The sequence below is a fragment of the Alteromonas sp. MmMcT2-2 genome, assembly GCF_022348305.1.
Lineage (GTDB): Bacteria > Pseudomonadota > Gammaproteobacteria > Enterobacterales > Alteromonadaceae > Alteromonas > Alteromonas macleodii.
This window is the reverse complement of the sequence record NZ_JAKRFA010000007.1, coordinates 1-57671: the sequence shown is the minus strand read 5'-3', so window position 1 is coordinate 57671 and position 57671 is coordinate 1. Positions and strand designations below refer to the sequence as shown.

The 57671-nt window shown below is 44.2% G+C and carries 51 protein-coding genes, 1 tRNA gene, 1 other RNA gene and 1 riboswitch (1 of these 54 running past the window's edge); of the genes, 38 read left to right on the top strand and 15 right to left on the bottom strand.

What is annotated here, in order from left to right; genetic code table 11:
• From tyrR to maiA, 3 genes are all read left to right on the top strand, one after another.
• On the top strand, nt 1–1442 hold the 3' portion of the coding sequence (gene tyrR, locus MHM99_RS06215) for a transcriptional regulator TyrR (protein WP_014948686.1). Its footprint begins 115 nt before the window's first position; 1442 of the gene's 1557 nt are visible here — the last part of the coding sequence; its start codon lies off the left edge, out of view; the stop codon is at nt 1440–1442.
• A gap of 416 nt (nt 1443–1858) precedes the next feature.
• Nucleotides 1859–2869: a fumarylacetoacetate hydrolase family protein gene (locus MHM99_RS06210; RefSeq protein ID WP_014948687.1), complete on the top strand. Its 1011-nt coding sequence runs from the start codon at nt 1859–1861 to the stop codon at nt 2867–2869.
• Nucleotides 2870–3024: 155 nt separating this feature from the next.
• Nucleotides 3025–3678, top strand: coding sequence for a maleylacetoacetate isomerase (gene maiA, locus MHM99_RS06205; RefSeq protein WP_014975930.1), 654 nt, complete (start codon nt 3025–3027; stop codon nt 3676–3678).
• Between the two features lie 45 nt (nt 3679–3723).
• On the opposite strand, the gene MHM99_RS06200 is transcribed toward maiA, so the two are convergent.
• Complete coding sequence (locus tag MHM99_RS06200) at nt 3724–4191, bottom strand: Lrp/AsnC family transcriptional regulator (protein WP_014948689.1); 468 nt, start codon at nt 4189–4191, stop codon at nt 3724–3726.
• 308 nt (nt 4192–4499) lie between these two features.
• Here MHM99_RS06200 and MHM99_RS06195 point away from each other — a divergent pair, with 308 nt between their 5' ends.
• Together MHM99_RS06195 and ffs are read left to right on the top strand one after the other, a co-directional pair.
• Nucleotides 4500–5558, top strand: a complete 1059-nt coding sequence (locus MHM99_RS06195; RefSeq protein WP_049587678.1) for a Glu/Leu/Phe/Val dehydrogenase dimerization domain-containing protein — start codon at nt 4500–4502, stop codon at nt 5556–5558.
• Nucleotides 5559–5644: 86 nt separating this feature from the next.
• An RNA gene (gene ffs, locus MHM99_RS06190) (signal recognition particle sRNA small type) lies at nt 5645–5741 on the top strand.
• A gap of 15 nt (nt 5742–5756) precedes the next feature.
• Here the strand turns inward: ffs and MHM99_RS06185 are convergent.
• Complete coding sequence (locus tag MHM99_RS06185) at nt 5757–6038, bottom strand: late competence development ComFB family protein (protein ID WP_014948691.1); 282 nt, start codon at nt 6036–6038, stop codon at nt 5757–5759.
• 236 nt (nt 6039–6274) lie between these two features.
• Between MHM99_RS06185 and MHM99_RS06180 the strand changes: the two genes are divergently transcribed.
• The 8 genes from MHM99_RS06180 to MHM99_RS06145 all read left to right on the top strand — a co-directional run bounded on the left by MHM99_RS06180 (nt 6275) and on the right by MHM99_RS06145 (nt 19710).
• Nucleotides 6275–7363 carry a tryptophan 2,3-dioxygenase family protein gene (locus MHM99_RS06180; protein WP_069943926.1) on the top strand — a complete coding sequence of 363 codons (1089 nt, stop codon included), beginning with the start codon at nt 6275–6277 and terminating at the stop codon, nt 7361–7363.
• A gap of 291 nt (nt 7364–7654) precedes the next feature.
• Complete coding sequence (locus MHM99_RS06175; protein ID WP_239218564.1) at nt 7655–10603, top strand: TonB-dependent receptor; 2949 nt, start codon at nt 7655–7657, stop codon at nt 10601–10603.
• Between the two features lie 55 nt (nt 10604–10658).
• Nucleotides 10659–12128, top strand: coding sequence for a sulfotransferase (locus tag MHM99_RS06170; protein ID WP_239218562.1), 1470 nt, complete (start codon nt 10659–10661; stop codon nt 12126–12128).
• A 337-nt stretch (nt 12129–12465) separates the two neighbouring features.
• Complete coding sequence (locus tag MHM99_RS06165) at nt 12466–15360, top strand: TonB-dependent receptor (protein WP_239218560.1); 2895 nt, start codon at nt 12466–12468, stop codon at nt 15358–15360.
• A gap of 92 nt (nt 15361–15452) precedes the next feature.
• Nucleotides 15453–16583: a 2OG-Fe(II) oxygenase gene (locus MHM99_RS06160; protein ID WP_239218558.1), complete on the top strand. Its 1131-nt coding sequence runs from the start codon at nt 15453–15455 to the stop codon at nt 16581–16583.
• 5 nt (nt 16584–16588) lie between these two features.
• Entirely contained in the window at nt 16589–16861 is a 273-nt protein-coding gene (locus MHM99_RS06155; protein ID WP_150141108.1) for a hypothetical protein, read from the top strand.
• 51 nt (nt 16862–16912) lie between these two features.
• A complete protein-coding gene (locus MHM99_RS06150) occupies nt 16913–17902 on the top strand; it encodes an aspartyl/asparaginyl beta-hydroxylase domain-containing protein (RefSeq protein ID WP_150141110.1) in 990 nt (329 codons plus the stop codon).
• The gene (locus MHM99_RS06145) at nt 17902–19710 is read left to right on the top strand and encodes a tetratricopeptide repeat protein (protein ID WP_150141112.1); all 1809 of its coding nucleotides are present in this window, start codon (nt 17902–17904) and stop codon (nt 19708–19710) included. Before MHM99_RS06150 ends, MHM99_RS06145 begins: the two co-directional genes overlap by 1 nt.
• A 9-nt stretch (nt 19711–19719) precedes the next feature.
• On the opposite strand, the gene MHM99_RS06140 is transcribed toward MHM99_RS06145, so the two are convergent.
• Nucleotides 19720–20274, bottom strand: a complete 555-nt coding sequence (locus tag MHM99_RS06140; RefSeq protein ID WP_150141114.1) for a 2OG-Fe(II) oxygenase — start codon at nt 20272–20274, stop codon at nt 19720–19722.
• Between the two features lie 556 nt (nt 20275–20830).
• Here MHM99_RS06140 and MHM99_RS06135 point away from each other — a divergent pair.
• Genes MHM99_RS06135 through MHM99_RS06110 form a run of 6 tightly spaced genes read left to right on the top strand, consistent with a single transcriptional unit; the run spans nt 20831 to nt 25774 of the window.
• On the top strand, nt 20831–21592 hold the full coding sequence (locus tag MHM99_RS06135; RefSeq protein WP_014948702.1) for a DUF3450 domain-containing protein: 762 nt from the start codon (nt 20831–20833) through the stop codon (nt 21590–21592).
• Between the two features lie 6 nt (nt 21593–21598).
• A complete protein-coding gene (locus MHM99_RS06130) occupies nt 21599–22957 on the top strand; it encodes a MotA/TolQ/ExbB proton channel family protein (protein ID WP_239218556.1) in 1359 nt (452 codons plus the stop codon).
• Between the two features lies 1 nt (nt 22958).
• On the top strand, nt 22959–23483 hold the full coding sequence (locus MHM99_RS06125; RefSeq protein WP_012517736.1) for a MotA/TolQ/ExbB proton channel family protein: 525 nt from the start codon (nt 22959–22961) through the stop codon (nt 23481–23483).
• 11 nt (nt 23484–23494) lie between these two features.
• Nucleotides 23495–23893, top strand: a complete 399-nt coding sequence (locus MHM99_RS06120) for a biopolymer transporter ExbD (protein WP_012517737.1) — start codon at nt 23495–23497, stop codon at nt 23891–23893.
• Nucleotide 23894: 1 nt separating this feature from the next.
• Entirely contained in the window at nt 23895–24506 is a 612-nt protein-coding gene (locus MHM99_RS06115; protein WP_014948704.1) for an energy transducer TonB, read from the top strand.
• A gap of 2 nt (nt 24507–24508) precedes the next feature.
• A complete protein-coding gene (locus MHM99_RS06110; protein ID WP_014978640.1) occupies nt 24509–25774 on the top strand; it encodes a tetratricopeptide repeat protein in 1266 nt (421 codons plus the stop codon).
• A 188-nt stretch (nt 25775–25962) separates the two neighbouring features.
• Here the strand turns inward: MHM99_RS06110 and MHM99_RS06105 are convergent, their stop codons facing one another.
• Nucleotides 25963–28224: a GNAT family N-acetyltransferase gene (locus MHM99_RS06105; protein WP_239218554.1), complete on the bottom strand. Its 2262-nt coding sequence runs from the start codon at nt 28222–28224 to the stop codon at nt 25963–25965.
• Nucleotides 28225–28283: 59 nt separating this feature from the next.
• Between MHM99_RS06105 and MHM99_RS06100 the strand changes: the two genes are divergently transcribed.
• From MHM99_RS06100 to MHM99_RS06060, 9 genes are all read left to right on the top strand, one after another.
• On the top strand, nt 28284–28709 hold the full coding sequence (locus MHM99_RS06100) for a hotdog domain-containing protein (RefSeq protein ID WP_061094510.1): 426 nt from the start codon (nt 28284–28286) through the stop codon (nt 28707–28709).
• A 131-nt stretch (nt 28710–28840) separates the two neighbouring features.
• Nucleotides 28841–28944, top strand: a riboswitch (TPP riboswitch).
• A 55-nt stretch (nt 28945–28999) separates the two neighbouring features.
• Nucleotides 29000–31090: a TonB-dependent receptor gene (locus MHM99_RS06095; protein WP_239218552.1), complete on the top strand. Its 2091-nt coding sequence runs from the start codon at nt 29000–29002 to the stop codon at nt 31088–31090.
• A 17-nt stretch (nt 31091–31107) separates the two neighbouring features.
• Nucleotides 31108–31371 (top strand): hypothetical protein, encoded by a 264-nt coding sequence (locus tag MHM99_RS06090; protein ID WP_239218550.1) that lies wholly within the window; start codon nt 31108–31110, stop codon nt 31369–31371.
• A complete protein-coding gene (gene pnuC / locus MHM99_RS06085; protein ID WP_239218548.1) occupies nt 31371–32015 on the top strand; it encodes a nicotinamide riboside transporter PnuC in 645 nt (214 codons plus the stop codon). The genes MHM99_RS06090 and pnuC overlap by 1 nt, the downstream gene beginning before the upstream one ends.
• Complete coding sequence (locus MHM99_RS06080) at nt 31981–32823, top strand: phosphotransferase (RefSeq protein ID WP_239218546.1); 843 nt, start codon at nt 31981–31983, stop codon at nt 32821–32823. Before pnuC ends, MHM99_RS06080 begins: the two co-directional genes overlap by 35 nt.
• Nucleotides 32824–33034: 211 nt before the next feature.
• Nucleotides 33035–33111: transfer RNA gene (locus MHM99_RS06075), tRNA-Trp, on the top strand.
• 307 nt (nt 33112–33418) lie between these two features.
• Nucleotides 33419–34147, top strand: a complete 729-nt coding sequence (locus tag MHM99_RS06070; protein WP_239218544.1) for an alanine acetyltransferase — start codon at nt 33419–33421, stop codon at nt 34145–34147.
• Between the two features lie 8 nt (nt 34148–34155).
• Nucleotides 34156–34653, top strand: a complete 498-nt coding sequence (gene rimI / locus MHM99_RS06065) for a ribosomal protein S18-alanine N-acetyltransferase (protein ID WP_239218542.1) — start codon at nt 34156–34158, stop codon at nt 34651–34653.
• Between the two features lie 205 nt (nt 34654–34858).
• On the top strand, nt 34859–35788 hold the full coding sequence (locus tag MHM99_RS06060; RefSeq protein WP_014948714.1) for a DMT family transporter: 930 nt from the start codon (nt 34859–34861) through the stop codon (nt 35786–35788).
• 7 nt (nt 35789–35795) lie between these two features.
• On the opposite strand, the gene MHM99_RS06055 is transcribed toward MHM99_RS06060, so the two are convergent.
• On the bottom strand, nt 35796–36692 hold the full coding sequence (locus tag MHM99_RS06055) for a LysR family transcriptional regulator (protein WP_239218540.1): 897 nt from the start codon (nt 36690–36692) through the stop codon (nt 35796–35798).
• 191 nt (nt 36693–36883) lie between these two features.
• On the opposite strand from MHM99_RS06055, the gene MHM99_RS06050 reads away from it, so the two are divergent.
• From MHM99_RS06050 to dkgB, 3 genes are read left to right on the top strand one after another with little or no spacing between them, the layout of a single operon-like run.
• Entirely contained in the window at nt 36884–38083 is a 1200-nt protein-coding gene (locus MHM99_RS06050; RefSeq protein WP_061094514.1) for an MFS transporter, read from the top strand.
• Nucleotides 38084–38093: 10 nt separating this feature from the next.
• Entirely contained in the window at nt 38094–39002 is a 909-nt protein-coding gene (locus tag MHM99_RS06045; protein ID WP_061094515.1) for a TIGR03571 family LLM class oxidoreductase, read from the top strand.
• Nucleotides 39003–39023: 21 nt separating this feature from the next.
• Nucleotides 39024–39860: a 2,5-didehydrogluconate reductase DkgB gene (gene dkgB, locus MHM99_RS06040; protein ID WP_061094516.1), complete on the top strand. Its 837-nt coding sequence runs from the start codon at nt 39024–39026 to the stop codon at nt 39858–39860.
• A 49-nt stretch (nt 39861–39909) separates the two neighbouring features.
• Here the strand turns inward: dkgB and MHM99_RS06035 are convergent, their stop codons facing one another.
• From MHM99_RS06035 to MHM99_RS06010, 6 genes are all read right to left on the bottom strand, one after another.
• Nucleotides 39910–40941 (bottom strand): DUF2955 domain-containing protein, encoded by a 1032-nt coding sequence (locus tag MHM99_RS06035; RefSeq protein ID WP_187447336.1) that lies wholly within the window; start codon nt 40939–40941, stop codon nt 39910–39912.
• 9 nt (nt 40942–40950) lie between these two features.
• Nucleotides 40951–42024 (bottom strand): HlyD family secretion protein, encoded by a 1074-nt coding sequence (locus tag MHM99_RS06030; protein ID WP_168463720.1) that lies wholly within the window; start codon nt 42022–42024, stop codon nt 40951–40953.
• Nucleotides 42021–42476, bottom strand: coding sequence for a MarR family transcriptional regulator (locus MHM99_RS06025; RefSeq protein ID WP_187447337.1), 456 nt, complete (start codon nt 42474–42476; stop codon nt 42021–42023). The genes MHM99_RS06030 and MHM99_RS06025 overlap by 4 nt, the downstream gene beginning before the upstream one ends.
• A 221-nt stretch (nt 42477–42697) precedes the next feature.
• Nucleotides 42698–43426, bottom strand: a complete 729-nt coding sequence (gene btsR / locus MHM99_RS06020; RefSeq protein ID WP_239218538.1) for a two-component system response regulator BtsR — start codon at nt 43424–43426, stop codon at nt 42698–42700.
• A gap of 2 nt (nt 43427–43428) precedes the next feature.
• Entirely contained in the window at nt 43429–45120 is a 1692-nt protein-coding gene (locus MHM99_RS06015; RefSeq protein WP_014975957.1) for a sensor histidine kinase, read from the bottom strand.
• Between the two features lie 122 nt (nt 45121–45242).
• Entirely contained in the window at nt 45243–46736 is a 1494-nt protein-coding gene (locus tag MHM99_RS06010) for a carbon starvation protein A (protein WP_014948725.1), read from the bottom strand.
• Between the two features lie 1204 nt (nt 46737–47940).
• Between MHM99_RS06010 and MHM99_RS06005 the strand changes: the two genes are divergently transcribed.
• The 3 genes from MHM99_RS06005 (at nt 47941) to MHM99_RS05995 (ending at nt 49894) form a co-directional block, all read left to right on the top strand.
• Complete coding sequence (locus tag MHM99_RS06005; protein ID WP_000122829.1) at nt 47941–48261, top strand: helix-turn-helix transcriptional regulator; 321 nt, start codon at nt 47941–47943, stop codon at nt 48259–48261.
• The gene (locus tag MHM99_RS06000) at nt 48254–49483 is read left to right on the top strand and encodes a HipA domain-containing protein (protein ID WP_015066533.1); all 1230 of its coding nucleotides are present in this window, start codon (nt 48254–48256) and stop codon (nt 49481–49483) included. The genes MHM99_RS06005 and MHM99_RS06000 overlap by 8 nt, the downstream gene beginning before the upstream one ends.
• Before the next feature lie 216 nt (nt 49484–49699).
• Entirely contained in the window at nt 49700–49894 is a 195-nt protein-coding gene (locus MHM99_RS05995; protein ID WP_000127614.1) for a DNA-binding protein, read from the top strand.
• A gap of 11 nt (nt 49895–49905) precedes the next feature.
• Here MHM99_RS05995 and MHM99_RS05990 read toward each other — a convergent pair whose 3' ends face one another.
• From MHM99_RS05990 to MHM99_RS05980, 3 genes are read right to left on the bottom strand one after another with little or no spacing between them, the layout of a single operon-like run.
• Complete coding sequence (locus tag MHM99_RS05990) at nt 49906–51147, bottom strand: integrase family protein (protein ID WP_015066534.1); 1242 nt, start codon at nt 51145–51147, stop codon at nt 49906–49908.
• A 1-nt stretch (nt 51148) separates the two neighbouring features.
• Entirely contained in the window at nt 51149–51418 is a 270-nt protein-coding gene (locus tag MHM99_RS05985) for a hypothetical protein (protein WP_015066535.1), read from the bottom strand.
• Between the two features lie 2 nt (nt 51419–51420).
• Nucleotides 51421–52395: a ParM/StbA family protein gene (locus tag MHM99_RS05980; RefSeq protein ID WP_015066536.1), complete on the bottom strand. Its 975-nt coding sequence runs from the start codon at nt 52393–52395 to the stop codon at nt 51421–51423.
• Nucleotides 52396–52859: 464 nt separating this feature from the next.
• Here MHM99_RS05980 and mobI point away from each other — a divergent pair, with 464 nt between their 5' ends.
• The 3 genes from mobI to MHM99_RS05965 all read left to right on the top strand — a co-directional run bounded on the left by mobI (nt 52860) and on the right by MHM99_RS05965 (nt 55541).
• Nucleotides 52860–53306: a conjugative transfer protein MobI(A/C) gene (gene mobI, locus MHM99_RS05975; protein ID WP_041702628.1), complete on the top strand. Its 447-nt coding sequence runs from the start codon at nt 52860–52862 to the stop codon at nt 53304–53306.
• Nucleotides 53307–53670: 364 nt separating this feature from the next.
• The gene (locus MHM99_RS05970) at nt 53671–54639 is read left to right on the top strand and encodes a calcium/sodium antiporter (protein WP_015066537.1); all 969 of its coding nucleotides are present in this window, start codon (nt 53671–53673) and stop codon (nt 54637–54639) included.
• 68 nt (nt 54640–54707) lie between these two features.
• Complete coding sequence (locus tag MHM99_RS05965) at nt 54708–55541, top strand: mechanosensitive ion channel family protein (protein ID WP_015066538.1); 834 nt, start codon at nt 54708–54710, stop codon at nt 55539–55541.
• Between the two features lie 8 nt (nt 55542–55549).
• On the opposite strand, the gene umuC is transcribed toward MHM99_RS05965, so the two are convergent.
• Complete coding sequence (gene umuC / locus MHM99_RS05960; protein WP_239218536.1) at nt 55550–56722, bottom strand: translesion error-prone DNA polymerase V subunit UmuC; 1173 nt, start codon at nt 56720–56722, stop codon at nt 55550–55552.
• A 283-nt stretch (nt 56723–57005) separates the two neighbouring features.
• Here umuC and MHM99_RS05955 point away from each other — a divergent pair, with 283 nt between their 5' ends.
• Nucleotides 57006–57599 (top strand): Tn3 family transposase, encoded by a 594-nt coding sequence (locus tag MHM99_RS05955; RefSeq protein WP_000107352.1) that lies wholly within the window; start codon nt 57006–57008, stop codon nt 57597–57599.
• Nucleotides 57600–57671: the final 72 nt, after the last annotated feature.

Genomic DNA, 57671 nt, shown 5'->3' with positions numbered 1-57671 from the left:
TTTTCCTTAATTTTCCCAATATCGAATTTGCAGATTTTCAACACCTCATGCCTCAAATTCGCCGCATCGATGGTATCGACGATGTGAAGACGACGCTTTTCATGCCAGGAGAGCGTGAAAAAAATCAGCTTTCCGCTATTTTAAGAACGTTGCCCGACCCTGTGTTTTCTATCGATGCGAAAGGAAATATCTTGCTATGCAATGAAGCGGTGTGCGCGGGGCTAGAAATTCCGAGTAGCGAAATAGAAGGCATTGAAATTGGCGAAGTTGTGAAAGGCTTTAACTTTACCAAATGGATGGACGGTAAATCGCCTGGCCCTCAGTCTTCGAAAGTGAAGTTTATTCAACAGGATTACCTAGCCGATATGCTGCCTATTACCGTACCTGACGGCGAGCAGAATATGATCATGGCAGGTGCTGTGGTGATATTAAAATCAGAGATGCGACTAGGGCAACAATTTACCGCGTTCCATCAGTCTCCCACTGATAGCTTTGACCGCTTTGTCACTCAATCTCCGTTTATGAAGCGAGTCGTTCATGAAGCCAAGCGAATAGCTGATTTGGATGCACCTATTTTAATTTTTGGTGAAACAGGCACAGGCAAGGAAATGATTGCCAGAGCCTGTCACCAGTCTAGCCGTCGCAGTGAAGGAGCATTTTTAGCTTTAAACTGCGCGTCTTTACCTGACAGCGTGGCAGAAACCGAATTATTCGGTTACGCAGCGGGGGCATTCAATCAGCCTAATGCAAAAGTGGGGCTATTAGAGCAAGCAAAAGGCGGTACGCTTCTTCTCGATGAAATCGCTGATATGTCTTCTCAGCTTCAAGCTAAACTGCTCCGCGTTCTAGAAGACGGCGAATTTAGAAGAGTAGGGGATTCAGAGCCAGTTAAGGTAGACGTGCGATTTATATGCACCACCTGTCGTGACTTAGGCCAGCTTGTAGAAGAAGGACGATTTAGAAAAGAACTGTACTACCGCTTAAACGTACTAAGTTTGGTTATGCCTTCTTTAAAAGACAGAAGGCAGGATATCGTTCCTCTAGCCGAGTCTTTCATCGTTCAACACAGTACCAAGTTAGGTCGCCGTCCTGCGAAACTTAGTAAATCCTGTGTTGATTTTCTGCAGCAGTACCCGTGGCCGGGCAATGTGAGACAGCTACAGAATGCGTTGTATCGCGCGTTATCACTCCTTGACGGTAAGGAGATTACCAAGGAAGACATCCAGCTTCCAAGTTGTGCGCCAAGCGTCACTTATATTGACGAAAACTTTGACGGCACATTAGACGAAGAAGTGAAGAAGTTTGAAAAGGACTTGCTCAAGCGGTTATATCCTTCCTACCCAAGTACCCGTCAATTGGCTAAAAAACTGGGGTTAAGTCATACGGCAATTGCAAATAAGTTACGTGAATACGGCATTAACAAGGCAACGGTAAAGCTTTAATTATATGGGAGCATTGACCTTTGCCATAGGGTGAGGGTTAATGTGACCAAGTATATTTGACGTCGTTTAGCAAAGTAAAAATGGCAAATGGTCTACGCCAATTTTTATATCGTTAATGCGTTTTTGTGCCTCAGAGCAATATCAATTCATCTGTTACGATAAATTTACATCGCCCACGGAGCAAGCGGGCAGCGCTATACCTGCTCAACAGAGGCTTACTAGCGTACATCCTTTCTTACAGCCAAATAAAACTTCGTCAACAGATCACTTCTCAACGCACACCAACTAGTGGCATAACTATAATCATGGAATTGTGTGTGATGCTGCCGCGTAAAAAGATATAGGTCTTTTATTCAGAACGTATTAATAAAAGACAAGAGCGCCAAGCTGATGAATAATTTTTCGAGGAAAGAACAATGAAACTAGCAACCTATAAGAATGAAACCCGAGATGGCTGCCTAATGGTAGTGTCGAAGGACCTTTCTCGAGCATGCAGTGCACAGGACATTGCGAAAACGATGCAAGACGCACTGGATAATTGGAAAGAGATTGCCCCTCAGCTACAGATGAAATACCAAGCGCTAAATGATAATGCGTGTGACAGCGTGCCGTTTGACGCATCTCGCTGTGAGTCGCCTCTGCCTAGAGCTTACCAATGGGCTGATGGAAGTGCTTACGTGAACCATGTGGAATTGGTGCGAAAGGCGCGTAATGCAGAAATGCCGGAAAGCTTTTGGACTGACCCATTGATGTATCAAGGTGGTTCCGATGACTTTATTGGACCCGAGGATGACATCATACTTCCAAGTGATGATTGGGGAATCGATTTTGAAGGTGAAGTCGCTGTTGTTACCGATGATGTTCCTATGGCGTGTACGCCTGAACAAGCTTCAGAGCGCATTCGACTTATTATGTTAGTTAACGACGTGTCACTTAGAGGGTTAATCCCAGGCGAATTGGCGAAGGGGTTTGGCTTCTTCCAATCAAAACCTGCGTCTAGCTTTTCTCCGGTTGCTGTAACACCAGATGAATTAGGTGATGCGTGGAAAGATAGCAAAGTGCACTTGCCTTTGCGTTCAACCTACAATGGTGAACTATTCGGTAAGCCTGAAGCGGGTCAGGACATGACGTTTGATTTTGGTCAGCTAGTCGCGCATGCCGCCAAGAGCAGAAACCTAGGTGCAGGTGCTATCATCGGCTCGGGTACAGTGTCTAATAAACAGGGTACAGATCATGGCTCTGCCATCGCTGAAGGCGGTGTGGGTTATTCATGTATTGCAGAAGTGCGCATGATTGAGACTATTCGAGACGGCAAACCTTCTACTCCTTTCATGCAGTTTGGCGATCGTATTCGCATAGAAATGCTAGATAAAGAAGGCCACTCTGTTTTTGGCGCCATTGAACAGCAAGTTAAACCGCTTAGCTAAAACTTTAAAATGAAAAGTAGTGTGGGCTAATAACGCGGTTTACTCAGTAGGCACGTTGTTGTTTTCCCCACTATAATTATAAGAGGGTGAAGAGCGTTTAGATTCATCAAAGCCCTGCACTCCTACCAAAAACGTTTAATAGGTGTGGTAGTACCATGAGTATAAAACTTTACGGCTATTGGCGTTCGACCGCCTCTTACCGCGTGCGGATTGCGCTGAATTTGAAAGGGGTTGAGTACGAGTATGTACCTGTACATCTTGTAAACAACGGTGGCGAGCAGCATAGTAGCGAATATACGCGTCTCAATCCCGCGCACCTTGTCCCTACTTTGGTTGACGAAGACGAAGATATTATTTTGAATCAATCGTTATCAATCATCGAATATCTTGATGAACGGTATGAAGGCGAACACCAGCTGGTTCCTGAACATCGAACAGAGAGAGCCAGAGTCAGAGCGCTAGCACAAGATATCGCGTGTGATATTCAGCCTTTGGGTAATCTACGTGTACTGAATGCGCTAAAAGGGAATTTTGAGGCGTCACAAGATGATGTGGCGAAGTGGGCATCCCACTGGATAACGCTGGGGTTCGACGGCATTGAAAAGCGTCTTCAGACCCAAGCTGGAAAGTTCTGCTTTGATTTCGATGTTACGCTGGCTGATATTTGCTTAGTACCCCAAGTGTATAATGCGCAACGTTTTAACGTCGATATGAGTCGCTACCCTTTAATTAGTAAGATAGCGAAGAACTGTAACGAGTTAGATGCTTTCGAGCGGGCTAAGCCCGAAAATCAAATAGACGCCACTTAGACTGACGGGGGAGAGTAGAAATGTACTCTGACCCCATTTTTTGAGTTATTGGCGTTTAATCGGTAGCTCGGTGGTGTTTTTCACCTGCTTTAAGGCGAAGGTTGAGCTTAAATGATCGACGAGAGGCAGGTGAGTTAATTTCGTTTTAAGTAAGAATTCGTACTCTTCAATACTTTCCACTATCACTTTTAGTAAGTAGTCTTTTTCACCGCTGGTGGTATGACACTCCACGATTTCATCGATGTTTTGTACGGCATTTTCAAAATCGGTTAGCGAGTCACCGTCATGGTTTTTCAACGTGACATAGATAAAGACCGACACACCTAAATTCAGTTTTTTGCTGTTTAGCAATGTGACTTTACCAAGAATGATGCCGTCGGCTTCCATTCGCTTGACACGTCTCCAGCACGGAGTGTGCGACAATCCTACACGCTGGCTTAAATCTGCCATCGACACCGTGGCGTCTTGCTGAAGTACGCGCAAAATCTCACGGTCAAATTTATCCAATTTCATTAACACTGTTTCCGTCGTTTTTATGATGTTTATTATATATCAAAAAAAATTCTAGGATAGCTGTCCTAGAAAAATTGTAATCAATTCTATTGCGTTTCAGTTTGTAAATTTCATTAACAAACTTTGCAAGACCTGTCCTCAAAACAATCGGATACACTTGGCAAAATGTTGCTGATCTTTGCGAGGCCGATAAGTGTACCGCAAATCATCTTCAGACTCTCACATCATCCCAAATGAGCGGCGTTTCGATTTCGTGACAGCTAGACCTTGGGTAGGCTTTAATTCATCACAGTATTAATAGGGAAAATATGTCAGTTTTTGATCACCCGGAGTTCAATAATCACGAACACGTTGCGTTTTATCATGACGAGAAGGCGGGCTTGAGCGCCATTATTGCTGTACACAATACCAATCTGGGGCCAGCACTTGGCGGTTGTCGCATGTGGCCCTACGTAAATAGTGGTGAGGCATTGACCGATGTGTTGAGACTGTCAAAGGGGATGACGTATAAAGCAGCCATGGCTAACTTGGAGCTTGGCGGCGGTAAATCTGTGATCATCGGCGACCCTCGTAAGGCTAAATCGCCAGAAATGATGAAGGCAATGGGCAAGTTTGTTGAATCATTGGGCGGCAAGTATTTCACTGCTGAAGACTCTGGTATTTCAGTAACGGACTTGCAAACCATGGCAACCGAGTCGGATTACATCGCTGGTGTTAATGCTAAATACCACTATTCGGGCGAAGTACCTGACGGAAACCCGGCTCCGTCTACAGCATACGGTGTGTTTGTGGGATTGAAGGCGACGGTAGAGTACGGCTTGAAGCGCAGCCTTGATGGCGTCAGTGTTGCTATACAAGGTATGGGACACGTTGGCTACCGTCTTGCAAAGCATTTGCATGAGCACGGTGCCAAGCTTTATGTTGCGGATATCTATCCTGAAGGTGTTGAAAAAGCAGTATCTGAATTTGGTGCGACAGCTGTAGCGCCGGAAGAAATACTGAGCTTAGATGTGGATGTGTTAGCGCCATGTGCGTTGGGTGCAGCCATTAACGATCTGTCATTGCCTGAAATCAAAGCCAAAGTAATTGCAGGCGCTGCAAATAACCAGCTTGCACGTGAAGATATTGGTGAATTGCTTCAACAGCGCGGTATTCTGTATGCGCCAGATTACGTGATCAACGCGGGTGGCGTTATCGACATCTTCCATCAGCGTATGGAATCGAGTTCTAATGAAGCGCTTCGCGCACATATTGAGCAAATCGGCGAAACGTTAAAAGAAATTTATACCCGTGCAGAGCAAGAAGGGGCGGCGACAAACCGCGTTGCCAACCTTATTGCCGAAGAGAGATTTTCTTTAAAGGGTTGAAAACTCTCAACCAAATAGTCATAATGCGCCCCGCACTCAAGCAGGGGCGAATGACTTTGCTTTGAATGCGATTTTCTATGGTGGGCTTTTGGTCCTCCCGCAATGATACTCTGTGAACCCGGTCAGGCCTGGAAGGGAGCAGCCGCAGCAGACGACTCATGTGCCGGGATGTGGCTGGAGGCCCGCCACCCAAATTCCTTATTCGTCTTCTTTTTTAGTCTTTTCTATTTCATCTAAGTACTTGAGCGCTTTGCTGATAGCATGCTCAACATTCATTTCCATTTGATTTCGTTCGCTCTGAGGCAGGTAAAACGCCATGTCTACTTCGTAGCGGATATAACGTGGTGGAACCTGATTTAAGGCAAGACAGCACAAGTCTGCTAAGTAATCAGGACTTTTCGTGGTATCGAGCCCCAGCTTACTGATTCTTTCTAAAACCAGGTGTTCATAATAGTTATGGATGTCGTCATCTAGTTTCATGTTCATTCCCCTTATAATTGTTGTTAGCGCCCTGCGTAAAAGTGCTGTGGTATGCAAATATGTTGTGCGGAAAATACAGCGCTTGTCCAATAAATTGGACACATTTTTATACAAGCTAAATGGCACAACACGAACCTTGGCTATATATCCTTATAATGTATAGCTTGTATTCTGTGGATGTCGAGTCGACGGTGATAGAATTACGAAGTTAAACAAAGCAATAAGGCAAGAACGACATGAAAAAAAATATAGAGCCCTGCTACTACGGCGATTACCTACAGCTTGATAAGATTTTGGGGGCGCAGGACTTACAGAGTGAGAAGTACGGTGACGCGGCGCACGAAGAAATGCTGTTCATTATTGTTCACCAAGTTTATGAGCTTTGGTTCAAGCAGGTTCTTCATGAATTAAATGCAGTAATTGATACGTTTAATCAAGAAACAGTTAAAGATCAGCAGCTAACGCTAGTGGTGCATCGCTTACAGCGAGTCATACAAATTCAAAAGTTAATGAACGATCAAATTGCTATCATGGAAACCATGACGCCACAGCAGTTTTTGTCGTTTAGGGACTACCTGGTGCCCGCGTCGGGCTTCCAAAGTATACAGTTCAAGCGTTTAGAAATATCACTGGGCCTAAAGCGTGATTTCAGAATCGACTTTGATAAGCAAAGCTTTTACAACCGTCTGACAGATAAAGATAGAGCGTTATTGGAAACCCTTGAAAGCAAACCTAGTTTGTTTGAGTTGGTCGACAAATGGCTTTCAAGAATGCCGCTTCTAAAAACGGAAGGTTTCGATTTTTGGCAATATTATAAAGATGCGGCAGACGAAATGTTGAAAGACGACCACCATACAATTTCAACTAGTGACATGCTATCTGATACAGAGCGGCGACAAGAGCTAAAAGACTTACAAGCAACAATGGAGAACTTTGATGCGTTGTTTGATGATACGCAGTTTGAAAAGTTAAGAGGCGAGGGCAAATTCCGCTTGAGTCATAAAGCATTGCTTTCTGCATTGTTTATAAAGCAGTACTCTGAAGAGCCTATCTTTAATCTGCCGTTCCAGCTTATTACCGCACTCACAGAGATAGACGAGCAACTCACTATATGGCGCTATCGTCACGCAATGATGGTTCAGCGCATGCTGGGCACTAAAATTGGCACTGGTGGCTCGTCAGGACATCATTACCTCAAGAAAACCACTGAGTCTAATCGTATCTATTTAGACTTTTTTAACATGGCAACCTTCTTACTTCCCAAGAGTGCATTGCCAGAATTGCCTGAAACTGTAAGAAGACGACTGGGGTTTTATCTCCAATAGTTTGAAAAGTAAGCTTTTATGCGTTTTTTCTTACTGTTATTCGTCGCATTTTTCTCTGCATGAAATTTAAACGTAAACAACAAAATCAGTAAGTTAGCTGCACTTTTATGGTGCAGCTAACCGCATCCTATCGAAGAGCCCTTGATTTTCATCCTGTCAATATGTCAATTATACAAAAGGATAATTTTAAAAAATCCTAATAAAAACGTTAGTTTAATTCTGTTTTAAGGTGTTTTTAAAAAACCTAAACAGAGAAAAACTTTAATAAGAAATGAAAACCAGGGAAAAACAATGACGTTTAATAAAACGCTTACGTCGGTGGCTGTTGCCGCGTCGATGGGCTTCTCTGCGCCTGTATTCGCGCAAGAGTCCAAAGGTACAATTACTGGCACATCAGTATCAGCTAGTACAGAGCAAGCTCTTGCAGGAGTAGAAGTTACTATTGTAAATCTGGAAACAGGGTTAACCAGAACTATTGTTACAGACAGTGACGGTAGATATACCTTTCCTCTTCTTCCACCTGGCAATTATAGCTTAACCGCTAAAAAAGATGGCTTCTCTGTTGCGCAAGAAAAACAATTCAGTGTAAGGCCTTCAGGTAAAACAAATTTGGATGTCGCTCTCGAAGCGGGTGATATCGAAAGAATCTCTGTGCGTGGAACTTCAATTTCCAATATCGATGTGACTTCGAGTGAGTCACAGCTATATGTTGACCAAGAGTTTATATCTAAAGTTCCAGTACCTCGCGATATTTCTTCAGTAGCGCTACTTGCTCCGGGTACCGTTTCTGGTGATTCCGACTTCGGTAACTATGCTTCGTTTGGCGGTTCTTCAGTTGGCGAAAACGTTTACTATGTGAACGGTATTAACGTTACAAACTTCCGTAACGGATTGGGGGGCTCAGAGCTTCCATTTGAAATGTACGAATCTTTCGAAGTAAAAACAGGTGGTTACTCAGCCGAGTTCGGGCGTTCAACAGGTGGTGTTATTAACGCACGGACCAAGAGCGGTAGCAATGAATTCAAATGGGGAGCCAGCGCATATTACGAGCCAGCAGCCCTTAGAGCTCACCAGCCCGACGTATTCTACAGAACTCAAGAAGATGCAGAAGAGGCTGGAACAGCCTATTACGTTGTTAACAAAGAAGACGAAACAGGTGAGACAAACGTCAACCTGTGGGCTTCTGGCGCGCTTATTGAAGACAAACTCTTTTTCTTCGGCTTAGTAAATCAAAAAGTACGTCAGCGTGATTACGCAGAGACTACAACGATCTACGACCGCGAAGGTAACGACACGTTACTCAGTGCAAAGCTTGATTGGTACATTACGCCCGAGCACATACTAGAATTTACCGCATGGGATAATACTGAAGAGCTAGAATCTGAAAAGTTCCTATATAGCCCAGATAGCGACAATGTGGGATCGTCGTTAGGTGAATATACGCTGGAGCGTGGCGGCACGACTTGGGGAGCTCAATATACAGGCATCATTACCGATGATCTTACCGTGAGTGCCCAATACTCGGTTAACAAAACGAGCTACAGCAATCTGAATAATGGCGCCAATCCGCTAGGTGATGCTCCGGTTATTTACGACAGATTTACCAACATAGAGTATGGTGCCTACGGCTTAACGACGCCTTCAGTTCAAGAAGATAAACGTACGGCTATTCGTTTTGACGTAGAGTGGTACGTTAATGCAGACCATGTCCTCAAAATTGGTATCGATAATGAGGACCTTGAGGCTTATGAAAATACTTCTCGCGCAGGTGGCGTTGCATACCGATATGAAAACTGTGGCGATAATCTAGATGAGCCGAGTAATGCAGACTGCCAAGTTCGCCAAGAGTTTTATGTAAACCAGGGCGACTTTGAGACCAAGAGCTTCGCTTATTATGTTGAAGATACTTGGACAGTGACAGACAACATTACTGCAAGAATTGGTCTTCGTAATGAAACCTTCGAAAACTTTAACAAAGCCGGTGAAAAATTTGTTGATGTAAGCGATCAGTGGGCACCACGTTTGGGCTTGAGCTGGGATGTAAAAGGTGACGGTGAGAGTAAAGTATTTGCAAACTACGGCCGCTACTATCTTCCAGTTGCGACGAATACAAATATTCGTCTTGCGGGTGATGAACTCTATACACGCCAGTATTTTGATGTTGAGTCAATAAATGATGATTTCACGCCTGTATTAGGCGAGGCTACTGGCAGTTTGACGGTATACAGTGACGGTACGCTTAAAGGAACGACAGAAACAGTCAATGCCGACCTCGACCCTATGTATCAAGATGAATATATTCTGGGTTATGAGCAAGTCATTAACGAATCTTGGAGCTTCGGTATTAAAGGGACTTACCGCGACCTGAAAAGCTCTCTGGAAGATATTGCTATCGATGCAGGCTTCGACGACTACATTCAACAAGAGTTTGGTTCATCGTGTACACTATGTTCTGGCTTCCATTATTATGTTTTAACAAACCCAGGCAACGATGTAACAATTACCACAGATCCAGATGGAGATGGTGATGTACCATACGGAACATACACTATTCCTGCTGATATGTTGGGTTACCCTGAAGCTGAACGTCAGTATGCCGCGGTTGATTTGACTGTTGACCGAGCGTGGGATGATATTTGGATGATGAGCTTCACCTATACGTGGAGCCATAGTTGGGGTAACACTGAAGGTGCTGTTCGTTCTGATAATGACCAAACAGATTCTGGTTTAACAACAAACTTTGACCAACCAGGCCTTCTTGATGGCGCATATGGTAATTTACCGAATGACCGCCGTCATGCTGTTAAACTAACAGGTGCTTACCAGCTCTTTGAGAACTTTACACTGGGAGCAAACTTCCGTTGGACATCAGGTAGACCACTTAACTCTTTTGGTTATCACCCAACAGATCTTTTCGCAAGCTACTATGATGCGGAGTCATTTGTAAAAGATGGTGAGTTAGTTTCTCGTGGCTCTGAAGGTCGTACGCCTAGTACTTGGACTTTGGATTTGAGTGCGAAATACCTTATTGAGCTAGAGCAAGCGGACGTAGCACTTCGTGCTGACATCTTTAACCTATTCAACAATGATGATGCTACTCAGCTTAACGAAATAAACGAGCGTTATGCTGGACAAAGTGATGAAGGTATATTCCTTGGAGAATACAACCCAAGTTACGGGTTGCCTACATCTTTCCAAACGCCACGTTACGTGCGCTTCAGTGTAGAAGTAAATTTCTAAACAAGGTCGAAAGCCCAGCATAGTGCTGGGCTTCTTTTTTACTATGAATCATCTATTGCAAAAGTTAGTTTCAGCCTCAAAATCAGTCAATAAGTCACAGGTTGAGGCGATAGTTAGCGACTTAATCAACTTACAAGCACCTTTACAAGAAAGATGGGTTGGAGTAGGGCAAATAGCAAAATCGTTTGGCAGTTATAGACTAGCTAAGCGCTGTATCGAAAAAGCGCTTGAACAAAGCCAAAGTGATCAAATGGTAGCGCAAGCCTTGGGAATGCTCTCTGATTTAGGAAAAACCGAGTTGGCCTACGAATACCTGCAGTCTATCGGCAACAGAGTGTCGTTGTCTGTAGTGCTATTACACTTAAAAGGAGTACTCGCTTATCAACTGGGTTACTTCACTCAAGCAAAGCAGTCGCTTAGAGAAGTCTTAATAAAAGTCCCAACGTCAGGGGAAACACTCCACTTATTATCAACGATGTCTGATACAGAGGAAGCAAAAGAGCTACAGAAGGAACTAGATACCTTATTATCTAGCATGGACAAGGCCCCTTTATCAGTGTCCAAAGCATGCTTTTACAACGCCTTAGGGAATACCTACCTTAAAACCTCCGAAGTGGATACCGCTTACCAATACTTTGAAAAGTGCGCAGAAACCATGCGAGCGATCTCACCAAAGGATAAGTCATTTGATTACTCATTAATTGAGGGTTGGAGAAACGAGAACGTTGAGTGCGCAGAGGTTAAACCTTCTAACTTCACAGACGAAAGTGTTTCAACGAAAAGCTCTCCAATTTTTATTTTGGGAATTCCTCGAACTGGAACAACGCTTGTAGAACAAGTCATCATTCAAAATACAGAAGCGCAGAGTGTGGGGGAAATAGATGCCTTTCCGATGGCAGTAGATAACGTATTAAAAACTAAAAATGCTCTAGAGCGCCTAAAAACACTCGCTCTTTTAGATGAAGAAAAATGCAGTATGATAGCTGACGAGTATTTTAAGATTTGTAGCGAATATGGGGTATCAAATGCCCTGATCGTTGACAAAAGCTTAAGTAACTTGCGATATGCTTATGCAATCAAGCACGTTTTTAATAAAGCAATCTTTGTTGTCACCAAAAGAAATGAAATTGATAACGCATGGTCAATATTCAAGACGCAATTTAGTAATAGTTTACATTGGTCTTGGGATATTAGAAAAATAAAAAGTTTTATTGATAATGAGTCTAGATTGGCGAAAATTTTGGCTAATTCTAAAGAGGTAGCACCAATAGTAATACAGCTAGAAACCTTGCAAGACCAGCCACAGGAAACAATAAAACAAGTAATTAATAGGGTTTACGAAAAGCAAGGCGCTACTCGTGAGACTGAGTTGCTATCTTTACCTCCATATGAAGCAGGAAAAGTAGATACAACAGCAGTAAGAACTGCAAGTATGTATCAGGCTCGACAGCCGATAAGCAGCGAGCACGCACACTCTAAAAATATCCCCCCCAAGTTCGAAAAAACATATTCAGAAATTCATTAGTAGAGTATTTGAACTGTAAGCGGCCGTCATCGATTTTGCTGTTCGCCGCATAGATGAGTTCATTAAACTTTAGTCTTGGTTTGAAGTGTATGAAAAGTGAGCTAAAAAAGCTTAGCGCTGTAAAGTATATGTAAAATGTAAGTTAATATTTACAGATTAGAGTTAAAAGACAAAAAAAAATTGAACTTTTGTGAAACACCCGTCTGATCCCAGTTGACCCTTCGCACAGGATGTGGTTATTATCAAAGTGAGGCTTTGACCTTACTAATAATAATTCGTTATATAAACGATTTAAGAAACACACACTAAGAGTTTTAGTGGTCCAGGGAGACAATACATGTTTACAAACTCTAAGCTGGCTAAATCAGTGAAGTTAGCGTGCGCATTCGGTGCTGCATCATCTATCGGCTTTACTGGTGCAGTTAACGCACAGGAAACCGAACAAGCAGCGGAAGCAGTAGAAAAAATCGAAGTAACAGGCTCACGTATCCGTCGTACAGACATTGAAGGTGCAAACCCAGTTACTGTTATGTCACGTGTTGATATCGAAAAGTTCGGTATCACTTCAATCGGTGACGTTCTTCAAGCAATTCCTTCTGCAGGTTCTGCTATCAACACCAACAACAACAACGGTGGTAATGGTACAACGACTATCAACATTCGTGGTATCGGTTCAAACCGTACGCTAGTTCTTGTTAACGGTAAGCGCTGGGCGCCAGGTCTAGGTGGTTCAGTTGACCTTAACAACATCCCAGCGTCTATCATTGAGCGTATCGAAGTGCTTAAAGATGGTGCTTCTGCGGTATACGGTTCTGACGCAGTAGCTGGTGTTGTAAACATCATCACTCGTCAAGATTTCGAAGGTGTTCACGCTTCTGGTTACTTCGGTGAGTATGATGAAGGCGATGGCGAGAGAGAACAATGGGACATTGGCTTTGGTACAGCTAACGACAAAGGTAATGTATACGTAAATATCAGTTACGTAGAAGAAGAAGCAACGCTAGCGGGTGACCGTGCTATCTCTGCGGTTCCTACCTACGGTGCGCCAGAAGGGTTCGGTGGTTCATCAGCTCCACCTCAAGGCCGCTTCCACGTTTTCGACCAAAATCCAAATTTTGATCCGCTAGACGAAGATTCATCTCAGTTCCTTTCTAACAACAACGAAGGTGATAGCAATGGTGGACTAGCACCGTGGGTTGAGCCAACAAGCCGTTTCAACTTTGCACCATTTAACTATCTATCTACGCCACAAGAACGTACTAACATCTACACTCAGGCACGCTATGAGCTTGCAGATAACTTGTCTGTTAACGTGACTGGCTTCTACGGTAACCGTAAATCAGAGCAGGCTCTAGCGCCTACTCCACTGTTTATTGGTACTGCATTTGGCGACTCCGGTTTCACACTAGCGGCTAACCACCCGTTTAACCCGTTTAATCGCAGAATTACCACGGATGCTTCGTATTTCACGAACCCAGAAACTACGCCAGATTACGACACACTAGGCCTAGATCCAACACTTTACGATCCAAATGCATCAGAGATGTTTTTGTTCGGTCGCCGTATGATGGAAGCGGGTTTCCGTAGCTTTAAACAAAACGTTGATCAGTTCCAGTTTAACGGTGGTTTTGAAGGTGTTATCGAGTTCGCTGACAGAGAGTTCTTCTGGGACGCAAACTACACTTACGCAGATATCACTCAAAATACATCTACCGACGGTCTGCTTAACATGGATCGTGTAAGACGTGCGATTGGTGACCCTGCTAACTGTACAGGTGAATGTACGCCGCTTAACCTGTTCGGCGGTGCGCCAAACGTTATCGGTGAAGGAACAATCACGCAAGAAATGCTTGATTACATTACGTTCACAGCACAAGACGAGCTAAACTCTACGTTGGAAAGCTACTCTGCTAACATCTCTGGTGAAGTATTTGAATTACCAGCTGGTTATCTAGCATTCGCAGCAGGTTACGAAAAGCGTTGGCAGTCTGGTTATGACCAGCCAGATGCAATCATTGCTGCTGGTATTACTTCAGGTAACGCTCGTCAGCCTACCGCTGGTGCGTTTGACGTTGAAGAAGTTTACCTAGAACTTGCTGTTCCACTACTTTCAGACATGCCTGGAGTAGAACAGCTAGACCTAGAACTTGCTACTCGTTATTCTGATTACAGCAACTTCGGTGACACCACTAACTCTAAAGTGGGTCTTAAGTGGCGCATCAATGAAGACCTACTTGTCCGTGGTACTTGGTCAGAAGCTTTCCGTGCTCCATCGCTTGACGAATTGTTCTCAGGCAACAGCGATAGCTTTGCTCCACTAACTGACCCATGTAACGGCGGCGCGGCAGGTAACCCAGATCTTCCAGGTTGTGCTGGAATTCCTGCGACTTATCAACAGCCTAACACGCAGATCCGTACTACTGTTGGTGGTAACGCAAACCTAGAAGCTGAAGAAGCAGAAAGCTTTACTTACGGTTTCGTTTATTCTCCAGAAGCAGTTGAAGGTCTATCAATCACATTTGATATCTTCGATATCGAAGTTGATAACGCAGTATCATCTGTTGGCGCACAAACCATTCTTAATGCCTGTGCTCAAACTGGTGTAAACCTATGTTCGCTTATTGAGCGTGGTTCAGGTGGTAACGTAGTTGACTTGTTTAATGGCCAAGTAAACCTTGGTGGACAGACAACATCTGGTTTCGACTACAACGTAGCATATAACTTTGAAACAGAGTACGGTGACTTCCGTATTAACTGGGATGGTACTTATGTTGACGAGCGTACTACTATCGTAATCGACCCAGTAACAAATACATCTACTGAGTTTAACGATGCCGGTCGTGCAGGCGACCGTGACGTTGTTCCACGTCTACGTACTAACGTAGCGGTTACTTGGTCATATGACGATTGGACAGCTAACTGGTTAGTTCGATTCATCGGCCACACTACTGAGGAGTGTTCAATTGATGGCGATACACTTGATCAGCAACTATGTAGCGATCCAAGTGAAGAGCTTGGTGGCGATAGCTTCAACGAACTTGAAGATATGGCGTACCACGATGTATCACTAGGTTACGCAGTTAACGATAACCTACGCATCACTCTTGGTGTGAACAACTTGTTAGACACTGACCCAGAAGTTTCTTACTCGACGTTTGCTAACAGCTTCGACCCGTCTATGTATGAAATCCCTGGACAATTCTTCTACACACGTGTAAATCTTAACTTCTAATTGAAGTTGTAGTAGACAGAATGAAAAAAAGCCTCTTCGGAGGCTTTTTTGTTATGTGGAAGCCGTACTAAATAAAGTGTGGACAACAGGTAATGAATGTAGAGCAGTGTATTAAGAATGCTAATGAAGCCCATGCATCAGGCAACACTGATGAGGCAATGCAATGGTTAAAACAAGCTGGCGAATTTGGAGACGTTAATGCCGCGTTGGATTATGCCTATTTCAGATCAAGGGGGAACCCAAGAAAATCACTGGCATTCTTAGAAGGGGTAAAGTGTGCAGATAACCCCGTCGTTCAGTTCCATAAATTACAAATTGGCTATTATGGTGACGTAATAACGAATACGAAGTTAGTAGCCAAGACGCTCATCGCACTCGGGAACGAAGGTGTGATAGAGGCTTATTTAGTTGCGCTTTCTTACCTACCGGTAAATAGCACTACATTTTCTTATATTGCGAGTAGGGTGTGTCACCTAGCACCGAATATCAGCAAACAGCTTAATTTGCATTCAGCGTCACAAGTTACTAATGACGAAAGTCTGAATCAAGAAGTTATAGAAGAAATATCTGAATCGCTTGGTAGAGTATATGAACCCTCTAAAGTGTTAGATACATCTTTACCTATTAATGTGTACGAAAGCCTACTATCTGAATATGAATGCCATTACTTAATCACCAAATTTAGCTCACTCTTGCAACCCTCGATGATTGTTGACCCTAGGACTGGCGAGGGCATAATTGACAGTGTGCGAACAAGTTACGTTGCCGTTATAGAGCCTAGTCATTGCGATTGGATTACAAGAAAGCTGGACAAAGTAATATCACAAATTACGAATACGCCTAGACGTAACGGCGAGGCGTTAAATTTATTGCGATATGAACCAGGTCAGCAGTACAAACCCCACTATGACGGGCTAAACGAAATAAACGATGGATTAATGTTTAAAGATGGAAAACAGCGCACGAAGACTGCTCTTGTATACCTGAATACGGTTGATGAGGGAGGGGAGACTCTTTTTCCTAAGCTAAATATCCGTATTGTACCAAGATGCGGAACTGTCGTTGTTTTTTCCAATTCAGACAAAGACGGTAAGCTATTGTTAAATAGCTATCATTCTGGCGCGCCATCTATTTCACAAAATAAATGGATAGTTACAAAATGGATTAGAGAATGTACAACTATTTATGGTAACGTAGTCTACGGTACTTATACTAAGGGATAACACGGATGAAAAAAGTAACAAAAATAATTCTTGCATCAAGCCTAGCACTAGCATTGGGAGCATGTGGTTCAACTGACAATCAAAGTTCTGAGTATGCTAAGGCAAATACCAACGGCGGAGACGATGGTATGGTATGCAAAATGGAGAAAAAGATAGGTTCAAACCGCATGCAGCGCGTTTGTTACTCTGTGGAAGAAAGAGAGAACATGCGTGAAGCTGGCCGTGAAGGGTGGTTGCGTATGCAGCGTGGATCAGAAACCGGCGGCGGTGACCTGTAAATACACCGTAGGTTAGTTTAAGATGGGAGGCAAAACGCTTCCCATTTTTGTATGACTAAAGAAAACAATAATAGCCCTGACGATACGCTTGCTCAAATTACAGACGCAATAAATGCAGGCGATTACAATAAAGCTCTTTTTCATTACGGTGAAGTTTGCTCGCGATGGCCCGAGTATTTGTCGCCAGCGTCTGGCGTACAGCTTTCTAAATCTCAAGCTACACATATTCATAATGCAGCGAATTTAGCTCGGCGTGATTTATTTATAAAAACCCAGTCGATTGGTTCGAGTAAAAGAATTAAGCGCGCCATTTCAATGTTTTGCGGCGCTGAACAAAAGAAGTTCGATAAAGCACTTCAGTCTCCAAGCTTTCTATTTATCCCAAACCTTCCCTCTACTCCGTTTTCAGATGTCAGTGCAGTGGAAGGGCTTGATACATTTATCAATACGCTTAGTGCCCATAAAGACGTGTTCATATCTCGTTTGTCAGGTGCAAACGAGCGCTATATTCACGATATAGGTGCAGTGCCAGACACCGAAGATTGGGCACAGCTAGCCCAAAAATGGAACTCACTTCACCTAATGAAAGGCGGCAAGTTTACTGATCATGGTGATAACCTTCCTGACGAAGTAAAGACGTTATTCAATTCGCCAATCCTGGCCCATTGTCCAGTACACGCACCTGAGGTAGTCATTTCTGTACTGCAGCCACGTACAAAAATCCCACCTCATTTCGGAATTTCTAATCTAAAGTGGACGTTGCACATCCCACTGATTATTAATGATAAGTCGTATTTGCATGTTGCTAATGAGCGATGCTATTGGAGTGAAGGGAAGACCGCTATTTTGTTTGACGACAGCTATCAGCATAGCGCGGAGAATGAGGACGAAACGGCCAGAGCAGTTTTAATAATTGATATTTGGAACCCGCATTTAACGCTTACTGAGCGAGAGGATGTTGCACAGTTTATTTCCAAATATGGCGAGTGGTCTTTGCAGTATGGGGCACTAGCTTCATTGGATAGAAGGTTATATAAATAATGCAATCGCAACCAAATATTGTTATCCCAAACCTCATTAATGCATTCAACAGAGGTGATTTCCTTTTTGTCATCAATACAGTAAAAAAAAGTGGGGCGTTAAATCGTGTTGATCCTGTAGTCTCGCAATTACATGGTAGTGCGTTAAGAAAAATAGGTAAGCTTGATGACGCCGTGAAGGTCTTTGAGAAAGGTTTAAAGCTGTTCCCTCAATCTACCGACCTAATGAATAGCTATGGAAATCTGTTTCTTGACAAAATGCAAAGTGATAAAGCGATTTTATGGTTTTCAAAAGCCCTAAAAATCAAGCCGAATGCCTTTGATTATAAGTATAACTTAGCAAGAGCCTTCTATGATGCTAAGCGCTTTAGCGAGGCTGAAAAGCAATGTCTTCAGTTACTAACTACACAGCCAAACAAAAACACAGTCTTGCTGTTAATGGCATCAATTTTAGTAGAGGACCATCGCGATGATGTGGCTGAACGCTATTTGAAGCGATTATTAGACAGCGAACCACAAAATAAAAAAGCGCTTAATAACTTAGGAAATATCAAACGCAGAAATAACCAGTTCGATGAAGCAATATCACTCTACAAACAAGCGCTATCGGGGGGAAGTTCTACCGCAGAGCTTTATCAAAATCTAGCTGCAGTCTTTGCTCTAAACGGTTCGTTAAATGAGGCCTTTGCTACTTATAAAGAAGGGATAAGGGTCTTTCCTGATAGCGTAAATTTACACAAAGAATATGCTCATTTAGCCTGGGTTCAAAACCTTGAAGCACCGTTTTCTCTTTTAGAGGCAAACTTATCAATTGATAATCCGGATTTAATTTTGGCTTACACGGAATTGATGATTAGGGTAGAGGAATTTGAAAAAGCTAAGTTTTGGTTAGAAAAGCTCCTCGAAACTAAGTTACCCACCTATCAAATTGCTGCAGCGGCCAGTTTATCTCACACATTAAGAGAGCTTGGAGAATTTGAAAAAGCACTGGCAACCGTAAGTGTTAAAGCGTCTAATCCCACTCTAGAGACGCTCCCGTTAATAATTGAGAAAAGCTATTCTTTATTAAGTCTCAAAAGGTATAAAGAAGCGATAAAAGCACTAGAGTTGGTGTGCCGAATTGCGCCGCTTAATCAGGGTTATTGGACATTATTATCCACCGCGTACAAAGCTAATGGCGATGAGGCTAAGTATAATCAGTTATGTGATTATCAAAGTTTTGTGAGCGTACAGTCTTTGTTAGGAAACGAAGACGCAAACACAAAATTTATAAACCTACTTAGAGCACATCTTATTACGCTTCACAACAACGAAAGACACCCAATTGGGCAGTCGCTTCGCAACGGCTCTCAAACATTTGAAAACCTTTTCGATTCGACCCACCCAGTAATTAAAGAGTTAAGGTCGGCTATTGAGGCAAGAGCCAAAGAGTTTTTATCAACGCTTACTCGTGTGAAGAAGCATCCATTCTTATCCCGCCTAAGCCAAGATATCGATTTTATAGGCAGCTGGTCGGTAAGGTTGCGACAGAAAGGATTTCACAAATCTCACTATCATTCAGAAGGATGGCTTAGCGGAGTGCTGTATGTAGATGTGCCCGCTGAAGTTAAAATAAACGGGCATGGCTGGCTAGTTTTTGGACGGCCGGATATTAGTGGCGTCGATATGACAGAAGACTATGCTGTTAAGCCTCAAGAGGGAAATGTTGTTTTCTTCCCTTCGTATATATGGCACGGTACAAATCCAATTTTGTCTAATCAACAACGTCTGACGGTCGCTTTTGACATTGTGCCTAATCCTACCAGCTAGGTGTCCGCATTAAGCGAGCTCTAATTTGAAAGCCAGGGTATATCGGGGCGTGTAGCAAATACGGTTGGGCGGCCTTCCTACATGCTTGATTGCCCCGTGAAAAATCACAGTCCTACCCGGCTTTGGCGTGCAGGCGAAAACGCAATCGTTTTTGCTATTATAAAAAAGCGTTTCACCGCCCCATTCAATATCCCACTCGGGGCACAGATAAACCAATACAGTAAGTTCATTAGCTTCTGGCAGACAGTCTGTATGTGTAAAAAGCATGTCGCCGTACGATGCATAATTCACATAGCCACGATATGCTCTGTAATGTTTACCTGTGGTATTAAAGATTTCCTTAATAGCATGTTGATAAACGGCCAGTGCTCGCACTTGCGTATCGCTAAGTTCGACTGCCCAATGTTTGTATTGAGCGGTGTCGGGACGCGCGACTTCAGTATGTTTGAATGCGCTTAGTTCTAAACCTTTAAATATACCCGTTGCTTCTTCAAGGGAGCATAAATCATCGAATACCCAGACAGGTTTGTCATCAATTGTGTAGCTATATGCAGGTGCGCTCATGGTTTAATCATTCTTGTTATGTATAGATGCGGTATAAATAACAAATTGTGCATAGCAAGCCAATGTTAATTTTCAATGTTGTTTTTTTACATTTTTAGATTTGAATAAAAGCAACAACAAATAATCTAAGAGCAATAATTGTTTAGACAAGTCGCCTCATATTGTAACTATGAAGGCCTCGGTTGGGTTATATCAGTGCAAGGCAAAGCACACTTTTACACCTAACTTCTGGTTTTGTGCATTTAATTAGTGCAATTTTGGGTAAATATTAATCGATTAAGAAGTGGCCGGAATTATGCAGGGGAATTTCGAACGCTTATTCAAGCTAACTGAACGGAAAACGAGCAGTTGATCGAAAATCTACTAGGTGTAAACAGTGTGTTACTTGACTAAACGTAACATTCCGTGTGAGTATACTACGTTCGTAGTAATGACTATTAATGTCATAACTACATTCCTGAAACAAAATTGTGAAAGTTTTATACGCCCCTTGCCCGAATATTTTCCTTATCGGCGAGGATTCAAATAAGAAATTTGGTTGGGAACTATGTCCAAAATGAGCAAGAGAACTCTTATTGCTTCTACTGTTATGGGTGCATTCGCACTAACAGGTAGTGCAGTCTCTGCAGATACGCTTGAAGATCTTCATAAAGAAGAAGCGAAAATCCACGCGGCTGCAGCGAAATCTCAAGAAAAAATCAACACGTTGTTTGAACAATCTCAGGAACTACTTGTTGAGTATCGTCAAACAGTAGATGAGACAGAAAACCTTAAGATATACAACGACTATATCGCTAGCCTTGTTGCAGACCAGCAGCGCGGTATCGACTCTCTACAGCGTCAAATCGACAGCATCGAACAAACTAAGCAGGGCATCGTTCCTCTTATGTTCCGCATGATCGACAGCCTAGAGCAGTTCATCAAGCTAGACCGTCCAATTCACTTGGACGAGCGTCTACAGCGTGTTGAGCGTCTTCGCGACCTTATGGCTAACTCTAACGTAACTGTTTCAGAACAGTTCCGTCAGGTACTAGAAGCTTACCTAGTAGAAGTTGAATACGGTACTAAGATCAACTCTTACCAAGGTACTATCGACGACGCAGGCACAGAAGTTACTGTTGACTTCTTTAACCTAGGTCGTACGGCGCTAGTTGCACTTTCTCTAGACCAAACTCACGCATGGGTATGGAACAACGAAAGCCGCGCATGGGAAAAACTGGGTGACGAGTATCTGTCTTCAGTTGTTGACGCAGTTAAAATGGCTAACAACGTCATTCCTGCGGATCTGATTAAACTACCAATTAGCGCAGCGGAGTAATTGTTAATGAAACCAGTATTCAAATCTCTTTTAGCCGCTGCGACAGTTGCAGTTGCAGCAACCGGAGCGCAGGCTCAGGAAGCAAAGAGCCTGAAAGACCTTCTAGACCAGGTTCAACAGAACCGCGTTTCTGAAGCTCGCCTAGATAAGCAACGCGAAGCTGAGTTCCAATCAGCACGTGCTGACAAGCAAGCACTTCTTCGCAAAGCACAAGCAGATCTTAAGGCTGAACAAGCTCGTGGTGACCGTCTACAGAAGCAATTCTCAGACAACGAAGTTACATTAAACGAGAAAGCTGCTGAGCTAGACCAAGCTACAGGTACACTTGGTGAAATGTTCGGTGTGGTACGTCAAGCATCTTCTGAAGCTTACGGCCGTATCTCTACATCAATCGTAAGTGCACAATTCCCAGGCCGTGGTCAGTTCCTTGCTGAAATGTCAGAAGACTCTAAAGGTCTTCCAAACATTCAAGAACTAGAAGACCTATGGTTTGCACTTCAGAAAGAAATGACTGAAGGCGGTGAAGTAGTTAAGTTCACTACAGAAGTTGTTAACCTTGACGGCGGTTCTTCACAGCAAGAAGTTGTTCGTGTTGGTACTTTCAACCTTATTGGTGAAGCTGGTTACCTAGCGTATGACGCTGAAGCTGAAGTTGTTCAGCCTCTTGGTCGTCAACCAGATGGTCACTTTGTAGCTTCTGCTGACGAACTAATCGGCGCTAGTTCTGGTTTTGTTCCTTTCTTTGCTGACCCTTCTCAAGGTGCAATCCTTGGTCTATTGAAGCAAAAAGCGACAATGTCTGAGCGTTATCATGCTGGTGGTCCAGTTGGTTACACAATCACAATTATGCTTGCGATTGGCCTACTAATTGGTATCTACAAAATGATCACACTAACGATCACTGGTGGAAAAATGCGTTCACAGCTTAAGAACGTAAACAATCCTTCAGAAGGTAACCCACTAGGTCGTATCCTTAAAGTTTACCAAGAGAACAAGACTGCTGATGCAGAAAATCTTGAGCTTAAACTTGATGAAGCGATTCTTCGCGAGCTTCCAAAAATTGAAAGCGGCATCAACGTTATCAAGATCTTCGCAGCGATTGCTCCTCTACTAGGTCTACTAGGTACAGTACTAGGTATGATCGAGACATTCCAAACCATCACACTATTCGGTACAGGTGACCCACGTATGATGGCAGGAAGTATCTCTATGGCTCTTGTAACTACTGCTCAAGGTATTATCGCGGCTCTGCCTCTAATCCTTACTCACAGCATCGTAGCTTCTCGTAGCAAGTCAATCATCCACATTCTTGATGAGCAAACTGCGGGTATCGTAGCTGCTCACTCAGAGTCGGAGAAAGCGTAATATGAATTACCTGATTGGATTATTCGAATCGGTCAGGGACTTTATCGCTACCGGCGGTGACGTACTATACTTCGTTGCTGCCGCGCTCTTTCTCATGTGGGTTTTAATGATTGAGCGTTACTGGTATTTAACCTCGGTCTTCCCAAAGGTGAAGAAAAACATCATCGCGAATTGGGATGCCCGAGCAGATACCACATCATGGTATGCGCATAGAATCCGTGACGCGTGGATTTCTCAAGCGTCAGACGACCTTAACGCTAGAATGCTGATTATCAGAACCATTATTGCAATGTGTCCACTAATCGGTCTACTTGGAACAGTAACCGGTATGATCAGTGTTTTCGAGACAATGGCAACACAGGGCACCAGCAACGCTCGTCTAATGGCAGCTGGTATCTCTATGGCAACGATCCCGACAATGGCGGGAATGGTAGCCGCGCTATCTGGACTGTTCATCAGTTCACGTCTTGAAGCGAAAGTGAAGCTGGCAAGAGAAGGGCTAGTTGATAGCCTGCCACATCATTAGAGAGAGAGATTATGGCTCGAAAAGTCAGAACCGAGGAAGAAGATGCACAGATCGACATGACGCCCATGTTGGATATCGTGTTTATCATGCTGATCTTCTTTATCGTTACCACTGTTTTCGTTAAAGAAGCAGGGATCGAAGTCAACAAGCCAGATGCGAGCCAGGCGATTCTTCACAAAAATGCAAACATTTTCATCGCCGTAACTGAAGACGGAAATGTATGGCTAGATAAGCGTGAAGTTGCGCCGGACAGCGTAAGAGCGAATATTGAAAGACTGCTTACCGAGCAGCCTACTGACTACGTAATCATTCAAGCTGACGTAAAAGCGAAGCATGGTTTAGTAGTTGAGATTATGGATCAGGTTAAAGCCGCTGGCGTTAACCGAGTCTCGGTAGCGGCAAGGGGATAAGATGTTACGTATAATTGTATCTATACTTTTAGGTGCTGGTGTTGCATTTGCCCTTTTCGTTCTAATGGCCAAGTTGATTGAAAATTCATCTAGACCAGCAGACGAAGTACCGCCTGCACCGGTTATCGATATTGTAATGCAGGAACCAGACGACCAAACGCAAACGCGTACTCGTGTTCCACCACCACCGCCACCTCCGCCTCCACAGCCTCCTAAAATGGAGCAAGTAGAGCCGGAAACAGCGGAACCTGATGCAGATGGCTTTAGCTTAGCTATTCCAGCTATCGACACAGGTGGTGTTGGTGTAAACATCGGTGGTGTTGGTGCAATGCAGCGTGATGGTGAAGCAACACCTATCGTTCGTATCGACCCGAAATATCCACCTGATGCAGCCCGTGACGGCCGTGAAGGTTGGGTAAGACTGTCTTTCACTATCAACGAAGTTGGTGGTGTTGAAGATATCGAAGTTATCGAAGCTGAACCTAAGCGCGTATTCGACCGTGAAGCACGTCGTGCTCTACGTAAGTGGAAATACAAGCCTAAGATCGTTGATGGCAAGCCAGTTAAACAACCTGGCATGTTCGTACAGCTAGACTTTAAACTGGAGCAATGATCATGATGAAACGTACATTCAAAATGTCAGCCGTTGCTTTAGTGCTAGGCGCAGGTGCGGTGCTTTCAGCACCCGCTGCCCTAGCGCAGTCAGCACCTGTTGTTTGTCCTGGATATGAGAAAGGAAAAACAACGCTTGTAGGTGAGCGTACCGGTAAAAAAGTTCAAAAAGCTTTTGAGTTTTATAATGAAGACCAGCTCACAGAAGCGTTAAATGTACTTTATGAAATCGATCCTTCAGACGATTTTGATAAAGCATATGTTAAGCGTTTTATCGGTAACTTATTAGCTTCACAAGAAGGTGAGGGCGGTAAGGCGTTAAACTACTTGGTTGACTCTGTTGAACCAAAAGTACTTAACGACACTGAGCACTCTCAAACACTTAAATTGATAGGTGATTTGAGCATGCAGGAAGAGAAGTACACTGATGCCATCAAATGGTATAACAAGTGGATGGAATTTACCTGTAAAGAAGATGCTGATGTGTACACTCGCTTGGCACAGGCGTACTTTGAGTCTAAGCAGTTAGCTAAAATGGTTGAGCCAGCAGACAAGGCAATTGCTTTGTATGAAGAGCCAAACAAGAACCCTTATGTTCTTAAGTTAACTTCTTACTACGAGCGTAAGATGTACCCTGAGACGGTTTCTGTCGCGGAAGAGTTAGTTAAAACTTTTCCTGAAGAGAAGACTTGGTGGTCGCGTCTGGGCTTTTTCTATATCTTAGTTGAAGACTACAAGAAAGGTCTTTCAACGCTAGAACTTGCTTATATGCAGGGTTATCTAGAAAAAGATTCAGAAATCAAAACGCTTGCTCAGCTTTATCAAAGTAACGGGATGCCTTACAAGGCTGCGAAGTTACTTGAAAAGCACATGAAAGAAGGCTTGTTGAAGAACGATGCCGATATGCTTGCTAATATTGCTAACGCATATCACCAGGCTAAGAACTTTAAAACTGCAGCTAATCTGTACGCACAGGCGGCCGCAAAGAGTTCTGATCCTGAGCATTATCGTAAGCAAGGTACACTTCTACTTGTAGCTGAAGACTACAAAGGCGCTATCAAAGCACTAGAGAACGCTCTAGAGCGTGGTGCTGAAGACCCTGAGAAGATTCACTTCACGTTAATGGAAGCGAACTTCTACGCAGGTAACTTTAAGTCTGCTTACAAACATGTACTAGAAGCTAAGAAAGATCGCTCACTACGCCGCAACGCTGCAGCGTGGGAACCTTATATCAAGGAAAAAGCGAAAAACCGTGGTATTAGTATTTAATATGCGGTTCTAGCTACAAAGCCTCCTTCGGGAGGCTTTTTTTTGCCTGCATATCTGCAAAAGTTAATCTTAATGGGGCCAAGGCGTAGCAAATTAAAAAGCAACATTGCTAAGTACTTCGTATAGAGCTGAGACTTAATGACTTTTAAGCAATTCTATTCGCTGTATTCCCTGTATACATATCAGTGTTAGTCAAAAGCTGGTCGTAGGGCGTTTCTAATCCACATAGTCGCTTCTTTCAGGCCGCTTACTTTGTGACCTTCATTTGTCAGCGTATTGCAGATGAATTTGACATCCATATCAGCATGACTTAATACCTCTTTTAAAAAGTACTGCGCATTAATAATTTCAACCATAGTTTTTAAAGTTGATAGTGGTGTACAGCTCTGTTTATCTATTTGGCTGTTATCGCATCTCGGCTGGTTAGTTATTTCGTGGCCCGCTATTTTTCTCAGTATTGGCCACACATCCTCTAAGGTTCGTGTTCCTTGTGTAAAGTGCAATAGCTTGATTTCGTAGGTAGTGAGAACGCTGTCAGGATACGTCTCAAGAGAAGTCTTGAGCTTGAAGCTGTTGTTCAGCGCTACTAACTCAGACTCTAATTGTTTTGCTTTTTTGGTGTGCGGTAGTACTGCCAAAGCGCTGGTTTCACCACTGGCTTTATTCGGCTTACGCCCATAATCAACAATTTCAAAACCATTTCGTGTCCAAAAGTTGTCTAGCCTTTGTGTGGTTCCATAGGAAGTACAGATTGCATCAACACTTAGCTTTTGGGCTTCCTTGTTTACTTTTTTCAGTAAAAGACTACCAATGCCTTTGTCTTGTATCTTGGTATTCACAGCAATTCGGTTAATTCTCCAGTATTTGAAGGTAGCGACTTTCGCTTCAGCAGATAGCAGAGTGAGTCGTTGTGCCCCCAGATGTCCTTTAGGACGGCGCTTTCCTGAGGCGATCCCAAATGCCGTATCCCGCAGATATTCACCGCCTTCTATATTTATAATGGCTGCTGCAATAACATAGCCACTCAGTTTTAGTATTGCGACAAGCACATCCGGGCTGTCCATTAATCGCATGAAATCATCTGGAGTGGTTTGATAATGTGCAAGTGCAAGTAGTGACATTATCTGCTGAAGTTCGAGTTCTTCGAGACTTGCAAACGTGCTGATGAAAAAATCGTATTTCTCTGTCGTTTTATCGTTACTTATCGCTTCGATTTGTCCTTGTGTAAGACACGATTTATCATCTTCAAATAAGCACACGTTATTAAAAAAAGCTTCAACGGGATCATGTTCGAACCATCGTAACGGCGTTGATAGTCTTAAATGGATAGCTGATGGCGGTAAACTAGGGATGAGTTTGTGAATAAAACCACTGCCTGAACCTTCATAACCCAAAAGCGTAGTACTAAGCACCCACTGCTTGTGGTTGGCTATGATCCGGTATACATCCGGGAGGGGGATTGAAGCCGCTTCATCAACAATTACAACGTCGTACTTTTCATCTTCTGTGGTATATAACAAGGCACTGTCAGGGGGCACCCATTTTACACTGCCAAACGTCGCTGCCTCATTCTTATCACCAAGGATTAGTTGGGTTTGAATGTTAGCGGTGGATGGTTGTTGTGTTCTGACACCTGCTATTTCGTACTGGTGAATACGTGAAAGCACGTTCTTCACATTATCAAAGCGTTCACTGGTTAATAGTACATTTTTACCCTGTCTGATTAGGCTTTCAATGAATATACCTAATAATGATGACTTGCCTCTGCCTCTTGGGGCGGTAATCAGCGCGTTTAGTTTATTAAGTGAGTGTGCTTGATATAAACGACTGTATGCCTGCTCTTGCTCTTCTGATTTAAATAGTGAGCCTCTATAGACGTTTGACGTTACGCCTTGGCTAATGCGGTACATAGCCGTATCTGGAAGTGTGGTTTTTTCTTCAGTGTGAAATGCCACGTAGTCGTTGTTGCGCAGGTGCTTTATAAAACGTTCGAGGTATCGACTCTGTGTAAGCGTAAACCCCTCCGACAGGAACGAGACCGAAATATTGTTAACCCATTCACTCAATGCAGGGCAAATAAGTATTAAACAACCACTGCGTTTAACGATACCCGCCACTGCCATCACGTCGCCAGGTTTGAACGAATCGCGACAGTCCAATGTGGCAATGTCACATTCGCTCCCCAGTACTTGTTTACGGTTCTTTCCCTTGAGTGTATCGCCTGTGAAATTCGCAACGCTTATAGATGAAACTTCATCTACAAAGGCTTGAACGTTACGTATGGCAGCTTCACAAAAATCGTCATTGCCAGATACAACAAGCATTCTCCGGTGAAGTGGGTAAGTCACGTTTGATAGGTGTGAAGCGTGAGAGCTTTTTTTGCAGCCATTTTCGCCGCTATTTTCAAAGTAGGGGGCTAAAAGCCATTCGCGTAATTGAGTTAGCGCCATGAATCAGTTTTTTCGGTATAATCTAACGCTATAGTAGCGATTTATTATGAGGAATTCGAATGCGCTTTCTTTCTCGGCGTCTAGTTATGCCAAACGACCTTAATTACGCCAATTCTTTGTTCGGTGGCCGCGCGTTAGAATGGATAGACGAAGAAGCTGCAATTTGGGCTATTTGTCAGTTAGAAACTAATTGCTTGGTAACTAAGCATATTGGTGAAATTAGTTTTGAATCACCGGCTATGCAGGGTGATATCGTAGAGTTTGGTCTAGAAACTAAAGCTGTGGGCCGCACATCTATTACCGTAAGCTGCTTGGTACGCAACAAAGCAACCAAGAAAACCATCTGTTTTGCAGACGATATCGTTTTTGTAAAAGTCGACCCTGATACGCGTCAACCGACGGCACACGGCAAAACCTTGGAAGTTTTAAAAGCACAAACTGACGATGAAGTACGTCGCCTAAATATCAATATTGACGCTGAATAGCCGCAAGCTTTCAACGCCTTATATCATATATAAAAACCTTACGTGAGCTTAACGTCTTATCTGCTTGACGGCGTGTATCGAACTGGTAGACTCCGTCGCAGATGTTGAGTTTGCTAGTTTAAGCAGCGTAACACTATACCAAGGGGTGTCCGTTTTCGGTCTGAGATCCACATTCGTGGGAACCCTTAAACCTGATCCGGATAATACCGGCGTAGGGATGGTTCACAATATAGCCTTATCACCTGCCGTTAGACCCGGATCTTTTTTCTTAAATAAGAATAAGAGATCCCATGTATAAAACACTTTTCACACTTTCACTGCTTGCTAGTTCCGTTGCGGCCTATGCGCAACAAGCCAATGTAAGTAACACTTCAGATAGCACGCCATCAGATATTGAGCGAGTCGTCGTATCTGGTGATTTTCGTCAAACTACACTCGACCAGTTAAGTGCTAGCGCGACCATTTTAGATCAAGAGCGTCTTCGCAGTAGACAGCCGAGCCATATCGACAGTGTGCTAAACAGTATTCCAAACGTAAACTTTGCAGCTGGTGCGTCTCGCGGCCGCTTCGTGCAAATTCGCGGTATCGGAGAGCGCAGTCAGTTCGCCGAGCCTATCAATCCTTCGGTAAGCTTTATCGTCGATGAATTTGATTTTTCAGGCCTTGCTGCGGCAGGTCTTATTTTTGATACTAAACAACTAGAGGTATATCGCGGACCTCAGGCTACCTTATACGGCACAGGTGCATTGGCCGGTGCGGTTAAACTTTCCAGTAATGACGTGGGTAGCGACGCCCCAGACTACGTTGAAGCCCGCATTGGGAACAAAGAGAGTTACCGTATTGAAGGCGCCACTGGTGATGATATCAACACGGATTGGGGCTATCGTGTTGCGCTGGTTCATAATCGCAGTGATGGCTTTGTAGAGAATACGTTCTTAAATAGAAGCGATACCGCGAAGATCGATGAAACCGCACTGCGCTTTGCCCTTGAAGGCAGCGTAGATGAGCGAACCACACTTGCACTTACTTATCGCTGGTACGATATCGATAACGGTTACGATGTATTCTCGCTAGACAATGACAACAAAACGCTGTCTGATGAACCAGGATTTGACGAACACCAAACCCACGCTGTTAGCGCGCGCTCTACAACCAATACAGCAGCGGGCGACCTTATTCTAATTGCTACTCATGCTTCTCACAATATTGCTTATGGCTATGATGAAGACTGGACATTTACAGGGTTTCACCCGTGGGGTTATACGTCTTTTGACGCCTATTATCGCGATGTAGAAACACAGACCGGAGAGATGCGTTTCGTGTCGTCTGACAGTGCCGCACTTTTTGATGGTATGACTGACTGGACAATAGGCGTATTTTATAAAAGCACGGAAGAAAAGCTGCTGCGTCAGTACACTTATTTGGATAGTGACTTTGCCAGTGAATACACGCCTACGACGACTGCTATCTATGCTCAGACTGAAAGTCGTTTGAAAGAAAATTTAGTACTTTTAGCAGGGTTAAGAGTCGAAAACTACGATTTTGATTACGCTGATAACAACCAGCTTACTCGCGCGTTTGACACCACCATGGTCGGCGGGAAAGTCGCGCTTCAGTATACACAAGGCGATCACTTCTATTACGGCAGTATTTCACGCGGATATAAAGGGGCAGGCTTTAACCCCGACAGCCGCGTGAATGACAATCAGCGATTCTTCGACGAAGAGTATAACTGGAACTACGAAGTAGGCGTTAAGGGCCCATTACTTACGCCTGACCTAATTGCTCGTGCTGCAATTTTCTATATGGATAGAAAAGATACTCAGGTGAGTGATTTTGACGTTATCACTCGTGATGACGGTACGGCAGGGTTCGTAGATATTATTGATAATGCTGATTTAGGAACAAACAAAGGAGCCGAGCTGGAGCTTAGCTGGATTGCTAGTGATGCATGGCAGCTTGATGCAAGTGTTGGTTACCTAAGCGCTACCTTTGAAGGGTATACGCTTGCAGACGGTACTGAAGTGTCTGAGCAAAGACAGGCTCAATCACCTAAGTGGACCGCAAACCTGTATAGTGAGTACGCACTTACAGATAACATGCTTTGGCGTGTAGATGTAGATTACAAAAGCGAATACCGTTTTTCTGACGGCCATGATGTAACCTCGCCAAGTACTACGCTGGTTAATTCGGAGATTGTGGTGTTGCACGGTGATTGGCAGACATCACTGTGGGTACAAAATGCGCTTGATCGTGAGTACTACACCCGTGGATTCGGTGGTTTCAGCAACGACCCTCGCGATGAGTATGCCTTCGATGAGCCATATTACCAAATAGGTAACGGTCGTCAGTTTGGCGTTACTGTTAAGTACGCGTTTTAAAATAAAAGGAAACAGACATGCAAGTTATGGTTGAACTGTCGTTGTACCCATTGGTTAACGAATACATTCCACCTATTCAAGATTTCATTGATAGGTTAAATAGTTATAGTGATATTACAGTTTCAACAAGCTCAACCAGCACGCAGGTTACAGGTGACTATGGTGTGGTTATGAAAGTACTTGGCGAAGAAATGCAAAGGACCCATGAAGAAGTGGGGCAGGCTATTTTCGTGGCCAAGTTCTTAAACTTCGATGCCATGCAATCTAGAAAACCATCTTAATGGCTAGCTTTTTTTCTGAGTTTACCTCACAAATTGCCGCTACTTCGCTTTTAGAGTGGGTAGCGGTTGTCCTCGCTATTGCCTATGTGCTGTTAGCCGCTAAACAGAACAGCTGGTGTTGGCTGTGCGCCTTTGTGAGTACCGCAATTTACACCTGGCTATTTTGGCAGGTGACTTTGCCATTTCAGTCTGCGCTTAACTTCTTTTACATGATAATGGCGGGATACGGCTATTATCAGTGGTCGAAAGGGGCGGAAAACGGCGATGTTAAGCCAGTGCTTTATTGGCCGTTCTGGGCTCATTTGCTCATTGTGCCGAGTATGTTATTGCTCGCTTGGGTTCTGTCTGTGGTGGCAGGCTCACAGTTCAATAGTGAGTACCTACTATTAGATGCGAGCATTAATTTATTGAGTGTAGTCACAACATTTATGGTGGCGCATAAAATCCTGCAAAACTGGGTTTATTGGTTTTTCATCAATTTAGCGTCCGCCTATTTATACCTGCAAGTGGGTTATGCATTATCTGCTTGCCTGTTCTTAGGCTATGTTGGTTTTGCGGTATTTGGGTATTACCAGTGGCTAGTACAATATAAAAAACAAGGTGAACAGGTTGGATATCATCGCCACGCTGCAAAAGGCGCTTAATCTTAGCGACAGTGCGAAAATTTCGTCACACCCTGCTGGAGCGGTAAATCACGTTTACCGCGTTCAAGAGCTCGCAGATAGTCAGTTACCCTTGATTGCAAATAACCTTCAAAGTAGTGGGCAACCAAAGTCGGATCATAACCCTGTCGACTTAGCGGTGAAATGGATGGGCGATGATGACTTTAGTGGGGTTAATCGTGCGCACCAATTTGCTTTGCAGCAACAGCTTTATAGGTTGGGGGTAGCGCCGCAACCTGTATGGTTAAGTGATGATGAAACCATCTGGGTTGAGCAGTGGCTAGAGCACAGTGACAGTGCGACGCTTTCAATGCTCGAGCTGGCCAACACCCTCGCTCGTATTCATTCTTTGCCCATTACCGCTAGGCCATTAGATTTAGCATCAAGGTGGCAGCATTATATTGATGTTGCACAGCTCGATATGAGCAGTGGGCTTTATTTAAAAGCCCAATCATTGCGGAAACAAGTAATAAAAAGTGAACAAGACGATGACAACTATGTGTTATGTCATAATGACTTGCTAACTAATCACGTATTACTGAGCGCAGATAACTCACTCAAAATTATTGATTGGGAATATGCCGCCATGGGAAACCGCTACTTCGATTTAGCAAGTTGCTGCCTTATCAATAAACTTGAAATTAATGAAAGTAGAGAGCTCGTTAAGCATTACGCCAAGCTAATGAATATCGATGAGCACGACGCGATAGCGAAATTTGATCTGCACACCGAGATTGTCGCTATCACTAATGACCTGTGGTTTGCTGCGCTTAACGCCAATAAAGTCTAATTGTCATAAACTGCTCCGTATTTAAAAGTGACGCTGCATAAAAGTCGGTTTAAAAGCGGGCATTAAGACAAAACACAGGTGATGGATAAAGCCTATTTGGTGTTATTCGATTGAAAAAACAGCGCATTGCGTGTTAATTAAGCATGCAGTGCATGGTAGTGATAAAAAGGCTTTACCTTTTTAATGTCATCCGTATAATGCACATCGCGCTAGGGGTGTAGTTCGAATTGGTAGAACAGCGGTCTCCAAAACCGATGGTTGGGGGTTCGAGTCCCTCCACCCCTGCCACTTTCTCTTCTTGTGAACGTTTACGTTCAAATCCTAAATCGTTTCTTTGTTAAATTCTTCTTCAATTTTATTGGTTTTTGTTGCTAGTACTTAATTTGCTGCAGCTGTTTTATTTCCTCTTATACCAAGGGCTAGGCATTATAAATTCGCGAATAATGCTTAAGAATCAACCCTTATGAATTAACGCTTGAGCATTAAACAGCAAGTACAATCCGAGCAAAAGAACGCGATAGTTATTCAACCAAGCCTGCAACTTTAGTAAACTAAACAAATACAATGAACTATCCACGTTAGGTGTTTTTGCGCAATGTCTCTTACTTCATATCAGCAGGCGGTTTTACAGGAAATGGGGATCCCGGTTTGGATCACCAAAGACGCCTACACTGAGCTAAAGCAGGAAGACCAAGCGAAACAAAACAATACTAATGCAGTACAACGCAACGTCGGCACTGCTAGTAGTTCATCGGCACAGTTACCCTACAGCCAAAACGCTCGAACCAATAAGCCGCCTTCAACGCCAATATCTCAAGAAGAAAAGCAATCACGTCTTGCTCAGTTGCGGGCAAATGTTGGCAGTAGCGCGAAAGGTAAGGCTAAGCCTAAAGACGGCGGGGCAGCAAAACTTTCTACGCCTGGCACGTCGCAAAATGAAGAGAAAGTAGGGCAAACCGAAACAGGTGCTTCACAGTCACACAACACTTCTACGTCTTACGACAATGCAGTTGCCTCGCATGAGTCTTCAACAAAGCCTACTGGCGTAAACGGGCCGGTATCGCCAGAAGGTATCCCGTTAAGTGCCGAACAGAAAGCGAAATCACAGCAATGGCTAAAAGACTTGCAGCTAGCCTGTGTTCAGTTGGGTATACCGTCACAGTGGGCTAACACCATAATGATTGGCCGTACGCTATCGGTAAGCGAAACGGCCATTATATTGCCAGCCACACCGCTTAAACTCTCAACTGTGCAAAAACGGGAGCTGTGGGCGCAGCTTATTAGCGCAGCACGCGCATTAAACCACTCCGCTAACGGACAGTAGTCGCGTCGATGAAGTTAACAATCGTACCGCCACAAGGCTTTAACGAGCACATTGAACTTGCGCATGCTATCCATCAAGAGGCACACGTGTCGCCTTGGAAACTAAGTACCTTCGCAGACTGTTTCACGAAACCCTATTACGGGGTGTTTGCCTTTGAAAATGACAAGATTGTTGGCTATGCCATCATGCTTGAGGTCGTTGATGAAGCTACGCTGATGGATATTGCGGTAGACAGTGGCGCAAGAGGCAAGGGGGTAGGTCGCGCTTTAGTTGATTTTGTCATTGAGACATCGGTAAAAAATGCAATGCGTGAAATGTGGCTAGAAGTGCGTGAAAGTAACCATACTGCTATTGCGCTTTACGAGAGCTCGGGGTTTCAGCATATAGAAACCCGCAAAAACTATTACACCGTAAAAAGTAATGATGACGGGAATGACAAGAGTAATGGAAACAGCGCACAAAAAGAAAACGCTAAAATCATGAAGTGGACAAACCCTGCCTTCTAATATTCCCGTATAGCAAAGTTTCCACAAGGTTTGAAAAAGTTGACCATTTGGTCGATAAATTGGCGTGTTTACACGGTCAGGAAGGTTTTAATCCCTTGCTAATTCACTTATATTTGCGCCCTCAAAATTCTCCGCCTACATTCAGCTTACCAGGCGGTAGAAACTTCTCTTAACGCAGTTCGTGTAATTGGATTTTTTAAAACGCATGTCTTCATCATCGGTGGCGGAAAAAGAGCAATCAAAAGGCATTAAAATGCTTTTGGTTGCGGTGTTGTGTTTAGGACTTAACTGGCCAGGCATGAAATTAGGGCTTGAGATTGTAGGGCCTGTATGGATGGTGTGCTTGCGCTTCTTGTTAAGCCTTCCAGTACTCGCGCTGTTTGTACTTATCACCAAAAAACGTTTACCGGTGCTCAATCGTAAAGATCGCTCGGTGGTGTTTGTCGTTGCCTTTTTTCAGTTTATCCTATCAATGGGGCTTATTACTGTCTCACTGCAGTTTATTCCTGCCGGCACGGCCAGTATTCTTATTTACACTACACCGCTTTGGATGCTGCTTATCGACACTCTATGGTATCGGCAACGTCCGCCTTCTAAGCGATTAATTCTAACCGGTATATCTACCATCGGCTGTGCAATGATTTTGTTTGCTTCGGGACAACCAGGAGCATGGCTACCGCTCTTTGGTATGTTGCTGGCATCTGCATTGTGGGCGGTCGCTATTCGAAGAGTGTCTTTTCATAAGTGGAAGGGAAGCGTCATTGAAGCTGTCTTCTGGCAGTTTACCATCGCAGGTTTCGCCATGCTTGCTATTGCACTGATAGTTGAACCAACACCTAATTTTGGGGCTTACGATATAAGCGATTGGTTACTATTGGCGTATATTGGGCCAGTGGCAACGGGTCTCGGTTTTGGCCTCATGGTAGCGGCGGGGCCTAAATTACCCCCAGATAAAATTGTTCTTATTAGTACACTCACGCCGATAGTTGGCTATGTAAGCTCTGTGATATTGCTCAAAGAAACGCTACTGCCTATGGTTATGGCCGGCGCAATATTGATGATAGCCGCGCTAATAGTAAATGGCCTCCCCCAAAGCACACTTAAAAAAATATTAGGTAAAGGCCACGCGAAATAAAGGTAAGTTAAAGGGTTAGTCGAGGCTGTATAAAATCTAAAAACGCAGAGATACGAGACGATACTGCACTATTTTTGTAGTACACCGCTTGTACCGACTCTCTGCGGTTTGGACTGACGATACCGTCGCGAAATAGCGCTACCAGCGAGCCTGCACTGATATCTTTGTGTACCATAAAGTGAGAAAGTAACGCGATACCTTGACCTGCCAAGCACAGCTGGCGAATAGTTTCGCCGCTTGACGCACGAAGACTGTACTGCAAGTTAATATCTTGCTTGAGCGGCCATTTATTTAGACTTGGTGAGTCGCTAAAGCCAATCAGTTTGTGTTTGTTTAGCGTGTCAATTCCATCCTCACCTTCAGATATGGGATATTTTTCAAGATACTGTGGGCTTGCCACAATATGCAGCTTACTTTTTCCTAAACGTCTAGCGTGCAAGTTAGAGTCGCTTAAATCACCAATACGTATTGCGATATCGGTTTTATGTTCCAACAGGTCGATAATGCTGTCGTGACTGGTGATATCGAGTGTTATGTCAGGAAATGCTTCTCGAAATTCACCCACTAACGGCGCTAGCTGATGAAATACAAACGGGCTCGCAGCATCGACCCGAAGTTTTCCAGAAGGGGCGCGCTTTAATAGCCGTAATGCTTCTTCACCTTTTTCTAATATGTTTAGCCCGTCTCTGGCATATTGCAGGAAAAGCTCACCTTCTTCTGTTAGTTCCAACCGTCTGGTAGTGCGATTCAATAAGGTTACATCTAAGCCATCTTCAAGACGGGTAACCGCTCTACTAACTTTTGCAACCTGCTGATTGAGTAGATTGGCAGCACTGGAAAAACTACCTGTATCCACAACGGTTAGGAAGGCTTCTAAATCTTCAGTTTTTGATGAGACTGGCATCGCACACCTTATATTTTCAAATATCGCAAAAGTATTTTGTCATTAGTACTGTTTTTTGCAAATAAATTTATCGTCAAACTTTACGCACTTTATTAATGGCTTTCAAAAAACGGTGTAGTTATTCGTTCTAGAAGCCATGGTGGCGTTGTTAATCAAGCCATCTCGTTAATTACTTTTTGAGGATAATTGAAATGCCTATTGCATTATTTGCGTTAACGTTAAGTGCGTTTGCTATTGGCACAACAGAGTTCGTGATAGTGGGGCTTGTCCCCACCATTGCTACTGATCTTGGCGTTACGTTACCGAGCGCAGGCTTACTGGTAAGCTTGTACGCCGTTGGTGTTGCCGTTGGCGCACCGGTTCTTACCGCCCTTACGGGTAAGTGGAATAGAAAGCATGTTTTGCTTAGCTTAATGGCGCTATTTGTGGCTGGTAATATTCTTGCTTGGCAAGCGCCTAGCTACGAGAGCTTAATTTTAGCTCGCATTTTGACAGGCTTAGCGCACGGTGTGTTCTTTTCCATAGGGTCAACTATTGCTACAGGGCTAGTGGCGAAAGAAAAAGAAGCCAGTGCTATTGCCATTATGTTTACGGGCTTAACCGTAGCCTTGGTTACTGGCGTACCTTTGGGGACCTGGATTGGTCAAAACTTCGGTTGGAGAGCAACCTTCCTTGTGGTTTCCGCGCTTGGCACACTTGCGCTAATAGGCAGTGCGTTGCTGATACCGAACAATCTTAAACAAAGTAAACCGGCCACCTTGAGTGAACAAATGAAGGTGTTGGTTCAGCCTCGTCTGGTATTAGTGTATCTAATGACGATATTGGGCTATGGCGGCACATTTACGGCATTCACCTATCTCGCTCCTATATTGCAGGAAGAGGCGGGGTTTGCGCCCTCAGCCATCAGCTTAATTATGCTGGTTTACGGTGTATCTGTCGCGGTAGGCAATATTTATGGCGGCAAGCTTGCTGACAAAAAAGGGCCAATCCGCGCGTTAACTATCATCTTTTCAGCCCTTGCAGTCATCTTGTTTGCCCTGACGTTTACCATGGGCAGTAAAGTTGCCGCAGTGATCACCGTTTTAGTGTGGGGCGCCTTTGCCTTTGGCAATGTTCCGGGACTTCAGGTGTACGTTGTTCAATTAGCAGAGAAGTTTACCCCTAATGCTGTTGATGTCGCTTCAGGTTTAAATATCGCGGCATTTAACATTGGCATAGCAGTGGGTTCAATTCTGGGCGGTGCAATTGTAGACGGCATGCAGTTATCTGATACCGCGTGGATTGGTGCAATTATTTCTGTTGCAGCGTTACTTGTTACGCGTTACAGCGGCTACTTAGACAAGCGCGCACTCAGTACTGCGAATACGGCGAATAACACAACGAGCGCGTAGGGAGGTCATAATGACGACGAATACCTTTGATAAGCTTGCACAACACACGTTCTCAGTAGGTGTAGAGCTTCCGCTAGATAACGACTGGGCGCATTTCGACGCCACAAAAGGTACGCCATTCGGCGTACCTGATATGACCGAGCATCACAGCCGTATTCAACTAGCCGACAAACTAGGGTTTAAAGCAGCGTGGGTACGAGATGTACCGGTTTACGACCCTAGCTTTGGTGATGCAGCTCAGGTTTTCGAAACCTTCACTTACCTGGGCTATTTAGCAGGTATCACAGACAATATTCTAATAGGCACAGCCGCTGTTGTTTTGCCTCTTAGGCAGCCATGGCTTGTTAAAAAGGCGGCAGCAACGGTGCAGCGCCTAAGTAACGACCGCCTTATACTCGGTGTAGCCAGTGGGGATAGACCGGTTGAGTATCCGTTGTTCGATGTTGATTTTGACAGTCGCGGCGAGCACTTCAGGCAGTCACTGGAAATTGTAAAGCACGGTGAGAATTCCCTTAAGCCTGGCATGTCGCTGTTACCGCGCTCAACCACGCCGCCTTTGTACGTTGCAGGGCTCGCTCAGCAAAGCCCTCAGTGGGTTGGAAAAAATATGGACGGTTGGTTGGCGTATCCAGGTACAGCAAACGACCATGCAAAGCGCGTAGAACTATGGCGAAATGTCGCGGGCAATAAGCCTTACGTTAGTTTTATTCATCTCAACTTGGTTGAAGACGATGAAGCGCCCATAAAACGCCACCGATACGGAGTTGAAACTGGTGTAAATGGGCTTATCAAAGAACTCAATGCAATGAAAGAAGCGGGTGTTGATCATATTGGCCTGCACTTCAGACGTAATACGCAACCAGTCGAAGACGCGATGCAGCGCATTGCTGACTACGTATTACCTCAGTTTCATAAATAACGGAACCAACAAGGAGGCATCATGCCGAATTTAAATCAGTCACAATCTAAAATTCCTTCGCTAGGTGTAGGCACGTTTCGCTTAAAAGACGATGAAGCCTATAACAGCGTGACAATGGCACTTGAGGTGGGTTTCCGTCATATTGATACGGCGCAAATATACGGCAATGAAGAAGCGGTAGGTCGCGCTATTAAAGACGCTATTGCAAACAACCTTGTTGCACGTGAAGACCTTTACGTCACCACCAAGGTGTGGAATGACAAACTGAATAAAGCAAGCTTTGTGGATAGCGTAAAAGAGAGTTTGGAAAAGCTTCAACTGTCGTACGTTGACCTGCTACTTATTCATTGGCCGTCACCGGAAAACGGCGAAAGCATGGAAGAGTACCTAGGTGAATTGCTGCGCGCTAAGGAGCTGGGACTCACAAAAGAAATTGGTATTTCTAACTTTACCGTGGCACAAATTGAAGAAGCGGTGAGTATCTTGGGCGAGGGCGTTATTTCCACGAATCAGGTAGAGGTACACCCTTATCTTACTAATGAAAAAGTGCGTGCAGCGTGTGAGAAACACGGTATCACAGTAACAGGATATATGCCGTTTGCTGTTGGCAAAGTGTTAAAAGACGAGACCATCATTGCAATTGCAGATAAGCACGGCGTGAGCACTGCTGAGGTAGTGGTAGCCTGGGAGCTGGCCCATGGTTTAGTCACTATTCCATCGTCGACCAAGCGCAAGAATCTAGAAACCAATTTCAAAGCGCTTGAACTTACCTTAGGCGCTGACGATATCGCAAAGATTGACGCGCTAGATTGTGGCGACCGTCAAGCTAACCCAGATTTTTCACCTGCGTGGGACTAATTTAATGTTGCCAAGCGCCAACTGGCGCTGGCTTCATTTTTACCCACAATCAAGTAAACGTGTGGTGTCGTGTAGCCTGGAATTTGTTAAGTAGACTGTGTACGACATAAATTACGCACAGGCTAAGTGCAATAGCTACGACTACTGATGAAAAGCGATACAGCGCACTATAAATAATATCCTGTTGTGGAGAGAGTGACTGGCCGTACAAAATGCCAAATGTGGTAAGTACGCCAAAGCCAGTGCCAGCACCACCACCGCTAAGCACATGCTGGCGGCTGATGAAAAATACCAATATCCATAAGCTGAAACTTGCGAAAAACAACGTGTCACTGTAGTTGAGCAAAATGAGCTGGGCGAGCAGGGCAAGATTACACCCAATTAGCGTGCCCAGCGCTCGCTGCCAGCCACTCAATGTGGCTCCTTTCCAACACAGTGGAAAAAGAATCAATACACTTGCTGCTTGTGCTGATATCGAATCTACTAAGTCGAAGGTTTGAAATACAGCAAACGATAGCGTGGCGACAGTGGTGCATAATATGACTTCGTGGCGAATACTTGCTTTATCTTTTGCCGCTTTGGGTAAAGGCGTGCGCGGCTCCTCATCGGGAAAAACAATATGCAAAGCGAATGCAATTATCAATGCCAACAGAATTGCACCGATGTTTGATATCACTAATGCGTAGATATCTATTCCATCGCTGCTGTAGCTGGCAAAGTGTAGCTGCAGCGAAAGTCCTACAAGGGAAAACGCACCGAATAAATACAGCGTACCTTTACTCATTTGCCAAAACAGAAAAGCGAAAGTGATGGCGATTAGCGGCGTGATCAGCAATGGGTGGCTTCCGAACAAGCCGTATACCACTAAAACAGCCGCCGCCGGAAAGATAGTTGCGGCAAGAAATTGTCGAATAATGTGACCATTTAAAACGGCTACCAGTCCAAGCAACAAAATAGGGTACAAGGTAAAAAATATCGGATTAGGCCAATCCAGCGCTTTCGATATAGCAAAGCCCAACGTGGCGCCGGAGGCGATCCTAAGCATCTGCTGGACATCATTTTTACTTAGCTGTGAATCCATAATTTAAGTCTAATAAATGAAGTGCAGCAGGCTTATAAAGTGAATTTGAATGTTCGCTGCCACACTTTCAATAGGGTTGTCTGGAACTATCTGCACGGTAGCGCGAGCGCCACTGGTGAGGTGGCTTAACGATATTTCTTGTTCTTCAAGCTTAATGTGGACACGTTGGCGCTGTGCATCTCGTACCCATCGATTCGACTTTTCAACGCTTGCAAGGGTGCCGTTGGCGGCAAGTTGGCCGTCGCTTACACCAGCTTCAAATTCTTCCACTTTAGCTTCAAATACTTTACCCGGTAGTGCATCAAAAACGACGTTAGCGCGAATGCCTTCTTTTACATTGGCGAGTGATTTCTCTCGAAAATCTGCAACCACATCTAGCGTGTTATCGACAACTGAGGCAAGGGGCGTACTTTGTTTAGCATAAGTGCCTTGAGTTACCTGCATGTTTGCCATTATGCCGTCATGCGGTGCTTTAATTTTGGTATAGGCTAAGTTCAACTCTGCCCGTTTAACCGCATTTACCGCTTCTAGATATTTTAGATTTTTGTCACCTTGCTTACCTCTTGCAACAACTTGCTGGTTTAGATCGGCTTCAAGCGCACTAATTTCAGCTTCAGCGCTTTTAAGTTGCGCATACGCTTTGTCCACGTTTTGTTGAGATACCGCTTTAGTTTGAACTAAGGAATTGAGTCGTTGAAATTCACTGTTGCGTTCGTCGTAAACCGCCGATGCAGCCTCTATTTTGGCTCTAATTGCTTCCGCTTTCGCATCTATCTGAGCATTCTCTAACTCTACATTTGCCAAATCAATTTGCGCCTTTTCAAGGGCAATTAGGTAAGGTGTCTCATCAATGACAAATAAAACCTGCCCTTCCTTTACGGTTTGGTTATTTTTGACAAGCACCTCATTTATCGGCCCATTTATCTGAGGAGAGATTTGCGTGACCTGATGATAGACTCTCGCCTGTGGTGTCATTGGCATGCGTATATCTGCAATAATAAAGTAGATAAAGCAGATGGCAAAAGCGACCAAAGCCAGCTTTATGTACCTAGCAAATTCCTGATCTGGGGTTCGTTGACTCACTTAAGTGACTCCAATAATTTTGCGGCATTAACTTCAATTTTTTGAACACATTTAGCCATAATGCGTAACTCTTCTTCAGATACTCCTGCGTACACTTCATCTCGCAGCACCATCAATGTACTTTCGATATCATTCATTCGACCTTTGCCCATATCTGTGAAGTAAAGTAAGCGACTTCGTTTGTCGTTAGTATCTGTAACGCGTTTGATTAACCCGGTAGTTTCGAGCTGTTTAATTGTGCGAGTTAAGCTAGGCATTTCTATTTCCAAGCTTTCAGCCACCATCTGTTGCGTACAGCCCTCACCAAGTAACGACATATGAATCATTACGCGCCATCTAGACTCTGTAAGGTCGAGATGAGCGACCGATTCAGTGACAGTTCTTCTGCACTTTTGCGCAGTGCGGGCAAAAAGCGCAATAAGTTGAAGTGGCATAGGTTCTGAAAATGACATGTAAAAACCGTTGATTTACTTAGCATGCTAACTATTTTATTTGTTTAGCATGCTAAGTAAATGTCATTGAGATGAGAAAGAGATTTTGCAAGTTGAGCGTGAATTGAACGGGGGGAAGGCTCTCCATTGAGCAGGAAAATAGGGCAATTTGTCTTACGGTGCCTGAAAATTAGGCATACTCTCTCAGTCCCTTTTAAGTTAATGCAGCCTTTGTGGTGTGATTAAAGCGTTAATAACGACTTTAGCTTTTTGAGATATCGACGGCTCACGGGAACTGAATCTCCCGTCTTCATTAGAAGCGTAGCAAGGCCATTATCCAAGAGTTTAATTTCCCCAACGCATGATAACCTCACCAAGTATTGCCGGTGACACCGAACAAGCGCGGTTCTCTCTTCTAAGGTTTTCAATGTGAGCTGCGTGTCTGCTTGTTGTTCTAGCGATCTAACATGTACGCCCGACACATCGCTGTAAGCAAAATGAATATCAGATTCGGGTAGCAGTAATATGCGCTGATGACCTACGCAAGGAATATGTACTAACGTGGGGGAGGCAATAGCGTCAATGTCAGTTTGGGGCTGAGTTCTCTTTTTAAGCCTGGCAACTGTTTTATCAAGCCGCTCTGGTTCCACAGGTTTGAGCAAGTAATCAAACGCGTTATCTTCAAATGCCTGAAGGGCATACTGTTCAAATGCGGTGACCAGCACAACATAAGGCATGGTGTCTAAATCAAGCATAGCCAGCATATCGAGTCCAGAGAGCTGGGGCATTTCTATATCAAGAAATATTACATCCGGACGGTGTTGTTTAATTAATGCCAACCCCTCTATGGCGTTCGCGGCTTCCCCTAAGACATGTACTTCATTGGTTTCGTTGAGTAACTGGCAAAGCTCCTCTCTGGCGAGCGGTTCATCGTCAATAACAAGCGCGCGAAATGCTGAGTTCTTAGTCATTGTTAGCCCTGATGAGAATGATAGTGAGTGTGTGGAATGGAAAAGGACATCCGAGTGAACTGGTTAGTTCGACACTCGATCACCAGGCCTGCTCGTTGACCAAACTGATGAATAAGCCGTTTATCTACAATATCCATCCCTAAACCTGCGTGTTGTTTTTTTGTAGGTTTGTACAAGCCAGCATTATCTTCAACGAGAATGTGAATGTGGTTATCTGTTGTACATCGTACATTCAAAGTTAAATGCCCACCCTCTATTCGTTGGGCGATACCGTGTTTAACCGCGTTCTCAACCAGTGGCTGTAACGTAAAACTTGGTAGAAGCGCTGACATGGCAGCATCGTCACACTTGATGGTAACCTGTAGGCGTTCGGCAAAACGCGCCTTCTCGATTGCCAGATAAGCATTAACGTGGTCAATCTCTTCTTTTAGTGTCACCACCGCGGTGTTTTGCTTTAAGTTTATTCTAAAAAAGCGTGACAAGCTTAGCACGAGCTCTCTGGCCCTTTTGGGATCGCGACGAATAATAGCGCTAATCGTATTGAGCGCGTTAAATAGGAAATGAGGGTTGACCTGTGCATGCAGCAGCTTGATTTCAGACTGTGAGAGCAGATCTTTTTGCTGCTGATACGCGCCGTAAACAATCTGACTTGACAGTAATTGAGCGATACCTTCTGCCATTGACAGGGTAACCGTCGACATAAACTTCCGTTTGGGTTCGTAAAGCTTAATGGTACCTACCACCTCAGAGCCTGAGTGAAGTGGAATAATCAACACTGAACCCAGCGGACAACTTTTGTTTAATGTGCACTGATAAGGGCGCTCAGCGCCATCTAAATGGACTATTTTGTTATTGTTCAGTGACTCCATCGTACTTGATGACGATATGGGGGTGTTTGGTAGGTGATGATCGGCACCCGTTCCGATAAACGCCAGAATCTTTTCTTTATCAGTAATCGCTACCGCACCCACATTCGTTTCTTCATAGATAATACGTGCTACTTTTTCTGCATTAACTGGGGTGAATCCAGATGTGAGCACGCCCACTGAGCGATCTGCTATGGATAGTGCACGTCGTGAAAAAGTGGCAGAGTACTTTTCAAAAATCGTTTTTTTGTCAGATAAGATACTGATAAAAAGTGCGGCCCCCACAGAATTTGCAATGACCATAGGTGCGGCTATCGCGCTGACCAGTGCGTAAGACTTTTCAAAAGGCTCGGCAACGGTAAGCAGTATAGCCATCTGAAACAACTCTGCTATGAAGGTAATGACACCAACTTTCCATGGGTTGAAAAGATCTAGACTTTTGTTCTGGCGAACATAGTAAACGTGCATGAGGCCGCCAATAAGACCTTCCAGCGTGGTGGAAATAGCGCAGGCAACATCAGTAAAACCACCCAATGAATAACGATGGAGGCCGCCGGTCAATCCTACGGCAAACCCAACTACTGGACCGCCTAGTAATCCTCCTATAACTGCCCCAATGGCTCTGGTATTGGCAATGGCGTCGTCTATTTGCAGACCAAAATACGTGCCCAGAATACAAAAGGAAGAAAAAACTACATACACCAAGTAGCGGTGTTTGCGATGAGAAGAAATGCTGAGAATAGGAAGAAAAAGCGGTGTTTTACTCAGCATATATGCGAGCACAAGATACACACACATTTGTTGAAGTAGCGAAAGTATGAGTTCCATGCTTGCCAATATTACCGCCGGTTAAAAATGAGCCTCATTATAACCCATGTCAAAAGTACAAATTAAATAGCCGCCCTATATAAAGGGCGGCTCATCATATTACACGTGTTTAGTGTAGGTAGTTACGCGTCTACCGGTTGGGAGGGCTTTTCAACATTCACAGATGATGGCTCAAGCGGCGCTTCACCTTTCCCCTTGGAAATTCGAATGACGTAAACCGTGGTTATTAGCGATGCGATAAGCCCGATGGTTGTCGATACATTCATCGCCATACCGAAACCCAAGGTGTCGTTGTTTAGAATAAAGGTAACGCAAACGGCCGTCATAAATATTGCTGGTACCGTAGTTATCCAGTGCAGTTTATTATGTCTTAGTAAGTATGCAGATGCGGTCCACAGCATCATGACGGCTGTTGCTTGGTTGGCAAATCCGAAGTAGCGCCAAATAACGCCGAAATCGACTTGGGTAAGAATACCGCCAAGCACAAACAATGGGGCGGCCATGAACAAGCGGTTACGTATACCTTTTTGTTCAACGTTAAAGTACTCGGCCATGATAAGACGACTTGAGCGAAATGCGGTGTCGCCAGACGTAATAGGAAGAATAACCACGCCAAGAAAAGCCAGTACGCCACCAACAACACCTAAAAGACCGAATGATGAGGCATAGACAACGTTTCCAGGGCCACCATTGGTAATAGCTGCCGATAGTCCTTCTAAATTGTCGAAGTAAGAAAGGGCAATGGCACACCAGATAAGGGCAATCACACCTTCACCTATCATTGCACCAAAAAACACAAAACGTCCGTTCTTCTCGTTCTCCATACAGCGAGCCATAAGCGGGGACTGGGTGGCATGAAATCCAGAGATAGCGCCACAAGCGATAGTGATAAAGAGCGCTGGCCAAAGAGGCATATCGTTAGGATTTAAATTCGTCAGCATATCACTTGCCGTGAATTGGCTAAGTATCGAGTGCTGGTCAGAATAGCTGGCCGCGGCTAATAATCCCACCGACATGAAAATAAGAAGGGCTCCGAAAAACGGATAAAAACGACCAATAATTTTATCTACGGGAACAATGGTAGCCAAAATATAGTAGGCAAAAATAATGGCGACCATAGTGCCAACTTCAACATGCCATGATGTCTGATCATTAACGAGATTTGTGATCATGCCTGCGGGCGCTGAGACAAAAACTACACCTACCAGTAGAAGCAGCACAATAGCGAACAAGTTCATAAAGTGCTTAGCGCCTCGGCCCAAATAACGGCCAGATAAGCTAGGCACAGATTCGCCATTGTTGCGAACTGACAGCATGCCTGAGAAATAGTCGTGAACAGCGCCGGCAAAAATGCACCCTAATACAATCCAAAGCATGGCAGCTGGGCCATACAGTGCACCCATAATAGGACCAAATATAGGGCCTACGCCAGCAATGTTCAGAAGCTGAACGAGATACACCTTCGGTGTAGACATGGGAACAAAGTCTACGCCGTCTTTTTGGCTATGTGCAGGAGTGGGGCGTGCTGGTGTGACGCCAAATACCTTCTCAACAAAGGCGCCATATATAAAGTAGCCAGCAATAAGCGCGGCTACGCAAATTAGAAACAATATCACAGGGCGTTGTCCTTATTTTTATAAATAGGGTTTATAAAAAGGGTCTGTCACTTGTGTTGTAAACGGTGTGTACAACAATGTTTGAAATAGGTTAACGATGTGAAAGTGTGTATGCATGAAAAAAAGCAGTGAGTGGTCGCATAGCAAATTAAGCGGTAGGGAGTATGTAATTTCGCTCTACTGTTACGTGCAGTAAAATGCTAAAATCCGCGCAATTAATTACCAAGCCGTATCAAGCGTTTTACCGCAATACTGAATTTGCGCGGAAAAGCATTGCTTATCCGTTATGAAACGCGCCTGTAAGTAATTGATTTACAGGGATAATAGATAACGAAGATAAGTATTGATGTCAGATAAGAAGCTTCTAGAAGAGATTAAAAAGCGACGTACGTTCGCAATCATATCGCACCCTGATGCCGCCCAGCCTTTCAACGCTTAAAACCACCTTTCATTGCACACCACAATCACATCTCTACGTACTGAATTTAAAGGCTTTTTGTCTTTTTCTCGTTTCTTTGCTTTTCAATGATGTTCAAGCGTAACCTCGGAAAGTGTGTACAAACTTGAGTACAAATCGCCATATTTACCGTTTTTAGCGAAATTCCATGACACAAACCTGGCTGTAGGCCTTGTGGTTACTGGGTTTGACGTAAAAAGTACTACCGTTAAAAAGAGTCTCTTTTTTTGGTAAATGTTTTCTTCTGTACCAAATTACAAAATTTAATGAGGGAGTTTATTATTGGTGTAATTTTTGCTTTAGTGTTTGTTTTTGAAGATGCTTGAAGCGAACCAATACGGTTATTTCTAATTGAGATATCAGACTTACCTTCAAATTTAGTTGCTGTTAACACCATCATTTTGCACTTTATTTTCGACCTGTGTGTACAAAATTTCCTGTAACTGTGTACAAACTTCCTCTTTGTTGCACTTATCTTCTGGCGATTTGACGCGAGTTCTTCTGTAGCCCATGCTGTATAAGGGCTGAGCGACAAAAGTACTTAGGGAGTTTGATGCGTCAGTTCGCGATTATCAGCGAGAGTATCGCTCTTTTGTCGATGACAAAAATCTCCTTCTACTTATATGTAATTATGTATCAGGTCATGGCTTTTGATATGTAATGGCTAATCGAATTTGTGTTATTTGAGTTACTGTGATATGTTTTTGTATATAATTATTCTTAAGTGATGCATTAAGGCGTATCGAAATGAGCTATGTAACAGAGCAGATACTAGAAAGTCTTCGAGAAGCTCGGGTACGAAAGGGGTTTAGCCAGAGAGAGTTAAGTGCTCGTTCGGGTGTGCCTCAAAGCCATATTTCGAAAATCGAGTCTGGCAGTGTTGATTTAAGAATATCCAGTTTGATTGCACTTGCCCGTGTACTAGACCTAGAGCTATTGGTTGCGCCTAAAAAGTCTGTACCTGCCATCAAGTCGATCATTCGAAGTGGCCAAGGTATTAACGGCATCAGCGATGAGGGTGAGCCAATGTCGCCCGCGTATCAGTTAGAGGAAGACGACGATGACTAACCATGTCTCTACGCTCAACGTATTGCTCTATGGTGAACCGATCGCAACGATCACCAACGTGGGTAATGACAGAACACTTTTTGCCTTTATGGATTCGTACATTAATGACGAATCGCGGCCTGTGTTAGGGCTTGGCTTTAAAGATTCGCTCGGTGGCCTGCTGACTAGCTTCAAACCTACCCAAAATAAGTTAACCCCGTTTTTCTCCAACCTTTTACCAGAAGAAACCATGCGTAATTACCTGGCTGAGCGTGCTGGTGTGAACCCAGCACGGGAATTTTTTCTATTGTGGGTACTGGGGCAGGATCTGGCTGGAGCGATCACGGTTGAGCCTGCGGATGGTGAAGCCTTACCACCTAATGTGCATCAAGGTATTGAAGATAAAACGAAAATAGATGCTCCAATGCGTTTTTCATTGGCGGGTGTGCAATTGAAGTTTTCAGCCGTGCAACAGGCTAACGGCGGCTTGACCATTCCAGCAACTGGTAAAGGTGGCTCTTGGATTGTGAAGTTGCCGTCATCTCGATTTGACGCTGTGCCAGAAAATGAATATTCGATGATGGAACTGGCTCGATTGCTTGGGATGGATGTGCCAGAGACTCAGCTACTTTCCATTAACCAGATTGCTAATATCCCAGATGGTATTGGTAAATTTGGTGATGCTTTTAAAAATGCTCAGGCGTTTGTGATCAAGCGCTTTGATCGTGCAGGTGATCAAGCCGTACATATTGAAGATTTTGCGCAAGTGTTTGGCGTCTATCCTCAAGATAAATACAAAAAAGCGAGTATGCGCAATATTGCTCAGGTTATCGGCATCGAAGGTCAAGACGAGGACATCGCAGAATTTACACGCAGATTGGTGTTCAATACGTTAATTGGTAATGCCGATATGCATTTGAAGAATTGGTCTGTGATTTACAAAGACAAGCGCACCGCATCGATTGCGCCTGCTTATGATTTTGTCTCGACTATTCCTTATATCCCCGATGATAGTGCATCGCTGAAGGTGAGCCGTAGCAAGAAATTCAGTGATTTCACGCTGGATGAGCTGTCACACTTAGCGGCTAAAGCCATGTTGCCAGAAAAATTGGTGTTAGATACCGCAAAGCAAACTGTAGCATGCTTCCATGAGGTATGGGCGAAAGAAAAAGCGCATTTACCCCTTACTAAGTCAGTGATTGAAGCCATCGAAACGCACTTACGAAGCATACCGCTACGCTAAATTCCTAGTAGCTAGAGCGTGCATATCTATAAAGATGGTTTAACTTAATGCGATTTTACGGCGCTTTTCGCCGTAAACTGGAAATTTGGTAAACTGCACAATGATACCGGTGTCATGATAAGGCTGATCTTCTGAACAAATCATGCATCTTTCTGACCATCAACAAGTGATGAATCAGGCGATGATAGCTTTACATTGATTTTCAGGAGAATGCAGATGACAGCAGTAGCGCACCAGGTAACCCCTTTTCTAACATCTTACGAAGTGATGGCTCGTTACCACATTAGCTATACGACGCTCTGGCGAAGAATAAAAGATGGCAGCTTGCCGCAACCTCGTATTAACCGAAATACGCGAAATAAGCTGTGGCACATTGAAGACTTGGAAGAGTATGAGAAGAAAGAGGACTGAGCCTCTTTCTTTTACTGTCCGAAACGCCAGTTGAACGGAAAGCCTGTCGGCTCGATGATGGTTTCTAGCTGTTGATACCAAACGTCGTAAGCATGACGCATTTCATCCAGGTACTGATATTGGTTGTAGATAGCATCCAACCCTTTTTTGCTGTGGCCAATCATCAACTCGGCAACTTCTTGCGTCGTGATGGCAGACATTCGCGTTCGCATCGTTCTGCGAAGATCATGCATAGACCAGTGTTCCATCTCAATGCCAAGTGACCTGCGAGCCCAGATTTTCACATTGTTAGGAATAGTGGTATCAAAGCCATTTGTGGCAAGCTTTTCTTGTCCGTTCGCGGGAAACAAGTAAGTTGATTTGCTCATCTGCATCGCCAGTTCAATCAGCTCGATAGCAGGCCTAATCAATGGCCGCATGATCGGCGCTCCAATTTTCTCACCTTGTTTGCGGATCTCTATGGGCACTGTCCACATTGCAGATTGCAAGTCAAAGTGATGCTTTTCAGCTTGAATGAGTTCGCCCTTGCGCCCTCCCAATAAGAGAAGCAGTTTTATGTAGATGCGATTCTTCTCAGTGATTTTTGACTCATGCAAATAGCGCCAAAGTATCCTTATCTCGTTGTCATTTAGCACCCGAGTTCGTTTGCCTTTCTTACCGCCAACCTTTTTTGCTGTGATCCCAGCGGCAGCGTTAATTTCCAAAATTTGTTCATCAATCAGCCAGTCATAAAACTTGTGCAGCACAGACACCAGACGTTCTGTGTTTGAAGGGGACGACTCCGAAACCTCACGAAGACAGTTTCGCAAGGACAATTCATTGATGTCAGTTAATGGGTACTTGCCAAGTCGGGGCAGCAAATATATTTCACTGCTGCGTTTTTGGTAGTGCCACGTTTTCTCCTTTAGCCCTTGCTTACCGGCAGAGTCTATCCAGTCTCGAAAAATCGATTCGAAGCTTTGGTTGGCAGAATACTTGGCCCGTTCCTGCTGTAGGTAGAGCTTGGGGTTTCTGCCCTGATCAAGTACCGCCCTTAACCTATCCAGCTCATTCCTAGCTTCAGCAAGCTTCATAAGTGGGTAAGTACCTATGTCTACCCGCTGTTGCTTGCCATCAAACCGATAACGAAACTGAAAAACAATTTTGCCCTTGGGCGATACCCGAGCACTTAGCCCATCTCGGTCGGCTTTTACTACGGTTTCTTTTGCTTCTTTATTTAACCTGGCATCGAGCCAGCTAACTGATAACGCCATGTTATAAGCCCAGCCCTAGTTTTGATTTTAATGATTGTTTACGTGATTCTGCTTTGGGTTCTGGCGCTGTACTCTTAGAAGTAACTTCACCATCTGGTGCAAGACCATCCACCGGTACAGATGTCGTGGATAGATTGGGTTGGCTCATGTGAATTAACCCAAAGGTGGCCAGCATCCGCAGACGCTCAGCGCGTTCCCGTGGCGGCGTCTTTTCTAATTCTTTGAGCAGTTCAGGGTGGCTCCCTGGGGGAATGTTGACGACAACTCTCATAATCAGGCCCCATAAAACCAGAAGCCTCGGACGTTCGCCAAAACAGACTGTTCCGGCACGATGATCTTGCTTCGTGAAAAAATCTCCTTGGCCGCTTCCTTATAAGCCATGGCTCCACCTCCGGCGATCAATACCAAGTCCGCATTGATGCTTTCGTCACGCATGGATTGGCGCATGGCTGTAAGAGCAACAGGCGCTACCTTTTTCATGGCAGCATTCAGATAAGGTGAAATATCGACTTTTTCTCCAAATAGCAGCACCTGCAAGTCGCCGGTTCTCATGGCTTTTTCAAGTCGATCCATTCCGACTTTGGCACCGTGATCTTCCGAAATCAGCTTATCAATGGTTTCCAGTAGCACGGACATTGCCTGAAGACTGGTTCCAGATGAGCTGTAGCGAATTTCTCCGGCCTCAAGGGCAACCCAGTCAACAGAAAAAAAGCCGGGATCTATGACGACGACACGACCTTCTTCAATCAAGCCCAAATCACCACCTGTTTGAACCAGATCCATATAGGCACCGGCAGGCTGCGGCAACACTTTGACGTCACGAACGGTGATGCTGCGCTTAGGCGTCACTTGATGGACACCTTTTAAACGCTGCACAAGGTCAGACTTACGTTGTGGTTCATGAAACTGGGAAACCGGTAATCCAGTGACAACCAAATCGATGGATTCTGTTTCAGCCATTAACAAGGCGGCATGAAAAAGCGCCTTATAGGTTTTTGTGGTGGGATATTCCGGGTGAAGCTCTCGTTCCCAGCTTTGAAGGCGTCCAGCTGGCACACCGGCGGCCCAACGCTCATTATCGACAGATACATACAAACAAGTTTCATCATCGCCTCCACCGATACGCTCCGGCATACGATCCGCAGGACCGGCTCCCGCAGGCAGAATAATGGTTTTCGGTTCACTGCCTGATTGGCCAATAGCCAGCTTCAGGTTCGAGTAACCGATATCTACGCCTAATACAAACATACTTATCTCCTGTGCACTCAAAGTGCTCTAACGGTTTTCAATCAACCGCGCTGGTCACGCTTGGGCATGCCCAAGTGCTCTGGCGGTTCACTCAAATGTCATTATCAGGATTCGGTGCACTGGCGGTGGGCAGAAAGGTGACAAATCCTTTCATCTATCTGCCTATTGCATTTTCGCAAAAGTATGAGAATAGGCGCTGTTTGGCGGCGGATGACTGAGCCAAAAAAATCGATACGCCAAACGTCGTTTGCATTCTGGCCTGAACTTGCCAAACGGTTTGTATTTTCATGGCAATACGTCTTTTTAGGCGTTTTTAAGTGAAATCGGCCTGTATCCCTTGTCAGGTATGGGATTGCGCGAGTTGATTTATATCGAGACGCCAAACAGCGATTGTTACGGCAGTTTTACGTTTGGCGTTTCGATCCAAAAGCCAAACGGATAGTGGTTTTGGCTTTTGGGGTTAATTGGATGGGGAAATTGGTTTGGTAGAAATCGTCAATGAACAATGGAAATCAGAAGTATCAAATTTATTGCAGCAAGAAACGGACAGGCTAAAAGCGCTGGCACGAGCTGAAGTTGATGACTTTTGGGTTACCCATTACAAGGTTCGTGAAAATACGCCCTTTAAAGATTGGGGGCTGCTTGGTGTCCGTATCAGAGACTTTAAGTATGGCTTTGGCATAGAGTGGTACATCAACAGTTTTCACGGTCAACGAGGCAAGCGCGTGGTCTTTAGTAAGGGACTGCGTATTTCAAAGACGAAGCTGAGATACGCATTTTTGGACTGCCAAGGTTTGGCCAAAGAATGGGAGCTAGCGCTGGCCATGGAGAAAGAGGAATTCTTCAGTGATGTTCGACGCCAAGTTGATAAGCTCAACATGTTGCGTCGCAGAGTGAACGCTTATTGCTAAGTTGTAAATGGTTATAAATGGTTATATCATTCGGTTCTAACCTTAGGGGAGTAGTCTCTCAGTTTTTACTGTGATAACCGTCAACAGTCTCCGAACAGCAGTTCGTGGCGGTTATGTCCATACTTGGATTGACAAGACTTAAGGCAAATGGCGCTCTCGGGGTGGAGAGTCTCGTTTGCCTTTGTCTAAACCACCCCAAGGAAATACTCATGTCACAGCTAACCATCGTTATTACGATCAATCGATTGGCGTCTTATGCCAGTGGAAATACTCGTAAATTTTCATTCAGTAAAGCCATTAAACAACTCCTAAACTGCACCTTCTGTAGTAATACGAGTCATTTTAAAAACGGGAGGTGCGCATAATGTTAGTTGCTTCTTTAGCCATTCTAGCTGGCTTTATTTTATTAGTTTGGAGTGCTGACCGCTTCGTTGAAGGCGCAGCCGCGACTGCAAAATATGCAGGCATGCCGTCATTGCTAATTGGAATGGTCATTGTTGGTTTCGGTACGTCTGCACCTGAAATGGTTGTTTCTGCAATGGCGGCCATTGATGGCAATCCAGATTTAGCCCTCGGTAATGCGCTCGGCTCGAATATCGTCAATACAGGTTTAATTCTAGGGTTAACAGCTATTATTACCCCAATATTGGTGCAATCAAAAATAGTCAGAAAAGAGATCCCTTTATTATTGCTTATTAGTTCTGCGCTCGGTTATTTCCTTTGGGATGGCTCGCTAACACGTTTTGAGTCTGTTCTTCTTCTGGTGGGGTTCTTTACCTTAATTGGCTGGAGTATTTACTCTGCTATGAGAGGTAAAGGGGATAAATTAGAAAGTGAAATGGATCAAGAACTGGTTGAACACGAGATGCCTATCAAAAAAGCTATTTTTTGGCTGGTGATTGGCTTAATTCTTCTGATAGTGAGTTCACGAGTACTCGTTTGGGGAGCAGTGAGTATCGCAGAGGCACTGGGTGTTAGTGATTTAATTATCGGCTTAACGATTGTTGCTTTGGGCACGTCACTCCCTGAATTAGCAGCATCCATTATTGCAGTTAGAAAAGGTGAGCATGATATCGCTATTGGCAATGTGGTGGGTTCTAACATGTTTAACTTACTCGCTGTCGTTGGTATCGCAGGCGTTATATCGCCGATTACAGGTATGTCTTCCGAGGTTATGTCTCGCGACTGGTTAGTTATGATGGGTTTGACAATCGCCTTGCTATTTATGGCCTATGGATTTCGTGGTGCTGGACGGATTAACAGATTGGAAGGCGCAGGTCTGCTAATCGCATTTTGTGCTTACAACACTTGGTTAGTTTCGTCTGTGATTTAATAGCAAAATCAAAAATAATAAGTGGGCATGTGGATTCAACTCACATGCGCACAATGAAAGAGAGAGATATGAAAGATTCATTTATTCAATTTTGGCAAAATCATTCAGAGGCAATAGTAGCGCTTGGTTATAATTTAATCTTGGCTATTGTTATTTTGGTGGCAAGCTCACTTATTGCAAGAGCAGTGCGCAAAGCGATTCAAGACACTAACTCTAAGTTGAAAAAAGTTGACGCGACCCTGATACCAATATTTTCAACCGTAGCCAGTTACGCGGTATATGTCATCGGCGGTGTATTTATTTTAGACATCTTTGGGGTAAATACTGCTAGTCTTATCGCTCTGGTTGGTGCGGCAGGTTTGGCAGTTGGTCTTGCGCTTAAAGATACGCTCAGTAACATCGCAGCTGGAATCATGCTACTGATCCTTCGACCTTTTAAATCTGGAGATTTTATTGAGTTTGGTTCAACTCAAGGGACAGTTAAAGAGATAAATCTTTTTACAACAGTGCTTGAAACTATAGATGGATTGTATATTGCTTCCCCGAATAGCGTCTTATGGGGAAATAATATCAAAAACTTCACCCGTAATGGTAAACGACGGATGGATATTGTTGTTGGTATTTCCTATTCCGACTCCATAGATGACGCGTTTAAAATATTGCAAGGTGTTGCAGAAAATGAATCAAGATTGATGACTGATCCAGCGCCTCAGGTAATGGTTGCGTCCATGGCCGACAGTGCAGTAAATATTCAGCTGAGAGCATGGGCAACAAATGAAAACTATTGGTCAGCTTATTGGGATTTAAATAAACAAGTAAAAGAAGCTATTGAAGCGGCTGGTCTGACGATTCCGTTCCCTCAGCGTACGCTCCACATTATCGAAAACTCAAGCAGCAAATAAAGAGAGCATTACCATACTCGCGGTAACTGGTCCCAGCGTGTTGTATAAGCGGGAGACAAATGCTCTCGCTTCATCGACCAATCTTTCTTCGTACCTTGTCCAGCAAAGAAAACCTTTCCGGCACCGCTTTGGTTAATGGTGTCCAATACAGACATTAACTGCTGGCTATTAGAGCGGATCGATACGTCATCGAATAGTCCTGGTTGAAACATGCCGGGATCGTAAAAGTCAGACAGCATGACGCCCGCTTTGGCATAACGAAAACCATCCTTCCAAATCCGCTTGAGTAAGTGATTGGCCAGCTCGATAAAATCCCGCGTGTCGCAACTGGGGATTAGCAATTCACCCGATGCAGAGTTGCTGTATTGCGGCTCGTTGTCCTTAAAGGGGCTGGTACGTATGAACACGGTCAGCACTTTGGCTTGCTGCTGTTCTTTGCGAAGCTTCTCAGTGGCGCGGGTTGCGTATTCACATACGGCCTCACGTAACAATTCAAATTGCGTTACTTTTACGCCAAATGAACGGCTACAGACGATTTGTTTCTTAGTTGGCGGGATCTCTTCAAGTTCAATGCACGACTCACCATTGAGCTCTCTGACGGTTCTTTCTAAAACCACTGAAAACTGGTCTCTGATGGCTCTAGGAGAGGCATTGGCTAGGTCTAAGGCTGTGGTGATACCTAACGCATTTAATCGCTTAGAAAGCCGTTTACCAACGCCCCAAACATCATCAACCGGGACTAATGCGAGCAATCGACGTTGCCGATCTGGATTGGTCAGGTCTACAACCCCCTGAGTGGCAGGATATTTCTTGGCGGCATGGTTAGCCAGCTTGGCGAGTGTTTTAGTCGGTGCAATGCCTACACAGACGGTGATCCCAATCCAGTGGCCTATGCGCTCTCGCACTTGTTGTCCGAACTCGACAAGGGATAGGACAGACTCAATACCGGTTAAGTCCAAAAACGCTTCGTCAATGGAGTAAACCTCTACTCGTGGTGCCATCTCTTCCAAAGTGCGCATCACTCGACTGCTTAAATCTGTATACAGCTCATACAGTTGGCTAAGAATTCCCGCTAAAAATAGACGAGTAAGTGAGCAACCATTCTGCCGCATGGGTTGCTGGCGTCTAACACCAGAAAAATCACCCAGCCCAACCCGCTGTCTATTTTTTAAGGTGGGCATTCATCTACATGTCTAATTTTTTACCAATTTGATCGCTAAGATGTACTAATTTGATTACCGAGGGAGACTGACGGACTAATTACTTAGGGGCTTAATCGTACAATCTCCACTCGACACCACACAACTCACTTCTGGACATTTCTGAGTTGCATTTTAGCTAATTTAGAAAAACATGAATTAGATAAAGTATGGAAATTTCAAATCAATATGAGGCGGACATGAAGAAATTGAAAAAAGTAGCTTAACTGGGTTGGTCAATTTTGGTTGACCACGTCATGTTCCGGTGAGTACGCAAGTCATTGGCGCTAACGAATATGAAGGTCACTTTGCTTTTGACTTACTCTATAACAACTCTTCAGATATACAGCCTAATACCTTATCGACCGATACGCATGGTACCAATAATGTTAACTTCGCTATATTAGATTTCTTTGGTTACACATTCGCCCCTCGATACGCGAAAATGAAAAAGGTGTTTTTTGAGCTATTTGAAGTGACTGAAGAGAACGGAGGCCGTATTCAATTAAAGAAAGATATTAATCATAAGCTAATTGCTGAAGAATGGGACAATATTCAGCATATTGTTTGTTCATTGAGTCGTAAAACCACCACTCAAAGCACAATCATTAGAAAGTTGAGTAACGGCAAGAGCCGAAGATTGTCAGCATTGCATGAGTACGACCGTTTAATTAAATCTATTTATGTTTTGGAGTATGTTGATAATTCAACGTTGCGTCATTACGTCCAGCAAGCCTTGAACAGAGGTGAAGCATACCATCAGTTAAAACGTGCTATTACTTCAGTTAATGGCAATAAATTTCGTGGGGGGAATGATTACCAAGTATCACAATGGGGTTCTAGGGATTTTCCCCTCTAAAAAGACTTAATCCTCTGTAGACCACACCAATAAATGGCTGCGGAGGTGGGTTACTACTTATAAGTGTGGCAA

Coding starts and splice junctions, on each gene's coding strand:
- MHM99_RS06120 (WP_012517737.1), top strand. CDS start 23,495: ATGGCTCGAAAAGTCAGAACCGAGGAAGAAGATGCACAGATCGACATG.
- MHM99_RS05965 (WP_015066538.1), top strand. CDS start 54,708: ATGAAAGATTCATTTATTCAATTTTGGCAAAATCATTCAGAGGCAATA.
- MHM99_RS06060 (WP_014948714.1), top strand. CDS start 34,859: ATGTCTTCATCATCGGTGGCGGAAAAAGAGCAATCAAAAGGCATTAAA.
- pnuC (WP_239218548.1), top strand. CDS start 31,371: ATGGCTAGCTTTTTTTCTGAGTTTACCTCACAAATTGCCGCTACTTCG.
- MHM99_RS06150 (WP_150141110.1), top strand. CDS start 16,913: ATGACTAAAGAAAACAATAATAGCCCTGACGATACGCTTGCTCAAATT.
- MHM99_RS06185 (WP_014948691.1), bottom strand. CDS start 6,038: ATGAAACTAGATGACGACATCCATAACTATTATGAACACCTGGTTTTA.
- MHM99_RS06145 (WP_150141112.1), top strand. CDS start 17,902: ATGCAATCGCAACCAAATATTGTTATCCCAAACCTCATTAATGCATTC.
- MHM99_RS06125 (WP_012517736.1), top strand. CDS start 22,959: ATGAATTACCTGATTGGATTATTCGAATCGGTCAGGGACTTTATCGCT.
- MHM99_RS06165 (WP_239218560.1), top strand. CDS start 12,466: ATGTTTACAAACTCTAAGCTGGCTAAATCAGTGAAGTTAGCGTGCGCA.
- MHM99_RS05980 (WP_015066536.1), bottom strand. CDS start 52,395: ATGTTTGTATTAGGCGTAGATATCGGTTACTCGAACCTGAAGCTGGCT.
- MHM99_RS06015 (WP_014975957.1), bottom strand. CDS start 45,120: ATGGAACTCATACTTTCGCTACTTCAACAAATGTGTGTGTATCTTGTG.
- MHM99_RS06005 (WP_000122829.1), top strand. CDS start 47,941: ATGAGCTATGTAACAGAGCAGATACTAGAAAGTCTTCGAGAAGCTCGG.
- MHM99_RS06055 (WP_239218540.1), bottom strand. CDS start 36,692: ATGCCAGTCTCATCAAAAACTGAAGATTTAGAAGCCTTCCTAACCGTT.
- MHM99_RS06135 (WP_014948702.1), top strand. CDS start 20,831: ATGAGCAAGAGAACTCTTATTGCTTCTACTGTTATGGGTGCATTCGCA.
- umuC (WP_239218536.1), bottom strand. CDS start 56,722: ATGCCCACCTTAAAAAATAGACAGCGGGTTGGGCTGGGTGATTTTTCT.
- MHM99_RS05970 (WP_015066537.1), top strand. CDS start 53,671: ATGTTAGTTGCTTCTTTAGCCATTCTAGCTGGCTTTATTTTATTAGTT.
- maiA (WP_014975930.1), top strand. CDS start 3,025: ATGAGTATAAAACTTTACGGCTATTGGCGTTCGACCGCCTCTTACCGC.
- MHM99_RS06050 (WP_061094514.1), top strand. CDS start 36,884: ATGCCTATTGCATTATTTGCGTTAACGTTAAGTGCGTTTGCTATTGGC.
- MHM99_RS06200 (WP_014948689.1), bottom strand. CDS start 4,191: ATGAAATTGGATAAATTTGACCGTGAGATTTTGCGCGTACTTCAGCAA.
- MHM99_RS05990 (WP_015066534.1), bottom strand. CDS start 51,147: ATGGCGTTATCAGTTAGCTGGCTCGATGCCAGGTTAAATAAAGAAGCA.
- MHM99_RS06115 (WP_014948704.1), top strand. CDS start 23,895: ATGTTACGTATAATTGTATCTATACTTTTAGGTGCTGGTGTTGCATTT.
- MHM99_RS06195 (WP_049587678.1), top strand. CDS start 4,500: ATGTCAGTTTTTGATCACCCGGAGTTCAATAATCACGAACACGTTGCG.
- MHM99_RS06140 (WP_150141114.1), bottom strand. CDS start 20,274: ATGAGCGCACCTGCATATAGCTACACAATTGATGACAAACCTGTCTGG.
- MHM99_RS06035 (WP_187447336.1), bottom strand. CDS start 40,941: ATGGATTCACAGCTAAGTAAAAATGATGTCCAGCAGATGCTTAGGATC.
- MHM99_RS06155 (WP_150141108.1), top strand. CDS start 16,589: ATGAAAAAAGTAACAAAAATAATTCTTGCATCAAGCCTAGCACTAGCA.
- MHM99_RS05985 (WP_015066535.1), bottom strand. CDS start 51,418: ATGAGAGTTGTCGTCAACATTCCCCCAGGGAGCCACCCTGAACTGCTC.
- MHM99_RS06160 (WP_239218558.1), top strand. CDS start 15,453: ATGAATGTAGAGCAGTGTATTAAGAATGCTAATGAAGCCCATGCATCA.
- MHM99_RS06025 (WP_187447337.1), bottom strand. CDS start 42,476: ATGTCATTTTCAGAACCTATGCCACTTCAACTTATTGCGCTTTTTGCC.
- MHM99_RS06045 (WP_061094515.1), top strand. CDS start 38,094: ATGACGACGAATACCTTTGATAAGCTTGCACAACACACGTTCTCAGTA.
- MHM99_RS06100 (WP_061094510.1), top strand. CDS start 28,284: ATGCGCTTTCTTTCTCGGCGTCTAGTTATGCCAAACGACCTTAATTAC.
- MHM99_RS06090 (WP_239218550.1), top strand. CDS start 31,108: ATGCAAGTTATGGTTGAACTGTCGTTGTACCCATTGGTTAACGAATAC.
- MHM99_RS06095 (WP_239218552.1), top strand. CDS start 29,000: ATGTATAAAACACTTTTCACACTTTCACTGCTTGCTAGTTCCGTTGCG.
- MHM99_RS06000 (WP_015066533.1), top strand. CDS start 48,254: ATGACTAACCATGTCTCTACGCTCAACGTATTGCTCTATGGTGAACCG.
- rimI (WP_239218542.1), top strand. CDS start 34,156: ATGAAGTTAACAATCGTACCGCCACAAGGCTTTAACGAGCACATTGAA.
- MHM99_RS06175 (WP_239218564.1), top strand. CDS start 7,655: ATGACGTTTAATAAAACGCTTACGTCGGTGGCTGTTGCCGCGTCGATG.
- MHM99_RS06130 (WP_239218556.1), top strand. CDS start 21,599: ATGAAACCAGTATTCAAATCTCTTTTAGCCGCTGCGACAGTTGCAGTT.
- MHM99_RS06105 (WP_239218554.1), bottom strand. CDS start 28,224: ATGGCGCTAACTCAATTACGCGAATGGCTTTTAGCCCCCTACTTTGAA.
- MHM99_RS06070 (WP_239218544.1), top strand. CDS start 33,419: ATGTCTCTTACTTCATATCAGCAGGCGGTTTTACAGGAAATGGGGATC.
- MHM99_RS06180 (WP_069943926.1), top strand. CDS start 6,275: ATGAAAAAAAATATAGAGCCCTGCTACTACGGCGATTACCTACAGCTT.
- MHM99_RS05995 (WP_000127614.1), top strand. CDS start 49,700: ATGACAGCAGTAGCGCACCAGGTAACCCCTTTTCTAACATCTTACGAA.
- MHM99_RS06210 (WP_014948687.1), top strand. CDS start 1,859: ATGAAACTAGCAACCTATAAGAATGAAACCCGAGATGGCTGCCTAATG.
- btsR (WP_239218538.1), bottom strand. CDS start 43,426: ATGACTAAGAACTCAGCATTTCGCGCGCTTGTTATTGACGATGAACCG.
- dkgB (WP_061094516.1), top strand. CDS start 39,024: ATGCCGAATTTAAATCAGTCACAATCTAAAATTCCTTCGCTAGGTGTA.
- MHM99_RS06110 (WP_014978640.1), top strand. CDS start 24,509: ATGATGAAACGTACATTCAAAATGTCAGCCGTTGCTTTAGTGCTAGGC.